At 41.7% G+C, this 54,348-nt stretch carries 30 protein-coding genes and 7 pseudogenes; 33 read left to right on the forward strand and 4 right to left on the reverse strand.

Annotated elements, in window-relative coordinates; genetic code table 11:
* Positions 1-51 precede the first annotated feature (51 nt).
* The 3 genes from DXA05_RS19625 to DXA05_RS19640 all read left to right on the forward strand — a co-directional run bounded on the left by DXA05_RS19625 (position 52) and on the right by DXA05_RS19640 (position 2,896).
* Positions 52-1,068 (forward strand): DUF3871 family protein, encoded by a 1,017-nt coding sequence (locus tag DXA05_RS19625; protein ID WP_128859529.1) that lies wholly within the window; start codon positions 52-54, stop codon positions 1,066-1,068.
* A gap of 391 nt (positions 1,069-1,459) precedes the next feature.
* On the forward strand, positions 1,460-2,047 hold the full coding sequence (locus DXA05_RS19630) for a tyrosine-type recombinase/integrase (protein ID WP_005679026.1): 588 nt from the start codon (positions 1,460-1,462) through the stop codon (positions 2,045-2,047).
* Positions 2,048-2,515: 468 nt separating this feature from the next.
* Entirely contained in the window at positions 2,516-2,896 is a 381-nt protein-coding gene (locus DXA05_RS19640; RefSeq protein WP_128859536.1) for a DUF5640 domain-containing protein, read from the forward strand.
* Positions 2,897-3,568: 672 nt separating this feature from the next.
* On the opposite strand, the gene DXA05_RS19645 is transcribed toward DXA05_RS19640, so the two are convergent.
* A complete protein-coding gene (locus DXA05_RS19645; protein ID WP_120144421.1) occupies positions 3,569-4,345 on the reverse strand; it encodes a Cof-type HAD-IIB family hydrolase in 777 nt (258 codons plus the stop codon).
* Between the two features lie 164 nt (positions 4,346-4,509).
* Entirely contained in the window at positions 4,510-5,013 is a 504-nt protein-coding gene (locus DXA05_RS19650) for an RNA polymerase sigma factor (RefSeq protein ID WP_004296608.1), read from the reverse strand.
* 592 nt (positions 5,014-5,605) lie between these two features.
* Between DXA05_RS19650 and DXA05_RS19655 the strand changes: the two genes are divergently transcribed.
* The 9 genes and pseudogenes from DXA05_RS19655 (at position 5,606) to DXA05_RS19695 (ending at position 20,408) form a co-directional block, all read left to right on the forward strand.
* Complete coding sequence (locus DXA05_RS19655) at positions 5,606-6,961, forward strand: SWIM zinc finger family protein (protein ID WP_128859530.1); 1,356 nt, start codon at positions 5,606-5,608, stop codon at positions 6,959-6,961.
* Positions 6,949-9,936 carry a DUF6493 family protein gene (locus DXA05_RS19660; protein ID WP_128859531.1) on the forward strand — a complete coding sequence of 996 codons (2,988 nt, stop codon included), beginning with the start codon at positions 6,949-6,951 and terminating at the stop codon, positions 9,934-9,936. The genes DXA05_RS19655 and DXA05_RS19660 overlap by 13 nt, the downstream gene beginning before the upstream one ends.
* Before the next feature lie 13 nt (positions 9,937-9,949).
* Positions 9,950-12,852, forward strand: a pseudogene (locus DXA05_RS19665) (DUF6493 family protein).
* A gap of 211 nt (positions 12,853-13,063) precedes the next feature.
* Positions 13,064-13,843 carry a M15 family metallopeptidase gene (locus tag DXA05_RS19670; protein ID WP_009038870.1) on the forward strand — a complete coding sequence of 260 codons (780 nt, stop codon included), beginning with the start codon at positions 13,064-13,066 and terminating at the stop codon, positions 13,841-13,843.
* A gap of 69 nt (positions 13,844-13,912) precedes the next feature.
* Positions 13,913-15,103, forward strand: coding sequence for a class I SAM-dependent methyltransferase (locus DXA05_RS19675; RefSeq protein ID WP_009038869.1), 1,191 nt, complete (start codon positions 13,913-13,915; stop codon positions 15,101-15,103).
* A gap of 47 nt (positions 15,104-15,150) precedes the next feature.
* The gene (locus DXA05_RS19680; protein WP_004317090.1) at positions 15,151-15,804 is read left to right on the forward strand and encodes a hypothetical protein; all 654 of its coding nucleotides are present in this window, start codon (positions 15,151-15,153) and stop codon (positions 15,802-15,804) included.
* A gap of 20 nt (positions 15,805-15,824) precedes the next feature.
* Positions 15,825-16,306 (forward strand): annotated as a pseudogene (locus DXA05_RS19685) (hypothetical protein).
* Positions 16,307-16,497: 191 nt separating this feature from the next.
* Positions 16,498-19,308, forward strand: coding sequence for a TonB-dependent receptor (locus DXA05_RS19690; protein WP_128859532.1), 2,811 nt, complete (start codon positions 16,498-16,500; stop codon positions 19,306-19,308).
* Positions 19,309-19,475: 167 nt separating this feature from the next.
* Positions 19,476-20,408: a metallophosphoesterase gene (locus DXA05_RS19695; RefSeq protein ID WP_004317085.1), complete on the forward strand. Its 933-nt coding sequence runs from the start codon at positions 19,476-19,478 to the stop codon at positions 20,406-20,408.
* Between the two features lie 205 nt (positions 20,409-20,613).
* Here the strand turns inward: DXA05_RS19695 and DXA05_RS19700 are convergent, their stop codons facing one another.
* Positions 20,614-22,470, reverse strand: coding sequence for a mechanosensitive ion channel family protein (locus DXA05_RS19700; RefSeq protein WP_008023353.1), 1,857 nt, complete (start codon positions 22,468-22,470; stop codon positions 20,614-20,616).
* A 127-nt stretch (positions 22,471-22,597) separates the two neighbouring features.
* Here DXA05_RS19700 and DXA05_RS19705 point away from each other — a divergent pair, with 127 nt between their 5' ends.
* Positions 22,598-23,587 (forward strand): calcium/sodium antiporter, encoded by a 990-nt coding sequence (locus tag DXA05_RS19705; protein ID WP_008023354.1) that lies wholly within the window; start codon positions 22,598-22,600, stop codon positions 23,585-23,587.
* Here DXA05_RS19705 and DXA05_RS19710 read toward each other — a convergent pair.
* Positions 23,584-25,580: pseudogene (locus DXA05_RS19710) on the reverse strand (DUF2961 domain-containing protein). The gene DXA05_RS19705 and the pseudogene DXA05_RS19710 sit on opposite strands and share 4 nt — an antisense overlap.
* Positions 25,581-25,891: 311 nt before the next feature.
* Here DXA05_RS19710 and DXA05_RS19715 point away from each other — a divergent pair.
* The 20 genes and pseudogenes from DXA05_RS19715 to DXA05_RS19805 all read left to right on the forward strand — a co-directional run.
* Positions 25,892-26,869, forward strand: coding sequence for a glycoside hydrolase family 5 protein (locus DXA05_RS19715; RefSeq protein ID WP_008642318.1), 978 nt, complete (start codon positions 25,892-25,894; stop codon positions 26,867-26,869).
* Positions 26,870-26,988: 119 nt separating this feature from the next.
* The gene (locus DXA05_RS19720; RefSeq protein WP_115483937.1) at positions 26,989-30,240 is read left to right on the forward strand and encodes a TonB-dependent receptor; all 3,252 of its coding nucleotides are present in this window, start codon (positions 26,989-26,991) and stop codon (positions 30,238-30,240) included.
* Positions 30,241-30,249: 9 nt separating this feature from the next.
* Positions 30,250-31,518, forward strand: a complete 1,269-nt coding sequence (locus DXA05_RS19725; protein WP_284515624.1) for a RagB/SusD family nutrient uptake outer membrane protein — start codon at positions 30,250-30,252, stop codon at positions 31,516-31,518.
* Between the two features lie 71 nt (positions 31,519-31,589).
* Positions 31,590-32,015 carry a RagB/SusD family nutrient uptake outer membrane protein gene (locus tag DXA05_RS27920; protein WP_284515629.1) on the forward strand — a complete coding sequence of 142 codons (426 nt, stop codon included), beginning with the start codon at positions 31,590-31,592 and terminating at the stop codon, positions 32,013-32,015.
* Positions 32,016-32,044: 29 nt separating this feature from the next.
* Positions 32,045-33,217, forward strand: a complete 1,173-nt coding sequence (locus DXA05_RS19730; RefSeq protein WP_004298397.1) for a glycan-binding surface protein — start codon at positions 32,045-32,047, stop codon at positions 33,215-33,217.
* A 59-nt stretch (positions 33,218-33,276) separates the two neighbouring features.
* Positions 33,277-34,233, forward strand: coding sequence for a glycoside hydrolase family 5 protein (locus DXA05_RS19735; protein ID WP_284515625.1), 957 nt, complete (start codon positions 33,277-33,279; stop codon positions 34,231-34,233).
* Positions 34,234-34,379: 146 nt separating this feature from the next.
* Positions 34,380-36,948: pseudogene (locus DXA05_RS19740) on the forward strand (glycoside hydrolase family 2 TIM barrel-domain containing protein).
* A gap of 10 nt (positions 36,949-36,958) precedes the next feature.
* Positions 36,959-37,999, forward strand: coding sequence for a glycoside hydrolase family 5 protein (locus DXA05_RS19745; protein WP_118407105.1), 1,041 nt, complete (start codon positions 36,959-36,961; stop codon positions 37,997-37,999).
* Between the two features lie 4 nt (positions 38,000-38,003).
* Positions 38,004-39,365, forward strand: coding sequence for a DUF4038 domain-containing protein (locus DXA05_RS19750; protein WP_128859533.1), 1,362 nt, complete (start codon positions 38,004-38,006; stop codon positions 39,363-39,365).
* A 26-nt stretch (positions 39,366-39,391) separates the two neighbouring features.
* Positions 39,392-40,561: a glycosidase gene (locus tag DXA05_RS19755; RefSeq protein ID WP_004298408.1), complete on the forward strand. Its 1,170-nt coding sequence runs from the start codon at positions 39,392-39,394 to the stop codon at positions 40,559-40,561.
* Between the two features lie 10 nt (positions 40,562-40,571).
* Positions 40,572-41,966: an MFS transporter gene (locus tag DXA05_RS19760; RefSeq protein WP_004298410.1), complete on the forward strand. Its 1,395-nt coding sequence runs from the start codon at positions 40,572-40,574 to the stop codon at positions 41,964-41,966.
* On the forward strand, positions 41,926-44,658 hold the full coding sequence (locus DXA05_RS19765; RefSeq protein ID WP_128859534.1) for an alpha-L-rhamnosidase: 2,733 nt from the start codon (positions 41,926-41,928) through the stop codon (positions 44,656-44,658). Before DXA05_RS19760 ends, DXA05_RS19765 begins: the two co-directional genes overlap by 41 nt.
* 2 nt (positions 44,659-44,660) lie before the next feature.
* Positions 44,661-45,439 (forward strand): annotated as a pseudogene (locus DXA05_RS19770) (DUF5040 domain-containing protein).
* Positions 45,440-45,457: 18 nt separating this feature from the next.
* Complete coding sequence (locus DXA05_RS19775) at positions 45,458-47,377, forward strand: sialate O-acetylesterase (RefSeq protein ID WP_128859535.1); 1,920 nt, start codon at positions 45,458-45,460, stop codon at positions 47,375-47,377.
* A 177-nt stretch (positions 47,378-47,554) separates the two neighbouring features.
* Positions 47,555-48,694, forward strand: a complete 1,140-nt coding sequence (locus DXA05_RS19780) for a GNAT family N-acetyltransferase (protein WP_087317403.1) — start codon at positions 47,555-47,557, stop codon at positions 48,692-48,694.
* Positions 48,695-48,785: 91 nt separating this feature from the next.
* Positions 48,786-50,663, forward strand: a complete 1,878-nt coding sequence (locus DXA05_RS19785) for a DNA topoisomerase IV subunit B (protein ID WP_008023381.1) — start codon at positions 48,786-48,788, stop codon at positions 50,661-50,663.
* The gene (coaD, locus tag DXA05_RS19790; protein WP_087317407.1) at positions 50,660-51,115 is read left to right on the forward strand and encodes a pantetheine-phosphate adenylyltransferase; all 456 of its coding nucleotides are present in this window, start codon (positions 50,660-50,662) and stop codon (positions 51,113-51,115) included. The genes DXA05_RS19785 and coaD overlap by 4 nt, the downstream gene beginning before the upstream one ends.
* A 69-nt stretch (positions 51,116-51,184) precedes the next feature.
* Positions 51,185-52,763: pseudogene (locus tag DXA05_RS19795) on the forward strand (S41 family peptidase).
* A gap of 689 nt (positions 52,764-53,452) precedes the next feature.
* Entirely contained in the window at positions 53,453-54,091 is a 639-nt protein-coding gene (locus DXA05_RS19800) for an HU family DNA-binding protein (protein ID WP_004317070.1), read from the forward strand.
* A gap of 27 nt (positions 54,092-54,118) precedes the next feature.
* A pseudogene (locus DXA05_RS19805) lies at positions 54,119-54,348 on the forward strand (hypothetical protein); the annotation flags it as partial.

A 54,348-nucleotide genomic window follows, 5' to 3' on the forward strand; every position in this document is an offset into this window, starting at 1 on the left:
TTAGCTTTCAGACAGAGGAATTTCTAATATTAACTTAATAAATTACAGATTATGGAATCAACATTACAGATTATGCCAGTACAAAGAACTAGTAGAAACTTTGGTGAATATGCAGAAGAAGCGGTAATAATTGAAGAGCCAATTATTAAGCAGAAACGCCCGTTATTTATTGAAGCCAATACGATTGAAGCCAGTTTGGAACATCTAAGGAATGATTGCATTATCCCTGTATTTGCCAAGGATAACGAAGCTACATTATCTCATGTGGCTTTCATTGAAGCGGTACAGGATGCAACCAATACATTCTTTAGCGGTGAACAAATTGAATCGCCAGATATTCGTGTAAGCCATGTTATTAAGGGTCGCATTCCCGAAGCAATACATAAGCCAGCCAATCAGTTACTAGAGAGTGACAAGACTATCTACTACGAAAGATGTGCTTTTATTATTCAGATTCCTACGATTTACGAAACGGTGAACGGAAATAAGCTAATTCTTACTATTGGTGGTGTTCGTGCTTATAATCATACCAATTTGTATAGCAAGAAGGGAGCAGAGAGGGTAAAAACTTTTATAGGCTTTACCTGTAAAGTATGCACAAATCTATGTGTATCTACAGACGGTTATCTTAGTTGCTTGGAAGTTACCAATACAAGGGATTTATATCAAGCGGTATTGGAAATGTTCCACAAATACGATGCAGCCAAACACATACATTTGATGCAGTCTTTAGGCAATACCAGTATGACAGAGCATCAGTTCTGCCAACTACTTGGAAGAATGAGACTTTATCAGTCATTACCGCAAGGCTATCAGAAAGATATACCTAAAATGTTGCTTACTGATACACAGGTTAACAATGTGGCTAAGGCTTATATCAATGACGAGAACTTTGGTAGCTTGGGAAATGATTTGTCTATGTGGAAATTCTACAACTTGCTCACAGGTGCAAATAAGAGTAGCTATATAGATTCATTCTTGGATAGAGCCTATAATGCTACAGAACTTGCAACGGGTATATGTTCCGCTTTACACGGTGATGACAAATATCAGTGGTTTCTTAGTTAGTGGTATTACAGAGTACTTAAAAGGGGCATCCATATAATAAGGGTGTCCCTTGATTATTCATTACCTATTAATATTCAAAAGATTATGTTACAAGCGTTATTAGTCGTTATATCTTGGATTATCTTGTTACTTGTTATGTGTGCAATTTCACCTGTTGTATTCTTCTTGATGATTATTTGGACTATATACAAGATTATTACGATGAAGTAGTACATGAAGAACTAATAAGGGTATCTATATACTATATATAGGTACTCTTTCTCTATTATTAGCCAGTAGTATAACATTCACTTCTGTTATTAGTGAATGTTTAGCTAGTAATCAGCAAGTTAGATATTCCAACTCAAAATTAATATTCACTTTTATTAGTTTCACTATAAAACAGAACATTATGTCACTTAAATATTCAAGTACAACAGCAGATTATCTGCAATGGAGCGAAGCAATGAACCTAGTAAGAAAGTTGGCAAGGGATAGTAACTATAAGATGTCACTTCTTATCGCTTTGGGTTGCTTCACAGGTCTAAGAATTTCTGATATTCTTGCTTTGAGGTGGAATCAGATATTAGATGCAGAAGAATTTACCATTATAGAGATTAAGACAGGGAAGCAAAGGACAATTAGGATTAATATGCAGCTACAGCAACATATCAGAGATTGTTATGAGCATATAAATCCAGTTGGCATAAATGCTCCTGTATTGATAAGTCAGAAGGGGACAGTGTACACAGTTCAGAGAATCAATGTCATGCTGAAAGAGATTAAGAAGAAGTACAAGTTGCATATAGGCAATTTCAGTTGCCATTCTCTTAGAAAGACCTTTGGCAGACAGGTTTATAATATGAACAGTGATAATTCGGAGCTTGCACTTGTTAAGCTCATGGAGCTATTCAATCATTCCAGTGTATCAATTACTAAGAGATACTTGGGATTAAGGCAAGAGGAATTATTAAATACTTATGATTGTCTTAGCTTCTGATAATTGGGTTGGTATGAAAGTTCAGAATTTCTACTTATATGGGGATTTGGCAAGTTTCATACCAACCTTGAATTATTGAGTAGAGACAGCTCTCAACTTTTAATAAACAATAGTTCTTGCAAATATAAACATCTTTCGTAACTTTGTGGCAGTTTCAGCCTTTAGCGTTAAGGTTGACTTGTATTTATTACGAAAGGTGTTATTGATATTATCTTCTATTGACAAATTCTCGCAAAATTTGAAAGTAGTATGAAGATGATAGCAATAGCACCCATATCTGTTTGATTATGTTTCCCTCTATGGGACTTCATAGTTTTAAATAGGTGTGGGGTTGCTGTTGCTTTATCCATACTACAGGCAATGCGAGAAGCCAGTCAATAGGATGAAGTTAATAGTTCCCTGCACCTTCTTTATTTAATAATGCCTACCGTAGGGGAACAGGTTGGCAGAATTAAATTTATATCAATTATGAAAACTTTGAGATTAATTGGAACGACCTTGTTAATGGTTGTATTGTGTTTGAACTTTACCGCTTGTGGTGATGATGACGATGACGACCCGTCTAATCCATTGGTTGGAGTATGGCAGAACGATGATGAAGGTGAACATTTAAGGTGGACCTTCCGAAATGACGGAAGCGGAGAAGAGCATTTATTTTATGACGATGATAGCGAATCATACACGTATCAGTTTACTTACACTTATGATAGTAAATCCAGTACATTAATAATAAACTATGACGATGATGATACTGACAAATATACTATCAACATTAATGGCAATACAATGATTGCTGCCTATAATGATAATAAGGAAGGTATTATTGAAACCACTTTCAAGAAGAAGTAATAATTAAATAAAGGCAGCATTTGAAGTAACATTCACTTGCTGCCTTATTAATTACCTCCTTCTCTTCTTAACTAATTTATGCTTATCCTTCTTAGTTGAATTTGAGAATAGTTGTTCTAACATTTCCCTTGTAATAGGTAAGTATGTTACTTCTGTTAATCTAGTCTCTCTAATCTCTTGTGGTAAATAGTGAATTGTGTTATTCCTCTTTGGTGTTACTTGCATATTTGTGTAGCAATAAATAGGTTGGTAATTGAATCATCTGACAGTAAAGGTACTAAGAAGCAGAGGAAGAACATAATACATGGAGCGAAGTTTTAAAGATTGCAGGGCAGGTACACATATAAATAAAATTCTGCATTTGGGTATAATAAGAAACAGTGATTTAATTCTTGATATGAGGAATTATTATTAACTTTGCAGGGTAAGTTCAATGTTGACTAATTGTTGACTGATAACCTACAATGAGATTATTAATAGGTTGACATACTGTTATTTAATAGAATAAAAATTAGAGCCTCATAATCTGGAGGTCCTTGGTTCAAGCCCAAGATGGCCCACGAAAAACTCCTGTAAGTGAAATACTTACAGGAGTTTTTCTTTTATACGGTCAGAATAATGAGATTTACAAAATTAGGAACAGTGCTCCATATTGAAATAAGAATATCAATACTAAATGATTCCAAAGTGCTTCAAAGCCTTACACAAACCGTCATTCTCAACGGTATCAGTAACAAAATCGGCTGACGCCTTGACAGTCTCCGATGCATTTCCCATAGCTACCCCGATTCCGGCAGCTTTCAGCATAGGAATATCATTACCGCCATCACCGCAAGCCATTATTTCCGCCATCTCAATCCCATAATAATCGGCAAAAGCTGAAAGTCCGGTTGCCTTACTGATTCCTACAAGGTTCACATCAGCAAATAAGGGATGCCAGCGTGATAAGGAAAGGTTAGGCAGAAGCGGCATTACTTGCTGTTCCATTTCATCATCGATATAAAAACAAAGCTGGCAACACTCTTTTCTGTCAAATAGTTCTTCAATGTCTACAACGGCAGGGATGGGATGTTCCACGATTTTGGCTATCCGTTCGACAGTCGGAGTCAGCCGATTGACAAACACGCCTTCATCCAGTTCAATAGCAACTGCGAAATCAAAAGCCTTTGCTATTTCCATGGCTTTCTTAAAATCATCCTTTGGAATAAGGTATCTCCTTATCACAGTGCCATCCAGTAAGACACAGTCAGCTCCATTCAATGCAATAATTCCATCATACGGAACAGCAGCTATTTCATGAAGGTCACCCGCTGCTCTACCGGTAGCAATGACTATTCGAACCCCACGGTCATGAATCTCCTTAAGAGCTTCAACAGAAGATTGTAGTACTTTATGAGTTTCAAAACTCACCAATGTTCCATCTACATCGAGCATGATTGCTTTTATCATAACATCTATATTTTTTATTTACAGTCTATTACCCAGCGACAAAGTTACTGAAAAAAATCCCCATAGCAGGTATACCTCCAATACATAAAACAAAAAAGGCAAAAGGAAACGAGATCCTTTTGCCCTATACCTATTGATACCTACTGAAAAATGATAGTTAACGTTTAGCGGAAGTCCTTCAACTCTTCCTGCAATTTCTGACGGGTAAAGAATATGCGGCTTTTTACAGTACCTAACGGAAGATTCAACTTCTCTGCAATCTCACGGTACTTGAATCCTGAAACGTGCATAGCAAACGGAACTCTGTATTCTTTAGGCAGAGCATTGACTACGCGGTGCATTTCCTTTAAATCGTAAGCTCTTTCTGTACTTTCAAAACCTGACTCTTGTGGCAGATTCAGATGATAGAGGTTTTCAGTCTGATCGACAAATGTCTGATCGCGCACTACTTTGCGGTAATTATTAATAAAGATGTTCCGCATTATAGTATACATCCATCCTTTAAAATTTGTGTCGGGGGTATATTTGTCTTCGTTATCCAATGCTTTTAATGAGGTTTCCTGTAACAAATCGTTTGCTTCTTCACGATCGGTTGTCAGTTTGTATGCGAAGCGGAGTAATTCATCCTGTACTCCTATCAGATCTTTCCTGAAGCTTAAACTTTTCATATACGTTATTTTTAAATTGTGAGTATTCGTTGTTATAATTTTGATGTTGCAAGTTTACGGGTTTTCAACAAATGTGGCAGGTGAAGAACAGACATTGTTTAGGGGAAAATCTATCGGTTGATAGAATTTAGGTCATTTTTGATAGTATTCAGGTGGTTTTAATGGCCGGTATAGCAAAAATCCCATTTTGAAGTCACACCTGACTCAAAATGGGATAACACAAACAAAACAAACAATATTAGCGATTTTCACAAACAGCTGTCTTTTTATATTAAAAAATTCATAAGACTTAATTTAGAATATGTCGCTTAAACATTCTATTTATGGGAACAAAAGTATTACTTTCTGGTAAAAAGGAACGCATGATTTAAGAATAGTTATAAAGAATAATTGTTTTATGTATAAAAAATTGTGCCCAACTATAAAGAATTGTATTTCATAACTTAGTACAAAAGAGGCATAAATTAGTCTTTCGGTGATATTCTATAATATCACACATTCCAAAGTGATGTAAATTCTCCAACTTCTTTTTTCACATAAGAATTAATTTCTATATTTGGGCAATGTACAACCAAATACCAACTTATTATCTATGACTGATACTATTTCTTATCAATATGCAGCTCCTTCCACATTGCAACGGTCGGCCGAACAGGACGAACTGTTTCTTGCCAAATATAGCGAAATAGAAAAGAGAGAAGCCCCCTGTTTCTTTTGGGGAAAGCTGACGCAACCTTATATGACGGCACGTTGCCTCATTGCGTTATCCAATGTTGTGCAGTCCAGTTTCAACCTGACACCGGCACAACTTACAATGCTGAAAGATCCGATTGTAACGGCTGGAAATAACCGTTTACGCTTTGAAAGATTTTCTAATTGTGCAGGTGTATACGCCAGGGTCGATGTACTTCCTGATGGACACGACGGAGAATTCTTGGAAAACGGGACAACGAATGTAGATTTTAATCCCGGAATGATTTCCGCTTTAGGAGGAATAGGCAGACAAGAAAATGTAGTAATGTCGGTCGGCCCCAAAGAAGTGGGACTCTATAATAAAGGTGAGAAGGTGATAGAGCGAAAAGTACCTCTTCCCGTAAAATGGATAAAGGGACTGACTACGGTACAGATTTATCAATCCGTTGCCGAAAAGGTCTATTCCTTCAATCGCATACAAACCTTACAACTCTTCCAGACACTACCGAAAAGTAGTGTGAAATGTGACTATTATTTAGTAATGCGCGGTCAAAAACCGGCCTTTTCACCGGTGAAAAGTATGAATGCCATCTGCATCGGAGGACTCCACCGTTTGCGCTTACTCGAACCCTTGCTTCCGTTTGCTGATGAACTGAAAGTATTTGCACATCCTACTATGCAATCTACTATCTGGCAACTCTATTTCGGTCCGGTCCGCTTCAGCCTTTCTCTTTCCCGCGAATGTTGGAGAGGATTCTCCGGAGAAGGTGCCGCACTGGAATCTCTGCTCGAAGATGTACCTGAAAGATGGATAGAGGCGATGGATAAATACAGTTACGCCAACCAACAGTTCAACCCTACGCTTTTTGCCATAGAAGAGCATATTGACCTGGATAAGGTAGATTCTCTCTCGGCACGATTGGCAGCAATGGGTTTGCTGGGATTCGATTTGGATGAAAACAGTTTCTTCTACCGCCGCCTGCCTTTCAAAACCGAACGTATTTTGAGCCTCAACCCGCGAATGATAGCTGCAGAAAAGTTGCTGGAAGAAGACAAAGTAGAAATCATTGCGAATGATGGCAACCGGACGGAAGCCCGTGTTGCAGGAAGCGGAGGAGTGAGGCATACCGTCATTCTGGACAGGGAGAACGAAAAAGAACGTTGCACTTGCACTTGGTTCAGCAGTAATCAGGGAGAACGGGGAGCTTGCAAACATATTTTGGCAGTAAAGAAACTAGCGCAATGGAAGAACTAAAAAAAGAACTGGAGAAGTTATCCAAAGCCTATGTGGATACTCCGGAGAATGAAGAGAAAATATTAATCCCTTTTATCAAGAGATTATTGGAGTTGCCAATGAAGGACAGGCGGAAGTTGCTGCCGCTTATCCGGGAATTGCAATGGATAAAAGGCAGGTTCGCTGGTTTCAGCAGTGAGACAACCTGTAGTGCGGCACGGGCACATTTTCTATCGGCAGTACAGTTTGTATGTGCCAACAGACGGGAGATGGATATGGCATATCATGTGAAGTTTGATATGCTTTGCAAACTACTCCCGCTTTACAACCCTGCCTGGCTGACAGATTTTATCAACGATGACAAAACATGGTTCAATTTCGATCTCAATTACGAAGAACTGATGCAGCTCATGGATATGGGTTACCTCAAAGAAATCGCTCCAAGCCGCATTGCACATGTACTCCCCTGGATTACCCGCATCAGAAATAAGAATCCCAAAGGAGACGATACTTTCAACAGTGAACTACTACTCAAACGGGATATTACACTGAAAGAACACATCTGGACGCTTTTCGAACACGAATCAATCATCGGTTATCAGGATGATTGTGCCAAAAATGCTTATAAAAAAGGAATCACAACACGGGATGAAAGTATCAGCGCGGCCCTCTACCGCTTTTCACTGGACGGCCATCTGGATAGAGAACAGCTACTAAGAGCCACCCTCGCCACTTTTCACCGGAGCTTCAAAAAAGACATGGCAGGATGGTTTGCCAGATTCTTTGAAACGCTGCAACCGACCGCCGGAGAATTGTTATCCTTACAGGAAGAGATCATGCAAACATTCACTTCTTCCTACACCAAGCCGGTAAATATAATGTTGCAACAGTTGAAGAGCATTGCAGACGAAGAAGGATTCCGTTATCAGGAATTCATCGAACGGGCAACCATCCTTTTCTTCTCCAGTCCCAAAAACTCGCTATTAACCATTTACTCTATCTTTGAAAAGATCGTTACGCAACATTCCGAGATGAAAGAGCCTTGTTGTATCACTCTCTGCCAACTATTCTTGAAGAAGGACGAAAGCCTGCAAAAGAAAGCTGCCAACTTTATTTCAAAATATGGGGACGCCTCTTCGTCCAATCTCCAAGAAACACTACAGTCTTATCAACCGGAGATATTTCAAAGCGTGCAAGCGATACTCGCATCTTTCAAGCCACAGTCTATAGATTCACAGTCTACAGAACCACACCTTGCAGAAGAAGCAAATGCAACAGATACAAGTGTGACAAAAGACATTCTTCATACAGAAGGAGAGAATACAGAAAGAAATAGTACAGATGAAAATAGTACCGAAAACTCCCTCCTCTCCGAAGAGCCACCTCTGGAAGCCATCCGCATTTGCCGGGAAGACAACCGTATCCCATTCCCTACCAACAAAGAAGATTTCCTGTTTCAGCTTAGCCGTTTGTTCGACATGGAGGAGAACTGGGAGATAGAAACAACGATTGCCGCTATCATTGCTTTCCATCCCCAACTGGATAAAGAAGACCTCAACCGGATGGAACCTATTTTCCAACGGGCAGCCAATATTGTTGCCAATAGTTGGGAACCATACGAAGATCTCCTTGCCACTTTCCTGTTGGAATACCAACGCTTATGGGCACAGACAGACAACTCCAACACAGGAGTTTTGAGAAACATGTTCACCCGGCTGGAAGAGAAACTGAAAGGAATAGATAAAAACAGGGGAGCTTACGACGAACGTTCCTTCAAACGACTTGCTGGCTGGAAACCCGGTTACAGCAATGCAACCTGTTTCACACCTATCCAACAGTTATGGCTGAATGTGATCCGCCAAATAAAAGGAGGAAATTCATTGCCATTGCTTTCTACTCCCACCCATACCCCTGCATACCTACAAGCCACCGAACTGATACGCCGGCTTGCCGTATATCAGGAAGCAGGAAAGAAACCCTGTTCGTGGGATTTCCAACTGGCTATTGCCCGTTGTGCTCTGGAAGACAAAGAAGAAGCCATCGTCACCGCCCGGCAACTGTTGCAAGATGAGTACCTGCATCTCTGCCTGTTCTTATTGGACGAAAACACGCAACCCGAACCGCCTTACAACCATCCGACCGCCTGGGTAGCTGCCGGACTGGTAAAAGCACCGGAAACGGAATTTGCAGCATTCAAGTCTTTCTCCTGTAACACATTGCCACACAATCATCTGACAGGAGACTACGAGTGGAAAGAAGTGAAACCTAAAGAAAACTCATACGAAACGGACAGACGCCTGCTTCAACTTGATTCTCACAAATGGCACAAATATATCGAACGCAACAGCCATCAGCTATGGCAGGAACATCTGATTATTAACAGCAAATACAACATGGATGACTCCCGCTACATGGAACCTCTATTGTGTTGCTACCCTAACCGCCCGGAACCGTTGATAGCCCAGATTATCTCCAATTACATGGCTTTCGGCAGTCCGCAGGAAGACAGCAAACGCACCCTTGCCTGTGCCTTACGCATGTTGTTGTCTTTCCATTGCCCGCTCAAAGAAATGAGTCTACTCCTATTAAGCGGCTCGCTGCTTTTTGTAGACAAAACAGTCCGTTCCTATGCAGCGGAGTTATGGGTAGAAGGACTCTCCACAGGAAGAATAAACAACCACCGGGTAGGAGAAATCCTGGCCCGGCTTATCAACATGGAACTTGCTCCGTTAAAACGCTTCACCACACAAGTATACGAAAGCATGTACAAACGAAGCGCTTTCCACAACCGCCAACTGGAAGAACTGCTCACTGTATTTATCAGCGGATTGCCCGACAAACCCGTCACCGGACTCAAACAACTGCTCGAACTCTATCTGGAACTATTGACCATCAACCGCAGCAAAGTTACAAACGAACAACTCTTGCAACGCCTGCAAGAATGGGCAACGAACAGCAATTTGAAGAAAGTGACCACTTCACTCAACAAACTATAATTAATCCATGATTATGACCCTAGAAGAACGCCTCAACGAAATAGTAGAAAAGCAACAGGGTGATGCCATCATCCCCTTTCTGCAAGGACTCACACAGGAAGAACGAAAGAGCCTGGTACCCCGCCTGAACAAACTGGAAGAATACTACAGTAAATTCGTGCAACTTAACGAGAACACATACGGTACACGGGGGACTTCCGCACAGCATCGTATCATCAATCTTACCGCTCTCGTCATCTATTCGCTGAAAGAATTCCGTAAACACCAATGGGGAATCAACACCGAGCAACTGAATGAATTGATCCCGTGGTACGTTCCCTCCTGGCTCGACAGCTTCTTCAAAGAAGGTGAAGGCAAAGAATTCGGCGGTTTCTACGGAATGGATTACGAAGTCCTGATGGATTGGATAGAGCAGGGAATACTCACCGTGACACCTTCTCCACAAACCATTGCGGGTTATCTAGTGAATTATATGAATAATACTGATTTCCTGCAAAAACGCGAAATCACACTTAAAGAACATATTTGGTATCTCTTTGAATACGACTGCGGACAAAATTGGATGGATAACCGGAATGGCGGACAACCTTATTTTTCTTTCAGATACTTCGTAGACACGGACAACTAGACCGTATGCGTGTGCTAAAGGAATCTCTGCTCGCTGTCAACCGAAATATGAACAAGAATTTATGCGGCTGGTTTGCAGGCATGTTTACCGCACTTACTCCCAGCATAGAAGAACAACTCGCGTTACAACCGGAAATATTAGCCGTCCTGTCCGCCCCTCACAGCCGCCCTGTCAATATCATGCTCGGACTGCTGAAGGGCTTATGCAATCATCCGCAATTCCGGATCGAAGAGTTTCTGAATCAGACTTCCGTTCTTTTCGCTTCAGATGTGAAGGCAGTCCATCAAAACACATTGGCCGTACTTAATAAGCTGGCAAAAGAAAGAAAAGAATTTCGTGACGCCATCTGTTGTGTTGCCGCACAAGGATTAATGAGCCGGGAAGAATCCACTCAAAGCAAGATAGCCAAACTGATCCTGACGTATGGAGAGACGGAATCTGCCACATTAAGAGAAGCACTCGCCGTATATACGGAAACGATGTTGGCAAACACTAAAAAAGAGCTGAAGGCTTATCAGGAGAATAATGAGTCTGGCCATACTTCTGCCCATAATGAAGCAGCTCCCACCCACTCCGAGCAGCCCGACAACAATTCCGCCTCTTTCGTATATGAACCGATACTCCCCATTATCCGTGAGGACAACCGGATACAGGAAATTGCTTCCCCCGAAGACCTGCTATTTCTTGCCAGCCAAGTGCTGGATGGGAACGAGATCTATCACTTCGACCTGTTACTCGGCGCCTTAGTGCAATGGGACCATCAACAAGACACAAAACAAATCTCACAATGGACACCCATCCTTCAACGCGCTTACAAACTACTGATAAGCGGAGGAAGTTCACGAAACGGCCTATTAGACCAACTAATGGCAACTTTCCTCCTTGACTATGCAAAGCTACTGGTTAAACGCTTCCCTAAAGAAGCAAAAGAGCTAAGTGACTTGCATCAGAAAATGGTACAGAAAGACGAACTGCAGAAAGGTAAATGGAACTATCGTAATCTGCAGAAACTCACCATCCGTCAGAAAACGAACCAAAAAGAGAAATTCCCTGTTCACAAGCAGCTATTATGCCGGACACTAGATCTTTTGGAGAGTAAGGAGAAACCTTTACCCCTATTGTCCACTCCCACCCATATGCCTATGTTTATTGCCCCGGCAACCCTGATAGAAAGATTAAAACAATATCAGCAGGCAAACGCCGAGCCAGACGATATGGATATGCAAACGGCACTCTCGCGAATGGCACTGGATGATTCATCACAAGAGCTCCCTATCCTCCTTCAAGACTTAAAGGGAGAATACCAACGTTTACTTTCTTTCTTGTTGGGAGCAGAAAACGCACTCCCTCAAGCACCCTTCACCCATCCTTCCTGGTGGATGACAGCAGGACTAATCAAGTCGCCGGAAACAATCTACTCCGAATTCAAAGATTTCTCATACAATAAAGGTCCACGCGAGTTCCTGACTGGAAACTTTACGTGGAGAACTTATCTGCGTACTCACTCATATACCGATTACAACAAGCAAGTAGTAGAATGGACCTCCGCAACTCTTACTTTCGATATTCCGGAAAGCAAAAACTCTCATGTCGTCAATAAAGATGAATATAATGAGAGAATCAGTTACCATTCATACGATTCGCATCCGTTAGTGGTCGAAATGTATCCGCTGATAGAGCGCTTCGACGATATACAAAATGACTTGCCACGTTTAGCATGGTTAACTCCCAATATGCCGGAACCATTATTAGTATGGTGTATCCGCAGTGCCATTTACGATCCGATGTTAAATGAGGTTAGGGAAATAGGCATCACCAAAGCCACCATCGAAGCACTTCATCAGTTAAGACACACCTGGCATGAGGCGTCTTACATACTGGAAGCCAGTTGTATGTTGGTAGCAGATAAGACTTCCCGTTCTTATGCCGCCGAAATCTGGATAGACCGTGTCGGCAAAGGATGCATAGACAGTAAGCGCATAGGTAAAATCTTAGGTTCACATCAACATACCGGCTGGGGACCGCTGAAAAGACTCACCGACCTGATACAGCAACAAATGATGAATGTCAGTCCCCTGCACAACCGGGAATTGGAGAATCTAATCGTAGCAATGCTGGCCGGACTTCCGGAGAAGCCGATCAAAGATTTAAAGAAGTTGTTGGAGATCTATGCGGAACTGTTATCAATCAACCACAGCAAAGCCAAAGACGAACAGGTTTTGCACCTGTTGGATGTTTGGAAAGGGGGCGCTAATCTGAAGAAAGCAGTGGCTAATATCCAACATTAAGAAGATTGTTGCAACTACTTAATCTCTTACTTTGTGCCACCGTATTGGCACGGCTGTGCCATCGAAGTGGCAAAGTTGTGCCAACGTAGAGGCATAACTGTGCCAATATAGTGGCACGACCTGACCACTTAAACAATCAGGATTTAAAGGTAGCTTATTGGAGCAAAAGCCAAAAAGAAGTATCTTTGGCACACTAAATACAAAAGGTTGAATGATTATTCTAAAATATAGTTTAGCTATCTTCTGTTTGCTGCTGACAGGATGCTCCTTCTTTTCCAGCCAAAAGGAAAAGGAGAACCCCGCCCTGACGGAATATGAATATACGACGGACGATATGCAATCCGGCGAAGAAAGTGCCACCGTCTTACCGCCACCGCCAAAGCGAAGCGCAATGGCTCTCTACATGGATTCACTGGGACTCGTCAACGTAACCGATCTGGATAGCAGCCTCGTTGTTAAGTTAATGTATACGCAAGCTGATAATTTCACTGGCGAAGTGCTTTACGACAACTTAACGGAAGCCTATTTGCATCCGGATGCGGCATACGCTCTTATAGAAGCACAAAAAGCCTTGAAAGAGCTTCACCCGTCTTATAGTCTTATCATTTACGATGCAGCCCGCCCCATGTCGGTACAAAAGAAGATGTGGAACGTAGTGAAAGGAACATCCAAATACAAATATGTCTCTAACCCAAACCGTGGAGGCGGACTACACAACTACGGACTGGCAGTAGACATCAGTATTCAAGACTCTTTAGGGCAGCCTTTACCTATGGGAACCCAAGTAGACCATTTAGGTGTGGAAGCACACATCACAAACGAAAACGAACTGGTACATAACGGAAAAATGAGTGAAACAGAACGTCAGAACCGGATACTGCTGCGAAAAGTAATGAAAGAAGCCGGGTTTCGTGCATTACCCAGCGAGTGGTGGCATTTCAATTTTTGCAGCCGGGATGTAGCCAGACAGAAATATAAGTTAATACCATAAATCGGCGCTCAGCAAGATCATAACCGGTGCTCAACGATTCATTGTAATATCCTATAACACAATAACGCCATGATACAAATCTCCCCCGAAACTCAACTTTTTATCCGCGAACATTCATCGGACGATGTACGTACACTAGCTTTACAAGCTAAAAAGTATCCGGATATAAATATGCCGACTGCCATCACCCAAATTGCAGGAAGACAGGTTGCCGCCGAAAAGATTCCTTCATGGCGAGAAATAGAAGAGATATGGTATCCGAAACATCTGTCGCTAGAGCAATGCTCTTCTGAAATCACTGCCCGCTACAAAGCCCGTCTTTTTCAGGGAGATTCGCTGACCGACCTCACCGGAGGCTTCGGCATAGACTGTTCTTTTCTTGCCACCGGATTCAAGTCCGCCACTTATGTAGAACGCCAGGAAGAGCTTTGTGAAATAGCGGCACACAACTTTCCCATCCTGAATCTAAACCATATAAACGTAAGAAATGAGGATGGAGTAGCCTATCTGCAAACAATGTCCCCCGTAGATTGTATCTTCCTCGACCCTGCCCGCCGCAATGAACACGGCGGAAAAACGGTCTCCATCGCCGACTGCGAACCGAACGTAGCCGAGCTTGAAGATCTTCTGCTTAGCAAAGCCAGCCGGATAATGATAAAACTCTCTCCCATGCTCGATCTTTCATTGGCACTGAAAGAGCTGAAACATACACAGGAAGTTCATATCCTATCCGTCAACAACGAATGTAAGGAACTACTCATCCTACTCGGACAAACATCACCGGCGGAAATCACCATTCATTGTGTAAACCTCTTCACGAAAGGGACTCAAGAAGAACAGCACTTCGTATTCACCCGCGAACAGGAGCAGCGTAGCCAATGTACTTATACCGATTCTTTAGGCGATTACCTTTACGAACCGAATGCATCTCTTCTGAAAGCCGGTGCCTTCCGCAGCATTGCCGCAGCCTACCCCGTCCGGAAACTGCATCCCAACAGTCATCTTTATACCTCCGATACTTTTATTGAAAACTTCCCCGGAAGAATCTTCCGGATTGTCAACCAGTGCAGTTTCAATAAAAAAGAAGTAAAAGAGAATCTGGCAGACCTGAAAAAAGCAAATGTGACTGTCCGCAACTTTCCCGCCACAGTAGCCGAACTTCGCAAACGGCTCCATCTGACAGAGGGAGGAGATACCTACTTATTTGCCAGCACATTAAATAATGGACAAAAAGTTATCATCCGCTGTGAGAAAGTCTGAACTATTTGCTATTTTTGCGAAAAGAAACACAATCTAAACTAATTCAGATGAATCAAACACCCATAAAAGCGATTCTATTATTAATCGTATTCACTCTGTCCTGTCACACTCCACTTTTCTCACAGAGAGATTTTGAGCGACATGAGTTCTCGTTCCATGCCGGCTACGGTGTGATGTTTCATAATCCTCCCACACTAACGTTAAGTACCCACAGCTACCAACGTACACTTGCACAAGGCGTAAGCTGGGATGGACAATACCATTTCCGTCCTCTCAAACGCTTTATCTTCGGAGGAATCTACACCGGATTTTCTTCCAAAGGAAGCCATCCTGAAGGAAAAGACCATTTATGGGTTCATTTCATCGGCACGCAAATCGGAATGTGTAATGCCAATACCAAACATTGGCAAATCCGGGTGACAACCGGTCCCGGCGGAGTCATTCTGCGGAACAACAGCGAGGTATTCGGCAACACACGAAAAGTGAGAGCCTTCACTATCGGTCTCCTCACCAATGCCAATCTTACCTATAAGCTGAATTCCAACCTGGGAGTCAGTTTAGGAGTACAATATATGTATAGTGAGCTACTTAGAATAAGGACTTACTATCACGAAGAAAAGGTTACTGTAAAACTCAATTCAAATGATGATGTCAACCTCACGCGACTAAACATCACTACGGGATTATCCTATTATTTCTAACATCCACTAAAAAAAGCACTATGAAGAAATATATACTCATTCTCTTTTCCATCATCAGCCTCTGGAGCTGTAAAGAAACGGAAGATGAATCGATCGACATCACCGTTTTGCCTTCTGCCACCACTACAGGAGCCAACACATTCGGTTGCCTGATGGACGGCTGGATTTATGTGGGAGGGCGATACCTGAATTGGGGACACTCGTATGTATGGACGTATGATTCATTCCACTATTACACAGAAGAAGACAAACTCTCTGTTAGTGTTTCCGTAAAGCCCGGTATCAATCTATCTTTCACTATTTTATCGCCCCAAGAAGGCAAAGAATCAACGATTACCGATATAGAGTTCGGAAGAGAAGAGCTGGAAGACGGAACAGCTTTCATAAGCCGTTTCGACACAGAAATGAAAATTATCAGTGTCACATTCGGTAACGGCTGACTAACGGACGTTTTGATATTCATTATACGGAACACAACAGTAATACCGGAGCCCAATCCTGATATAATCTGATACAGCCTATGCATTTCCGCAAAATCCATAGTTTCCCAGGATAGAAAACCCGTCAATCACCGGTTCCGGAAGCTGTAATACAAACGTAGCATATTTGTTACGCGTTCTTCAACCAACTGTAAAAAGTAAGAAACGTCAACCCTCTACTTTTGCAGCAAATAATTAACGCACGCTAACATTTATGAAACGATTTTTGAAATTTGTCTCATTTGTTCTTTTGGTCATGAGCACAAGCGGTAACACTTTCGCAGAAGAAAAAGTGAACGTAGTCAAACAAGGCACTATCCGCGGACGCATCGTAGATACTTCCAAACAGACCCTTCCGGGAGCATCCATCTATATCGAAAAGCTACATACCGGGGTGACCAGTGATGTCAACGGTTATTATACTTTCGCCAATCTTACTCCGGGCACATACACCGTAAAAGTAAGCTACGTAGGCTACTCACCCGTTGAAATGAAAATCACCATTCCGGCCGGAAAGACACTCGAAAAAGACGTAATCCTGAATGAAGGACTCGAACTGCAAGAGGTAGTAGTAGGCGGAGCTTTTCAGGGGCAACGCCGCGCCATCAACTCGCAGAAGAACACACTAGGGATCACCAATGTCGTTTCAGCCGATCAGGTGGGTAAATTCCCTGACTCCAATATCGGAGACGCACTGAAGCGTATCAATGGTATTAACGTACAATACGATCAGGGAGAAGCCCGCTTCGGACAAGTACGCGGAACTTCGGCCGATCTTAGTTCTGTAACAATCAACGGCAACCGTCTCCCTTCTGCCGAAGGCGACACACGTAATGTGCAGCTCGACCTTATTCCTGCCGATATGATACAAACCATCGAAGTAAGCAAGGTAGTCACCTCGGATATGGATGGAGATGCCATTGGCGGTTCTATCAATCTGATTACTAAAAGTACTCCTTATAAACGAACCATCAGTGCCACAGCAGGAACCGGATACAACTGGATTAGCCAGAAAGCCCAACTGAACCTGGGTTTCACTTATGGCGACCGCTTCTTCAACGACAAATTGGGAATGATGGCAGCCGTTTCTTATCAAAATGCTCCGGTAGGTTCGGATGATGTAGAATTTGAATACGATGTGAATAAGAAAGGAGAAGTAGTAATGGTAGAAGCACAAAAACGCCAGTACTACGTGACACGTGAACGCCAAAGCTACTCACTGGCTTTCGATTACGAAATAAACCCGAATCACCGACTGACACTGCAAGGCATCTACAACCGCCGTCACGACTGGGAAAACCGCTATCGCGTCACCTACAAAGACCTCGACAAAACAGGACCGGACGATGAAGGCGAAATGCAGCAATCTGCCCAAATAGAGACTAAGGGAGGTACTCCCAACAACAAAAACGCCCGCTTGGAACTGCAACAGACAATGGATTTCAGCCTGGGCGGAGAACATCAGTTCGGCAAACTGTCAATGAACTGGGGAGCTTCTTACGCACGTGCCAGCGAAGACCGTCCGAACGAAAGATACTTCAATCTGAAACAAGACTTTCTCGGATTTGACATCGTGGATGCAGGCGGCCGTTTTCCGTATGTGACAACCGATGTAAACCTGCACAACGGAGAAGTGGACGGTGAAAGAGGAAAATGGAAAGTGAAAGAACTAACCGAAAGCAACCAGGAAATCTACGAAAAAGACCTGAAGTTCAAAGTAGATTTCGAACTGCCGCTGGCCAACGGAATCTATGGAAACAGCCTGAAATTCGGAGCCAAATATGCATCCAAGACTAAAAATCGCGATGTAACCGTCTACGACTACGCAGACGCCTACAAGGATGCATACAAAACAGCGTATATGGACAACCTCACGAGTGAGATTCGCGACGGCTTCATGCCCGGCAATCAGTATAAAGCCACCGATTTCGTATCCAAAGAATATCTGGGTTCGCTCGACCTGAAAAACATGGAGGGTGAACAGGTGCTCGAAGAATCTTCCGGCAACTATCATGCTAAAGAGAATGTGACTTCCGCTTTTTTCCGCTTCGACCAAAACCTGGGAAAGAAACTAAAAATGATGCTGGGTCTCCGCATGGAAGCCACTCATATCAAATACGACGGCTGGAACTGGATGGTGGATGAAGAGGAAAACGAAACGCTTGAACCGACCGGAGATCATAAAAACAACTATCTCAACTGGCTCCCCAGCGTATTATTGAAATACGATGTGACCGATGATTTCAAAGTTCGCGCCTCTTTCACAGAAACATTGAGCCGCCCCAAATATTCCGCATTAATTCCATGTGTCAATATCAACCGCAGCGACAATGAACTCGTGATGGGTAATTCTGACCTGACTCCCACCCTCTCATACAACTTCGATTTAAGTGCCGATTACTATTTCAAGAGCGTCGGTCTGGTCAGTGCAGGTATCTTCTATAAGAAAATCAACGATTTCATTGTCGATCAGGTGATTGGTGACTATACCTACCAAAACAATGAATACAAGAAGTTCACCCAACCCAAAAACGCAGGTGATGCCGACTTGCTTGGTGTGGAACTGGCTTATCAACGTGATTTCAGCTTCATCGCTCCGGCATTGAAATGCATCGGATTTTACGGTACATACACCTACACTCACACCAAAGTGAACAACTTCAATTTCGAAGGGCGCGAAAATGAGAAAGACCTCTCCTTACCCGGTTCTCCCGAACATACGGCAAACGCCTCACTCTACTTCGAAAAGAAAGGTTTTAACGTACGTCTCTCCTACAACTTTGCATCCAGCTTTATCGACGAAATGGGAGAAGTTGCCGCACTAGACCGTTACTATGATGCCGTGAACTATATGGACCTGAACGCAAGCTATACATTCGGCAAGAAGTTCAAAACAACATTCTACGCAGATGCTACCAACTTATTGAACCAACCATTGCGTTATTATCAGGGCACTAAAGACCGTACCATGCAGTCTGAACACTACGGTGTAAAGATAAACGCCGGCGTAAAAGTGAACTTCTGATGCGAGCCAAACAACGATATTCATTCCTTTAAAAGGAAGCCCCCGTTGGTTTAAAAGGAACAGAGCATTGGTTTAAAAGAAACGTTCTCTTCCTTTTAAACCAACAAGCCAAAAGATTCAGAATAACTATCTATATATAAACAACTAATATACAACAGAATATGAATATGAAAATTAAGAGTTTATTGATTCTCGCATTAGTCTCCGTCTGTACATTCGTTCAGGCACAGTTGACGGACTACTCTATATTTGACAAGAAGTTTAACTTCTACGTAGCGAATGATTTAGGCCGCAACGGATATTACGACCAAAAGCCAATAGCCGAATTAATGGGTACGATGGGCGAAGAGATCGGTCCTGAATTTGTTCTGGCCACCGGAGATGTCCATCACTTCGAAGGAGTTCGCAGCGTGAACGACCCTTTGTGGATGACCAACTACGAATTAATCTACTCCCATCCGGAACTAATGATCGACTGGTTCCCTATCCTGGGAAACCATGAATATCGCGGAAACACGCAAGCCGTATTGGATTACACCCATATCAGCCGCCGCTGGACAATGCCCGCCCGTTATTACACCCAAACATTCGAAGAGAAAGGTGCCACCATCCGCATCGTCTGGATTGACACGACTCCTCTGATTGAGAAATACCGCCAGGAAAGTGATAAATATCCCGATGCCTGCAAACAGGATGTCAACAAGCAACTATCCTGGCTGGAATCTGTGCTTGCCAATGCAAAAGAAGACTGGGTTATCGTAGCCGGACACCATCCCATCTACGCTTATACTCCCAAAGAGGAAAGCGAACGACTGGACATGCAGAAACGGGTTGACACCATCTTACGCAAGCACAAGGTAGATATGTACATCTGCGGACACATCCATAACTTCCAGCATATCCGGGTTCCGGGAAGTGACATCGATTATGTCGTTAACTCCTCCGGCTCACTGGCACGCAAAGTGGAACCTATCGAAGGTACAAAGTTCTGCAGCCCCGAACCGGGTTTCTCTGTCTGCTCTATCGACAAAAAAGAGCTCAACCTTCGTATGATAGATAAAAAAGGGAATATACTTTATACGGTGACCCGAAAGAAATAAATTCTCTTGATGATATAAATTCTACTCTCAGTGAAAAAACACACAACCCGAGGCGTTCCTTTCGCGATGAAAGGGACGCTTCTTTATATAATTACCCTTGAACCTATTTTGTGGGATAATATACGTTTGCAGCCAACCAATAGTCAGCTACTTACTTCATCTTATTAGTGTTCTCCGGATGCGCAATCATCATCGGGACGTAACTCTATGCCTTTTCCGATACATCACCCTGCTCCGCTGTCTTCGCAGGACCGCTGTTTTTCACAGCGCCTTTCTGAATTGTCGATTCATTCCCATCCCGAACTGCCATATAGTGCGGTGACATAATTTCAATGCCGGCCTCATTAAATTTATCCTGAATGTTCTGATGCAAATCCGAATAAATCTGTGCCATCTTATCTGCCTGTTTGATATAAGCATTAATTTGATAGACCGGATACCAGTCGCTCAACGAAGTTTCCAACACAAACGGACGCGGATCATCCACCACTCCGGGAGTGTTCAACGCAGCGTCAATCAGTATCTGATTAACCCGCCGCCAGGGAATATCATAACCGATAGATACTTCCGAGTGAATAATCAGTCCATATTCGCGTGCCGAAGTACTATAGTTTACCGTATGAGACGACATGATAAATGAATTGGGAACAGTCACAACCTCATTTTTAGGAGTCCGGATGCGGGTGACAAGAGGAGTTTTTTCGATGATATCTCCGGTGGTATCATTCAATTTGATCCGGTCGCCCATCTTGAACGGACGCATATAAGTAATCACCAGTCCGGCAATAATATTACCGATAACCGTACTTGATCCGAGCGAAACGATCAATCCGACAAATACCGAAATCCCTTGGAACACACCGGAATCGGAGCCCGGAAGATAAGGATAAATCATCGCAATCATAAATGCATAGAGCAGGAAACGGGCGATATGGAAAGTCGGCATCGCCCAGTCCGGATAGAAGCCGTTGATTTTGAGTCGTCCTGCTTCCACTTCACGTGCCAGATACAAGACGAGACGTACCAAATACTTCACGGCATACCAGATGACGATGATGGTAAACAGTTTGGGCACATAATCGATAATACCCACAAAGATACCGCGAATCGGATTCCATATATAGCCCAACAGTTGATATGCCAGTCCTTCTGTCTGCGGGAAGATGATAAAAATCAACGGTACGGTAAACAGTAGCTGCAATCCCATCAGTATATACCGCCCGATACTGGACAGGAATACTAACAGATTCGCCTGTTTCTGCGCATCCAGCAATTCATATCCCTGGATGGCTACCGGTTTTATCTTCGTGTCTTTCAGGCGCAGGATACGCGCTTTCAGTTTACGGAACAACCAGTTGGTCAAGCGGAACAGGAAATACTGTCCTGTAATTACCAACACAAAATAGAGCACACGCTTTGCCATTCGCCAAAGTCCGTGCTCGGCTTTCATCTCATGCAGTTTGGTAATGACACTCTGCTGTCTTTCCTTAGCTAGCGAATCACGGGAAACTCCTTCCCATAAGGCATCCTGATCGGTAAGAGAAAGCAATACTTTGCTGCCGTACATCAAATCGGAAACTATGTCCGAATGGTCGATAGCCACAGAATCGGGTTGTAGATTGAAGCGTCTTCCTATTTCTTCAATTGCCGCACCGGTCATTTGGGCACGTTGCTGGGGAGTATATCCACCCCGTTTGGTGAAAAGGTAAAATAAGGTATCACCGTCCGCCACTACCGGTATTCCTTTTGTGAACTGCCGCAGGGAGTCGATACGCTGTCGTTGCTGTGCATATTTTACGGAGTCGGCGGTAGCCATCTGGAGTTTCATCTGCTCCATTTCCATCCTCATATTCGCCTCATTGAGCCGGGCTTCTTCCAATGATTTCTGCATATTTACCAGATGGATAGAGTCCGAATCCCGTTTCAAAGGAACATGTCCGCCCGTTATTGTATCTCCGGCAAATATCTTCTTAACCGCCTGTTCCAACTGTGCTTGCGCCCCGATTGCCAGGAAAGAAAAGAACAACACCAGTAACGACCGTTTTATTTTATTTATTTCCATACCTTATATTCCTTGATTATAATTAAGGTTAATCTAACATTTCATTAAAAACAGAGCAAACATACGGATTGTTTTTGACATTACCATTTCCAAATTGATTATCTTTGCCACTAAAAGAGAAAAAAGCATGAATATATTATTACTTATCGGGGGATTAATCCTCATTCTTCTAGGAGCCAACGGATTAACAGACGGTGCCGCCTCGGTAGCCAAGCGTTTTCATATCCCTCCCATCGTGATCGGACTTACCATCGTTGCATTCGGCACTTCTGCCCCGGAACTGACGGTCAGTGTATCTTCTGCCCTCAAAGGCAGCGCGGATATTGCCATAGGCAACGTGGTGGGAAGTAACATTTTCAATACGTTGATGATTGTGGGCTGCACGGCCTTATTCGCCCCGATTGTCATCACCCGCAATACACTTAGAAAAGAGATACCACTCTGCATACTTTCTTCTATTGTCTTGCTGATTTGTGCCAATGATGTATTCCTGGATAAAGCTCCGGAGAATATCCTGAACAGAGTAGACGGCTTATTATTGCTTTGTTTTTTTGTTATCTTCATGGGTTACACCTTTGCCATCGCCTCCAAGCCGAGCACAACAGAACAGGCGGGACAGATAGAAGCTCCGACCATAGAAGAGGAGACAGAAATCAAATCACTCCCCTGGTGGAAATCCATTCTTTATATCATCGGAGGTTTGGCTGCCCTCATTTTTGGAGGTCAGTTGTTTGTTGACGGCGCCACAGGCATCGCCCGCAACCTGGGTGTCAGCGAATCGATTATCGGACTGACACTGGTCGCAGGAGGTACTTCCCTTCCTGAACTGGCTACGTCTATCGTTGCCGCATTAAAGAAGAATCCGGAAATTGCCATTGGAAATGTGATCGGTAGTAACCTCTTCAATATATTCTTTGTACTGGGATGTAGCGCCAGCATCACTCCTCTCCGTCTTAGCGGAATTACCAACTTCGACCTGTTTACGTTGGTAGGTTCCGGTATTCTGCTCTGGTTATTCGGGCTGTTCTTTGCCAAAAGAACTATCACGAGAATTGAAGGAGGGATTATGATACTTTGTTATGTGGCGTACACGGTGATATTGATTTATAACACTTAATTATTATAACAAAATACCTGATATTCAGCTTCATTCCAAGTATTTTTTCCCTCTTTAGACATAGAAACTGGTACGATACGAATATTTAATGATTTCTTTCCCTTAGTATACTTGGCTGGAATTTCAAAGTCATCTTCCAGCCAGCGTTTATAAGGGTTACTATCAGCTACATACCATAAACGTTCTGTAACCTCTTCACCATCAACAAAAACACGGGCTGCTTGTCGAACATCGTTTTGGTCGCTCAACCTACGCAAACGCACTCCTTCATTTTGAGAAGATATATTCACTCTAAAACTACTAAAACTTTCAAACCGGACGGTTTCTCCTACATATAAAATACGATCCTCATTTCCCTCAAAGAAACTTTCCAATTTTGTTCTGCGTACATTACCCATAGCTTTATAAGAGTGCCGTTTAATAGAACGAGAAGAGTTTAAATCCAAACTATCAGTTTTCACCAGTACATTTTTATCTTGACCATAATAGAATATAGTACCCGAGTGTTCCAAATACTGATTGTTATATTCGCCCGACTCTATTCCAAACTTCAGTTCTGAATAGAAAGGATAACTATCGCCTATACAAAAACGAGTCATAGACCATGGGTTATCCGAAAGACCGTCATACCCTCCCATTGGATGCACTTCAGGCGGGGTCGGGAATCCCCAACCATAACAAACATAACTTTCAGAACCGTCACTCTCAACTTGTGGTGTTCGTTTGCCGTCAATATATACACGAACATCCCCCTCGCAAGAAATGATATGTGAACGTTCGGCATGACATGTAACATGAGCAGCAACCATCTTTCCTCTTCCTTGAATAGCAGCTATCGGACTATCTATTCCTGCCACATGTTTTCGGGTATAATATGGTGTATTACGAAAGTATCCGGTATTAGATGTGGGATAAACCGACCTGGAAACAGCTATTTCTGAGAATCCCAAAGAAACAGGAACGCCACTACGATTTTCAATTATTATCTTCGCATGCTTCCAATATGGCATTGGAAAATAATTATAAAACCAACCGTCTGTGTTATATCCTGACAGCAAATAGTTGGTATCGTGAAAGCCCAAAGAGTTGCCTCCCAAACACGCTAAAGGACATGAAATATCGGGTTGCTGATGAGCATCCCAAAACATATGAATCCATACATCCTGCAAGTGCTGCTCATTAATCTCCGGAAAATAAAATTTTAAAGAACCAATAGCTCCCTCTCCTTTTTCATCCAATAAAGTAATGGATTCGCCAGCATTAATCTTTTGTTCCGACTTACGATGATATGCCAATTGATCTTTGCACAAAAGATTACTTCCTTGTTTCTTCCATAATTGTATCAAAGTATCATAATTCTCCTTCCCGGTAAAGGTCTTGATACCATTGTCCGCATAAGTGTGGTATACAACATGTCCCCAACCTCCTTCACCTTTGGTTCTTTCATAACCTTCCAGTTTCACATCGGTGGTTACACGGCAGCCCTTGTTAAACGGCATTGGAACAAAACTCCGTGCAACACGTATGGGCCCTCTTCCGTTATCAAACGGACCAATATAACTTTCAGCCAAAGGTTTTATAAAAGGCTCTTTCTCTCCGAATTCAGATAAATGTAAACTAAAACGAGGCGTTTCTTCTCCATCAAAATAAAAACGGAAGAGCGGATCACTTGAACTCATATAGCGATGTTGTACAAGATTATAAATACATCCCGGACCATCAACATCAAATATTACCCATTCTCCACGTTGATCCTGGTAAAGACTCCAGTCCCAGTCGGCATTCTTTCCTCTTTTATCAATACTACCTTCATAATGGACAGAGATTCCACGATCTAACAGGGCAAAGATGCAATATCAACCATTCGAGATATACCATAAGATATACTATCAGTCTGCCAACCCGACTGTGCTACAGAGACTATCGAGCCAATTGCCGACAATGACACAACCCCGAAAACAACAAAACAAACTAAAAAAATACTTCTTTTCATAAGGTGATAAATATAAAATAAAACATGAATCTATCTATAAAATTTAATTCATAAAAGTACGGCAACTTATATAAGCATACAACCACTTTATTATCAAATCAATATACTATTTTAACCTTCAAGCCATCTGTTATCATATTTATTTTCCGGCTTAATCTTTTTTGAATATATATATAAGGTAATATACTCTTGCCTTAAATAAATAGTAAGAAAAGTATCAGTATATGATAACAAAGCACTTTTTTTACATATTTTTTTTGTGCTTACTTTGCAACGTCCATCTTATATGTTATACCTAATTTATTATGAAAATGAAGAAAGTCATTTTGTTTATCACCTTATTCTCCATGATATCATTATTCAGTTACAGTAAAGATCCTGTAAAACAATGGGGACAACTACAAGTAAAAGGTAATCAATTATGCAGCCAAACCGGAGACTCTATTGTATTAAGAGGGGTTAGTTATGGCTGGCACAACCTATGGCCCAGATTTTACAATAAGCAATCTGTGAAATGGTTGAAAAAAGATTGGAAATGTACCGTTTTACGCGCCGCCATGGGAACAGTTATTGAAGACAACTACATTGAAAATCCGGAATTTGCATTAAAATGCATGAATAAAGTGATTAAAGCGGCAATTAAAAACGACCTCTATATAATAATCGACTGGCATACTTATTATCCACAAAAAAAAGAAGCAAAAGCATTTTTCTCAATGATGGCACAGAAATACGGAAAATATCCTCATATTATTTATGAAATATACAACGAACCTATGGAAGACAGTTGGGAAAGTGTGAAAGAATATGCAACTGATATTATCTCTGAAATACGTAAATATGATCCTGATAATATCATTCTTGTAGGCAGCCCACACTGGGACCAAGACTTACACCTGGTAGCAGAAAGTCCTTTAGAAGGATTCAATAATATAATGTATACCCTCCATTTCTATGCCGCCACTCATAAACAAGAGTTACGGGATAGAGCTGAAGCAGCATGGGAAAAAGGAATTCCCATTTTTGTGTCTGAATGTGCAGGCATGGAATGTACTGGCGATGGCCCATTAGATATACCAGAATGGACTCGTTGGGTAGAATGGCTGGAAAGCAAAAAGATCAGCTGGGTTAACTGGTCCATTTCAGACAAGAACGAAACTTGCTCCATGATTCTTCCGCGAGCAAACAAAAACGGAGGATGGGACGAGTCTTTAATAAAACCTGCAGGACGTCAAAGCCGTAAGTTTATCCGACAATACAACTCACATATTTATAAAAATAAAGAATGATAAAATAATATCAGTTTTAGGCAAATAACGTCAATAATTTACATTCCTTATTTACTAGCTTTGCATCAATAATAAATGTACGAGATTTTATACTAAAGTTAATTTTAAATTTGATAAAAATGAAAAAGAATCTCTTTTCTTTTCCCCGCTCAAAAGTGCGGATGCTAAAAGGATCAAAAGGAGTCTGGCTCTTTTTGATTATGTTCTGGATGATAAATACAGCTGCATCAGCAGCAGGTATTGAAATTAAAGGTACTGTAACAGACAGTAAAGGTGAACCTCTTCCCGGAGTTAATATTGTTGAGTTAGGAGTTAAAAAAAACAATGGTACCATCAGTGATTTAAATGGTAAATATACTATAACAGTAGAAAGCCAAAAATCTGTTCTTCAGTATACTTTTATCGGTTATAAAACAACAGAAGTCACTGTAGGAAACCGTAAAACAATCAATGTTTCACTCAAAGATGATACTCAATCTTTGGATGAAGTAGTAGTTATCGGCTATGGTACAATGAGGAAAAAAGATTTATCCGGAGCCGTTGCTTCTATTAAAAGTGATGACTTGATGCTTGGTAACCCGACCAGCATTTCCCAAGCCCTACAAGGTAAATTAGCTGGTGTACAAGTAAACCAGAGTGATGGTGCTCCCGGTTCAGGTGTAAGTATCACCATACGTGGTGCTAACTCATTCTCTACAAATTCACAACCACTTTACATTGTCGACGGTATTCCGTTTGAGGTAGGAGATACTCCAAGCAGTAAAGCCAACGAGGGCAACAACTCCACCACTAATCCTCTGTCATTGATCAACCCTAATGACATCGAATCAATCGACATTTTAAAGGATGCTTCTGCAACAGCCATTTACGGTTCTCGCGGAGCGAATGGTGTCGTATTGATTACCACTAAAAGAGGTCGTGCCGGAGACGCTAAAGTTGAGTTCTCGGCCAATTTCGGACTTTCCAAAATAGCCAAAATGGTTAAAATGCTGGATGCTTACACCTATGCTAATTATGTAAATGAGGGTGTAATCAATGGAGCTGCTTATGACAATCTTCCTTATTCATACCTTCCTTATCGTGGTAAATGGAACTACCGTCGCGACGAGAACGATAAAATCGTTCCCAATTCCGGTAAATACTATGCTTCACCGGAAGATTATCTCAATCCGGGTTATCGCGAAGACGAATACGGCAATAAAGAATGGGTAGAAGGCACCAACTGGATGGACGAGATCTTACAAGATGCATTAACACAGGAATACAATCTTAGTGTATCAGGAGGAAATGAAAAGAGCAACTATGCATTTTCAGGCAACTATACAGACCAGACAGGTATTATCAAGAATTCTGGTTATGAACGTTTTGCTGTTCGTGCCAACATCGGAAGCCATGTGAAACCTTGGTTAAATACGGGACTAAATATCAACTTCACCCGTTCGTTAACTAAGTTTGCCAAGTCAAATTCTTATGATTATAGTATCATCCGTTCTGCCATGCTTTATTTACCGACATTATATGTAGGAGACAAGACAGAAGATGATTCTTATGCATGGTTGTCAGCCAATCCACGTACATACGTTAATACAGCTAAAGATGAGCTGAAGTCAATCAATGTATTTACTTCTGCGTTTGCCGAGATTAAAATCCTCGACTGTTTGAAATTCCGTCAGAATCTAGGTATCAGTTATTCAGTAAACGATCGTGCAAGTTACTACAATCGTGAAACAGGAGAAGGTAAAGCATCTAACGGACGTGCTGGTAAGAGTGATAACTTCTGGCAGAACTTAACAGCAGAATCATTGGTTACTTTCGATAAGACATTTAACAAGTTACATCATCTCAATGTAGTAGCCGGTTTCACTTACGAAAAATCGGACTGGGGTGGAAAAACAATGAATGCATCCAACTTCCCGACTGACATCACACAAGACTTCGATATGAGTCAGGCATTAAATATTGAAACACCGGCCAGCTATCGAGGACAAGCAGTTCTAGTCTCTTTATTAGGACGTGCCAACTACACATTCAAGGATCGTTATATTTTCACAGCATCATTCCGTCGTGACGGTTCAAGTCGTTTCGCTCCGGGAAATAAATTCGCGAACTTCGCTTCAGGAGCAGTAGCATGGACCATATCGGAAGAAGAATTCATCAAAAACCTGAATATATTCAGTAACTTAAAGTTGCGACTCAGCTACGGTCAAACCGGTAATCAAGCTATCAGCAGTTATCAGACTATCGCTTCACTTGCACCATCCAATTATCCTCTGGACGGAACATTAAGCAGCGGATTTGCAGGACAAACTTACAAAGGTCCTTTGAATGATAAACTCAAATGGGAAACAACCGACCAATATAATGTCGGGCTCGACATGGGATTCTGGAATAACAGAATTAGTTTATCCGCTAACTATTATTACAAGAAAACCAATGACCTGCTACAAAATGTATCTATACCGAACAGTACCGGTTATACTACAATGTGGACGAATTTCGGCCATGTAAAAAACAAAGGACTTGAACTAACTGGTAAAATCATTGCATTAGACAAAAAAGACTGGAGCCTAGACTTCGACGGCAACATCTCTTTTAATAAAAATGAAATCGGAGGTTTAACAGCTGACCAATATGCTAACCAATTATGGTATAGTGCCAAAGAAGTATTTCTGCAAAGAAACGGACTACCTATCGGAACAATCTTCGGCTATATAGAAGACGGCTTCTATGATAATATAGCAGAAGTCCGTGCAGATCCAATATATGCTAAAGCATCTGATGATGAGGCTCGCAGAATGATCGGTGAAATCAAATATCTGGACAAAAACAATGACGGAAAAATAACGTCAGAAGACCGCGCCATCATCGGTGATACCAATCCTGATTTTATTTATGGTTTGAACGCCAATTTGCGATGGAAAAATCTGACTTTGGGATTGTTCTTCCAAGGAACTCATGGAAATGATATTTTTAACGGAAACTTGACTAATATCGGAATGAGCAGTATTGCAAACATCACTCAAGATGCTTATGATTCACGCTGGACACCAGAGAATGCAGCTAACGCCAGATGGCCTCGCGTCACTACTGCAATGACTCGTGACATGAAACTCTCCGATCGTTATGTAGAAGATGGTTCTTACTTCAGACTAAAAACAATCAACTTAAACTACAATTTCGGTTCAGTCATAAAAGGTATTAGCAATTTATCTGTTTTCGGTACAGTAACAAACGTATTCACGATTACAGGTTATAGTTGGTTTGATCCGGATGTAAACGCCTTTGGTTCTGACGCTTCTAGAAGAGGAGTTGATATTTTCTCATACCCGAGCAGCAGAACATATTCAATAGGTTTTAAATTAACTTTATAATCTCAAGAAATGATGAAAAAGAAAAATATATTCATATATCTGATGGCATCCAGTCTCCTATTATCCGGAGCAGTAATGACATCATGCGAAAGTATGATCGAAGAAAAGCCTTTCGACTTCATTGTCCCTGAAGATGTTGAGGATTCTGATAATGGTGCCGACATGTGGGTAACAGGAGTATATAATACATTACACGAAGCCATGTTCAGATACGGTAGTTTCCCACGACCGCTGGATTATGACTGTGACTATATTTCCGGTGCAGTATGGCAGTTCAGCCAGTTTGGAAGCGGTAACTTCCAGGGAGGTGACGGACAGGCCGATGTACTTTGGACCGGAATGTACTCGTTGATTAACCGGGCAAATATAGCGGTCTCTGAAATCAATAAGATGCAGAATGTATCGGAAGAATTTAAAAAGAATGCATTAGGAGAATGTTATTTTCTTAAAGCATGGGCATATTTCTACTTGGTACGTGCTTATGGAGCTATCCCTATTTATTCGGTCAGTGTAAACGAATCCGGACAATATACTAACAATCCGCGTATTCCGATTGCACAAGTCTACACGGAAACAATCATACCTTTGCTTAAAGATGCTAAAGATATGATTTATAAAAACACAGATAATGGCTTTAAACCCGGAAGAGTCTGTGCTGCAACTGCAGCAGGTTTGTTAGCCAAAGTATATGCAACTATCGGTTCTGCTTCCATGTCTACCGGAGAACAAATAACAGTAAAAACCGGTGCACCGTTTGTTATGCAGAATGTAAATGGTACTATGACCAAAGTGTATACAGAACCTGTTCCGACAACATTCTCCAAGGATCAAGTTGCCGGTTACGAAAGCTTTTCTTCTCAAGAATATTACAGACTGGCCTACGAAGTTGCGGGAGATGTAATCGGAGGAGAATATGGGACACACAAACTTGAGGACTATGATTTGATTTGGTCTCCTTCCGGCAAAACTTGTAGTGAACACTTATTCGGTTTACAAACTAAATCCGGTGATGAATTATACGGTACACTATTCAGCTCGCACTACTGTGGCAGACTCAATGCAGCAGGAAACATAGACAATAGTTTAACGGTAGGATGTAGAAAACACTGGTATCTATTGTTTGAAGAAAAAGACTACCGCGTGGACAAAGGAGTGTTGCATTGTTGGATACGTCAGAACTCCGATACAAGTTGGGGTGGTGGTTCATACTATCCGAACTTCGGGAAATGGCAACGTATGGTTGAAGCCAAAGAGCTCCGTTCGATAATCCAAAAGTAACCTCCGGATGGAGATGTGATGAAGCAGGTTCAGAACAGTTCTTTGCTTTCACCACTAAATATTCACAACAAATAGCCGATCAGACTCAACCTCGTACAGATGCCAATTACCCATTTTTACGTTATGCTGATGTTGTTCTAATTTTTGCAGAAGCAGCTAATGAATTAAATGGTCCGACAAAAGAATCGGTAGACGCTTTAAATGATGTCCGCACCCGTAGTAACGCAACAGGTAAAGAACTGGCAAACTTTACAGATAAAACCAGCCTGCGTTCTGCAATCCTTGAAGAACGTGCAATGGAATTAGCCTTGGAAGGCGATCGTCGTTGGGATTTAATACGTTGGGGAATTTATTTGCAGGCAATGAATGCTCTAGGCGGAATGGATGAAGCCAATAACGTAAAACAACGTTCCAGTAAACATCTGCTATTCCCGATTCCGACTCTTGAAATCCTGACGAACCAAGGAATTAATGAGAATAATCCTGGCTGGGATTAATCACTTATAACCATGTAATAAAACAGATTATGAAGAAAATAAAATATTTTGCAATAATCGCAGCATCCATATTTGCTTTAACATCCTGTACGGATATTGTTGAAGTCGACGATCTGAAAGCCAAAGAAAACAAACCGTCAACAGGTGCTCCGACTGTAGACAAAGTTGTTTTGGCAACAGATGCTGAATTTCCCATTGAGGGAGCGAATTTCGAACAAGTAGTACGAATTGAGGGAACAAATCTCGGAGACATCACCTCTCTAAAATTCAATGATATCGAAGTGGACAGCAAGGAGGTATATTCGACCTACGATATGCTTCTCGCACCTATTCCCCGTGCACTTCCTAAAGAAGTGACCAACACGATTTATATTACAACCAAACACGGAGAACTAAGTATTCCTTTTGTTGTTTCCATCCCTGATTTAACAATCAATGGACTCAAGAATGAATTTACCCAACCGGGAGATACGACAGTTATTACAGGTGACAACTTTGACCTTTACGGTATTACAATCGAAGAAGCAATTGTTAATTTAGGTAATTTACCGGTAAATGTAATCGATGCCACTCGTACAGAACTGACAATAGAAATCCCGGCAAATGCCACTCCGAAATCTACCCTTACTATAAAAGGAGCCAATATGGATGAAGCATACAAGCTCACATACATGGATCCGGGAGTATCTCAACTTTTTGATTTCAATAATTGGCCGGGAAGCGGTGCTTTTACACATTCCAGCCAATTCCCTGATGCCCCGAAAAATTTCTTATGTGACGGCACATTAGAAGGACAACCGGAACCATTAGTAGAAGGAGGAAAATATATTCGATTCAATAATTCCGTGAAAGCTTGGGGATGGATGGTTATGTGGGCCGGATATATTACTGTACCAGCAGAAGTAGCCGCAGATCTTTCATCATACGATTTAAGATTTGAAATCTGTACTGGAGCTAAATTCCCGATATCAGCCCAAGCGCGTATCATCTTAGGAGATTATGGATGGTATCCTTCCAAAGGAGGAATTCCGGTCAATACTTATGGCGGATGGCAAACAGTACGGATCAGTGCTGACACAGAATCATTGTTGCCCAGTTCCATCGATCCCAGTACCAACACAGCTTTCAAAATCATATTCTCTCCTGAATCTGCACAGGATTTTGATTTAAGTATGTGTAATTTCAGATTTGTTCATAAGTAAAAATAAAAAAGGGAACGCTTTAATATGGGCGTTCCCTCATAATCAAAAAGATTCGATTTATGCTAAAAGACTTATTTTCATTAGTAACGATTGTAGCACTTCTATTTTCATCTTGTTCCAAATCAGACGAAGAAGAAAATAGTGATGAGCCTCAACCAACCAAACAAACAGCTTATTTTGGAGTTAACCTGTCAGGAGCTGAATTTGGGAATGTGTATCCGGGGGTGGATGGTACCCACTATGGTTATCCCACAGAAAAAGATTTGGATTACTTTAAAGCCAAAGGCCTTTATCTGGTACGTTTTCCTTTTCGTTGGGAACGTATACAACCCACAATGAATGGGGAATTAAATGCAACAGAGCTGGCAAAAATGAAGAAATTCGTCAAAGCCGCTGAAGATAGAAACATACAGATACTTCTGGATATGCATAACTTTGGAAGATATTGTGTATATTGCGACGGTCAAAGTTCACAAAATAATCAATATGCAATCATTGGTAATGCACGATGCACTGTTGACAATTTCTGTGACGTATGGAAGAAACTGGCAAAAGAGTTTAAAGACTATAAAAATATCTGGGGTTACGACATCATGAATGAGCCCTACGAAATGCTGGCATCGACACCATGGGTTAACATAGCCCAAGCCTGCATTAATGCCATCCGCACTATAGATACTAAAACGACCATCATAGTTAGCGGAGACGAATTCAGCTCTGCCAGACGATGGAAAGAATGCAGTGACAATCTGAAAACTCTTACAGATCCAAGTAATAACCTGATATTCCAGGCACATATATATTTCGATTCGGATTCTTCCGGAAACTATAATAAAGGATATGATGAAGATGGTGCAACCGTTCAAACAGGGGTGGCTCGTTTGAAACCTTTTGTTGACTGGCTGAAAGAAAATAATAACGTGGATTCGTTGGTGAATATGGTATACCTGATACTGACGGCCGTTGGATGGATATTCTTGATGCAGCACTTAAATATCTACAAGAAAATGGAATAAACGGAACTTACTGGTCTGCCGGTCCACGATGGGGTGATTATCCCTTATCTGTCCAACCGACCAATAATTACACACAGGATCGTCCGCAATTAAGCACGCTCCTGAAATATAAAAGTACACAACAATAATCAGAATAAATACTGTCCATGAGAACTCGAATCATCACTATTATCACTTTACTGCTATCCACTCCAATGGTTATTGCACAAAAATCAATGGATGAGATAGACAGAGAAAGCTTTGCAGCAAAGCTATCTCCAATGGAAGTAAAAGGTATACAGATGACTGAAACAGGAAATATTCCTCTTGTCAGAGATACTCCTGCAAACATCTTTTTGGACGGAACCTGGCAACTGGCAGAAGGAGGAACTGAAAAAGAACGTTTACACACTATCTGGACAGATCAAATACCTGCCATGTGCCTGGTAGTATTCACACCGCATTAGTAGAAAATGGAATCATACCCGATCCATACATCGGACAGAATGACTCTATTGCAGAAAAACAATCTTACAAGACATGGTGGATGAAGCGGGAGTTCGAACTAGACTCCCCCTCATCTCACTGTATATTATCTTTTGGCGGAATTGCTAACAAATGTACAATATGGCTCAATGGAAAACTTTTAGGAACACACGAAGGTATGTTCGGAGGACCCGATTTTTCAATAGGTAACTATTTAAAAAATAAAAACACTCTCATAGTAAAACTAGAAGCCATCCCTCAAATGTTTCTGGGCAACTGGCCTCCCAACGCAAATGAAAGTTGGAAATATACAGTTGTATTCAATTGCGTTTATGGATGGCATTATGCACAAATCCCATCATTAGGAATCTGGCGTAGTGTTCAATTAAAAGAACAAGCGCAGTAGAAATAGAATCACCCTTCATCGCTACTCGTTCGCTCGATGGTCAAATGCGCTTAACTCTTGATCTGCATAAAAAATCATCTCCATTAAAAGGAGTATTATATGCAGAAGTATCTCCCAAGAACTTCAAAGGAATAACACAATATTATCGTTTCGACATAAATAGTCCGAAAAAACAGGAAACTTTATCTTTAGACTTTCAAATCAAAGATCCGCATCTTTGGTGGCCCAATGACAGAGGAGAACAATCACTATATGACCTCAACCTATTCTTCGTTCCACAAAAAGGGAAGACAGCCCATATAAAAACGTCGTTCGGTATACGGACTATTGAGATGAGACCATTAATTGATGGTGCTAAAGAAGATTATTATAACTGGACATTCGTCATCAATGGCAAGCCGATGTTCATAAAAGGAACAGGCTGGTGCACTATGGATGCATTAATGGACTTCTCAAGAAATAAATACGAACATTTGCTCCAGATAGCCCAAAGGCAGCACATACAAATGTTAAGAGCCTGGGGAGGAGGAATGCCCGAAACCGATGATTTTTACGAATTATGCGATAAATATGGTATTTTAGTCATGCAAGAATGGCCAACGGCCTGGAATAGCCATAACACGCAACCGTACACTATCCTGCAAGAAACAGTGGAAAGAAATACCAAACGATTAAGAAATCACCCTTCTCTTATTATGTGGGGAGCAGGGAATGAATCAGATAAACCATTCGGACCTGCAATTGACATGATGGGACGACTTAGTATAGAACTTGACGGAACACGTCCCTTCCATCGTGGGGAAGCCTGGGGAGGCAGCCTGCACAATTATAACTGCTGGTGGGACGATGCTCATCTTAATCACAATTTGAATATGACCGCTCCTTTTTGGGGAGAATTTGGGATAGCATCATTGCCTCACATCGAGACAGTGCGTAGATATTTGGACGAGGAAAAAGAAGTGTGGCCTCCCCAAAGGAGCGGTAATTTCACGCACCACACTCCTATCTTCGGAACGATGAGAGAAATGGAGAAACTTACTCAATATTCCGGTTATTTTATGCCGAAGGACTCGCTGGCTTCTTTCATCCTCGGGTCACAGTTAGCACAAGTAGTAGGAGTGCGCCATACATTAGAACGGGCACGCACATTATGGCCTCATACTACCGGAGCACTTTATTATAAGATGAACGATAACTATCCTGGTGTATCATGGTCATGTGTAGACTATTATGGTATCATCAAACCCGTTCACTATTTTGTGCAAAAGTCTTTTGCCCCGTTAGCAGCAGTCATGCTGTTTGACCGCAGCAACCTTGCCAGTCAAGAAGTCAGTCTTCCTGCCTATCTACTTGATGACTGCCAAACATTAGAGAAAGAACCTTATCAAGTCAAAGTGTCTATATACAATGCATTACTAGATACTGTTGCCACCCATACATTCAACGGTATCGGCGATGATAATGTCGTCAAAAAACTAGGAGAAATAAATCTGAATAGAGAACAAACCAAATCGACCATGCTATTCTTTGTTCTGGACATAATCAAAGATAACAAAAACATATATCGGAATTATTACTTTACCAATTACGAAGTACGTCCGGGCTCCATCGTATCAATGCCCCAAACAGAAATTAAAATGGAACGCACAGGTAATATGGTGACTTTAACAAATACAGGAAAGCACCCTGCTATCGGAGTACACGTAGAAGTACCAGAAAAAATGGACCAACTTATCGTTTCGGAGAACTATATATGGCTTAACCCACAGGAATCAAAAATATTAAAAATAAATTTGGAATCTCCAGTTATTGTAAAAGGCTGGAATCTTCAATCACCCTATTAAACAGAACATTATGAAAAAAGTTTTTATTTCGGCTTTTCTACTACTTAGCCTTCTTACTCTAAATGGATGTAAAAGTAATCAACCTCCGGCAAAAGAGACAGGTGAACCCTACGGAGTAAACTTGGCATGCGCGGACTTCGGTTCATCTTTCCCCGGTGAGTATAATAAAGACTATACCTACCCGACAGATCAAGACCTCGAATATTGGCAAAAGAAAGGGCTGAAACTTATCCGGTTACCATTCAAATGGGAACGGCTACAACTTGACTTAAAAGGACCGCTAAACCAGCATGACCTCAATAAAATGAAAGAATTGGTCAGAGCAGCAGAGAAACGCGATATGGTGGTTATTCTTGACTTACATAATTACTGTCGCCGCTTCATGAACAACGAACATACCCTCATTGGAAACAACGGATTAACAATCGAAGACCTGGCTTCTTTCTGGCAAGCTATCGCTAAAGAATTCTCCACTTTTAAAAACATATATGGTTACGGGCTAATGAACGAACCACATGATCTGGCCCCGGAAACCAAGTGGTTCGACATGGCACAAGCGTCCATCAATGCCATACGAGAAGTCGACACAAATACGCTTATTATGGTAGGCGGCAACGACTGGTCATCAGCAGAGCGTTGGATCGAGCAGAGTGATACACTCAAATTCTTAAAAGACCCGGCTAATAACCTTGCTTTTGAAGCTCATGTATATTTTGACAAGGATGCATCCGGTACGTACAAATATTCATACGAAGAGGAAGAATGTTATCCGGAGAAAGGAATCGACCGGGTAAAACCATTTGTAGAATGGATTAAACAGAATAAATTCCATGGTTTTATCGGAGAATATGGAATCCCCGACAATGATCCCCGTTGGAATGAAACCCTCGACTTATTCTTGGGATATTTACAAGAAAATGGAATCAATGGTACATATTGGGCTGCGGGTCCGTGGTGGGATACCTATTTCATGGCAATCACCCCCAAAGACGGAAAAGACAGACCGCAAATGCCTATCATTGAGAAATATACAAGTACCTTAAAAAAATAGAATTATGTTCAAACGATTCTCCATCTGCTATATTTTATTCATGTTTTGTATAACTGGAACTTCCGCCCAAGAAGACCGGTGGACAGGAAACGCCACGAATCTATCCAAAGGAAACTTAAGAGTAAATTCTTCAGGACGTTACCTAGAATACAGTGACGGAACTCCTTTTCTCTACATGGGAGATACAGCATGGGAACTCATCAGCCGCTTAAATGACAAAGAGACTGAACTATATTTGGAGAATCGCAGAGAAAAAGGATTTACCGTCATACAAACGGTAATCCTGGATGAATTAGATGATATGGATGTTTCATCTAACGGAGAACCTAAGTTAATTGACGGCAATATTGACAAGCCCGCTCCCGGCTATTTCACTCATGTAGACAAAGTTATTTCTCTGGCAGCAGCCAAAGGTTTATACATAGCTCTATTACCAACCTGGGGAGATAAGGTAGACAAACAATGGGGAAAAGGACCGGAGATTTTTACACCGGAAAATGCATATAGATACGGCAAATGGTTAGGAGAACGTTATATGAACGCACCCAATCTGATATGGATAATAGGAGGTGATCGAAGTGGAGACGGAAAAAACTTTGCCATTTGGAATGCATTAGCAACCGGTATTAAAAGTGTAGACAAAAACCATTTGATGACCTATCATCCTCATGGAGAGCACTCATCCTCGTTCTGGTTTCACAATGCTTCGTGGCTGGATTTTAATATGTGTCAATCCGGACACGCACAACAAGATTTCGCAATCTATCAACGTCTGCTTTTGCCCGATTTAAAAAAGGAACCACACAAGCCATGCATGGACGGAGAACCCCGATATGAAAATATTCCGATCAATTTCAAAAAAGAAAATGGAAGATTTGGAGATGATGATATCCGCCATACACTTTACCAAAGTATGTTCAGCGGAGCTTGTGGATATACATACGGCTGTAATGATATATGGCAGATGTTTGATACCGGACGTGAGCCTAAATGTGACGCCGACACTCCATGGTACCAATCAATGGATCAACAAGGAGCATGGGACTTAATTCACTTTCGCAGATTATGGGAAAAATTTGACTTTACTCAAGGAAAAAACCAACAAACCATCTTTGGCAATATACCTTTAGAAAATAAAAACTATCCCGTAGCATTCGGCAACAAAGACTACTTATTAGTATATTTTCCACAAGGTGGAGAGAGAACGATTTATTTGCCTTCAATGAAGGCATCCAAACGGTCTTTAAAGTGGATGAATCCTCGCAATGGAAGAATCACATTCCATCAAAATACAACAGCAGATACCATTCCCGTATCCTCTCCCACAAAGGGAAAAGGAAATGACTGGGTTTTAATTATAGAATAATTAACCGAGAAAAATAACTATAGAATATGAAAAGTAATAGATTAGAAGAGCTAACACAAAATTATGAAGCTCTTATCAACCGAAAAAATGAGATATGTAACAATAGCAACGGTATATATAAACGTTACTACCACCCTGTATTAACAGCAGAACATGCACCACTCATCTGGAAGTATGATTTTGATGAAAAACAAAACCCATTCATGGAAGAAAGAATTGGTATCAACGCTGTAATGAATACGGGAGCCATCAAGATCAATCATAAATACTATCTTGTGGCGCGTGTGGAAGGAGCAGACCGAAAATCATTCTTTGCAGTAGCAGAAAGTAATAGTCCCGTAGACGGATTTCGTTTTTGGGATTATCCGATAGAAATGCCGGAGACAGACATTCCTGATACCAATATGTACGATATGCGCCTGACCGCACATGAAGATGGATGGATTTATGGCATTTTTTGTGCGGAACGCAAAGATACAAACGCTCCAGCCGGTGATTTATCTTCCGCAGTAGCCGTTGCAGGTATTGCACGAACAAAAGACCTAAAAACATGGCAACGCTTGCCGGATCTGAAATCTCCGAGCCAGCAACGTAACGTAGTGCTTCATCCGGAATTTGTGAATGGGAAGTATGCCCTGTATACCCGCCCTCAAGATGGTTTTATTGACGCCGGCAATGGAGGAGGTATCGGATGGGCACTCATAGATGACATCTGTCATGCCGAAATAAAAGAGGAAAAAATCATCAATAAACGGTTTTATCATACGATCAAGGAGGTAAAAAATGGAGAAGGGCCACACCCCATTAAAACTCCACAAGGATGGTTACATTTAGCACATGGTGTAAGAGGATGCGCAGCCGGATTACGCTATGTATTATACTTATACATGACTTCTTTAGAAGATCCGACAGAAATTATAGCTGAACCTGCAGGTTATTTCATGGCCCCTATAGGAGAAGAAAGAATCGGTGATGTATCGAATGTATTATTCTCAAACGGATGGATTGAAGATGATAACGGAAAAATTTATATCTATTATGCGTCTTCGGACACCCGTCTTCATGTAGCCGAATCAACAGTAAGCCAGCTTGTAGATTATTGTCTGCACACACCAACCGACGGTTTCCGTTCTATAGAATCTGTGAAGCGGATCATTACTATGGTAAACCACAATAAACAATACCTGAAACAATAAATACATCACCATGGAAAACATAAAACTAAGAGAAAAAATCGGGTATGGATTAGGAGATGCTGCTTCTTCCATGTTTTGGAAGTTATTCACAATGTATCTGCTATTCTTCTACACAGACGTGGTAGGTATCTCTTCGGCAGTGGTAGGAACAATGTTCCTTATCACACGCATTTGGGACACTTTCCTCGATCCGTTTGTCGGAATATTAGGCGACCGGACAAACTCACGCTGGGGTAAATTCCGCCCCTACCTACTATGGATAGCCATACCATTCGGCATCTGTGGTATACTGACCTTCTCATCTTTTGGAGATAACATGACTACCAAAATAATATTTGCCTATGCCACATATACCCTTATGATGATGGTATATTCATTAATCAATGTTCCGTACGCATCTCTATTAGGAGTAATGTCTGCCAATCCACAAGTACGCACAGAGTTCTCCTCCTACCGCATGACATTTGCTTTTGGAGGAAGTATTCTGGTACTATTCCTCATTGAGCCACTGGTTGATATATTCAGTAAAATGAAGATAACGGAAAATATACCTGACATCGCTTTCGGCTGGCAGATGGCTGCAGTCGTATTTGCGATTATGGCTAGTGGAATGTTCTTATTAACTTTTCTATGGACAAAAGAAAGAGTGCAGCCCATAAAGGAAGAAAAAGGATCACTGAAAGAAGATCTGAAAGATCTGGGCAGAAACAAACCCTGGTGGATTCTTTTATGCGCAGGAATCATGGCATTAGTGTTCAATTCTCTTCGTGACGGTTCTGCTGTATTCTATTTCAAATATTATGTAGACAGCTCCGATACATTCTCTTTCTCATTCATGAATAGTGCCATTACTCTAATCACGATCTACTTGGTATTAGGACAAGCCGCCAATATCCTCGGAATCATGTTTGTGCCATCACTCACCAAAAGAATCGGTAAAAAGAAAACTTATTTTGTAGCAATGGTTGGCGCTACCATTCTAAGTGTTTTATTCTACTTCCTTCCTAAAGATTTTATCTGGGGAATTCTTTGTTTACAGGTCTTAATAAGTATCTGTGCGGGTATTATTTCTCCTTTATTATGGTCTATGTATGCAGATATATCAGACTATTCCGAATGGAAAACCGGAAGACGGGCAACCGGCCTGATATTCTCTTCTTCGTCCATGTCTCAAAAGTTCGGTTGGACAATCGGAGGTGCTTTGACCGGATGGCTACTGGCCTATTTCGGTTTCAAAGCAAATGTAATCCAATCCGACTTTGCTCAAACCGGCATTTGTATGATGATGAGTATCTTCCCGGCAATTGCCACCATGCTATCAGCATTCTTCATTTCACGTTATCCGTTAAATGAAAAAAGATTATATGAAATATCAACAGAACTCGAAGAGAGAAGAAAAAAGTAAATTCATCACTAACCAACTAACCAATATGGCTCATATTCCAATTCGGTCCTATTTATATTTACTATTGGGTACAACCCTATTCTCATGTGCACCTCAAGAGCTAAAAACGCCATTTGAATTAAAATGTGAGAATATACCCGTTCCTGTAGGAGTAGATACTCAAACTCCCAGACTCTCCTGGAAACTTCCGCTACTAGAGGAAGATAGTATCAACAGAGTTGAGATATGGCTATCAACAGACAGTACTCAATTATCAGACAGACAGTCCGGTTATTGGAACAAATCCATCATAGGAGCTCCCATAAGAGTCTCCTATGATGGACAACCATTAGATTCATATACAACGTATTATTGGAAAATAGGCTATCAAACCTCTTCCAAACAGAAAACTACATTTTCTCCAATATCCTCCTTCACGACAGGATGTTTATCACCCGACAACTGGAAAGGGAAATGGATTACTGACAAACATGAAATCACATACCGTCCGGCACCCTATTATAGAAAGAGCTTCCAATTAGACAAAACAATCGAGCAAGCCTTACTCACTATTGCATCGGCAGGCCTGCATGAGCTCTCAGTCAACGGGCAACGGGCAGGAAATCATTTCCTGGACCCTATGTATACACATTTCGACAAACGTATACTATCAGTCACTCATGATGTTACGTCATTACTATCTCTGGGTGAAAATGTAATAGGAGTACAACTGGGGAACGGCTGGTATAATCATCAATCCACAGCAGTATGGTTTTTCGACAAGGCTTCATGGAGAAACCGCCCTAAATTCACAGCACAACTCCATCTGCGTTACACAGATGGAACAACAGAATATCTGGGTACTGACTCAACCTGGCAAACAACTGACAGCCCGGTTATTTTCAACAGCATCTATACAGCCGAGCATTATGATGCACAGAAAGAATTAGCAGGTTGGGACTCCCCCGGATTCAACGCTACCGGATGGTATCATGCACAAGAAACCGAATCGCCTACGGAAACGATCAAATCACAAGTTATGCATCCGATTCGTGAAACGGCCCGCTATACAGCAACTCAATGTAAAAAAATAAATGACAGCTGCTACGTCTATCATTTCCCCCAAAACATTGCAGGTGTCACCGAGCTAAAAGTGAAAGGAAAAAAAGGAACAAAACTGCGCCTGAAACATGGGGAACTTTTAGACAAAAACGGTATGGTAAACATGGCAAATATAGATTATCACTACCGGCCGACAGACGACAGCGATCCTTTTCAAACAGACATCGTCATACTTAGCGGAAAGCAAGATAGATTCATGCCCAAATTCAACTACAAAGGTTTTCAGTTTGTAGAAGTCTCATCATCTGCCCCCATTCAATTATCCGACGAAAATCTTATTGCAGTAGAAATGCACAGTGATGTTCCGATCATCGGCTACTGGTCTTCGTCATCCGATCTGCTAAACAAAATATGGAAAGCCACTAACAGTTCCTATTTAGCCAACTTGTTCGGTTACCCGACTGACTGCCCTCAACGGGAAAAGAATGGCTGGACAGGAGATGCACATATTGCCATAGAAACAGGATTATACAATTTCGATGGTATCTCTATATATGAGAAATGGATGAACGACTTTTGTGATGAACAAAAAGACAACGGAGTCCTCCCATGTATCATCCCAACTTCTGTATGGGGCTATGATTGGGCCAACGGGGTCGACTGGACGAGTGCTGTCGCCATTATCCCCTGGGAAATTTATCGATTTTACGGAGATACCACATTACTCCGCCGCATGTACGGACCAATCAAAAAATATGTCTCCTATATAGAATCCATATCAACCAATCATCTTACAGACTGGGGACTGGGCGACTGGGTACCTGTACGCTCAAAAAGCAATATAACCTTGACTTCCTCTATCTATTATTATACGGACGTCTGTATTCTAGCCAAAGCAGCCAGACTTTTCGGATATGCCGAAGATGCCTCCTATTATAACACGCTGGCACAAAAAATAAAAGAGGCTATCAACACCAGTTTTCTCAATAAGGAAACAGGAATATATGCAGAGGGAACACAGACAGAACTTGCCATGCCATTATACTGGGGAATCGTTCCGGAAGAAGATAAAAAGAAAGTTGCTGCCAGACTACATGAATTGGTAGAAAAAGACGATTATCATCTGGACGTCGGTTTATTAGGAAGCAAGGCCCTACTTTCCGCCCTGTCAGATAACGGATATGCAGAAACAGCTTACAAAGTCGCATCACAAGACACCTATCCTTCCTGGGGGTACTGGATCAAACAAGGTGCTACAACTCTACATGAAAATTGGCGGACAGATGTCGTTATCGACAACTCATATAACCATATTATGTTCGGAGAAATAGGAGCATGGCTATACAAAGGACTGGGAGGAATTCAGATGGATGAAAAACATCCCGGATTCAAGCATATTTTGCTAAAACCTTTCTTTCCGGCAGACATGAATGAACTTACCATACGCTATAATACTCCCTATGGCTGGTTAAATATCAACTGGGTTCGTCAAACTAATGACTGCATCCGTTATACAATCGATATTCCGGCAGGTACTTCTGCAACATTTGTTCCTTTTACAATGCCAGAACCCCAAAAATCTATAACTTTACAAGCCGGAAAACATTCACTTGAACTTGATTTTATTCACCAATTAATCAATCAACGATAACTATGTACAAAAGAATCACCTTATTCACATTCATTTGCCTGCTCGCTTTAGCAGGAATAGCCCAAAATAAAGACACTTATACCATTTTATTATCCGGAGCATCTTTTGCCGAACCTAACAATAAGTGGTTTGAAATGGGATGTCGTGCCCTTCACGCCATCCCCATCAATCGGGCTGTAAGTGCAGAATCTATTGCTCACACTGCAAATAAAATGCTGGACGGTACTCTCTATACCCCGGAAGAGTTCGATAACATTGATGTATTTGTCTTGATGCAAGTACATGAAAAGACGTATATAACGAAGCAAACTTAAAAGAGAACTACAAGGATTATAAAACTCCTTTTGATGCTTCCGACTATGCCGTTTGCTATGATTATGTCATCAAGCGCTACATATCAGACTGTTATAACCAGAAATTCAATCCAAAATCCAGATATTACAACACTCCTTATGGGAAACCTGCTTCTATTGTCTTATGTACTCATTGGCATGACAGTCGTCCGATATTCAACACTTCGGTCCGAAAACTGGCAGAAAAATGGGGATTCCCGGTAGTAGAATTCGACAGATACATCGGATTCTCCAAAAACCAGAAACATCCGGTTACAGGAAAACAATATAGCCTAATTTACACTGGGGATTCACAAGAGACTCATGGAGAAATATTTGGATGGCATCCGCCACATGGAGAACATTCATTTATTCAACAGCGCATGGCTGCAATCTTTGCCGATACGCTTCGTAAGATATTGCTTCCCAAAGAATATATTAATGAATAATCACCAAATACTCATCGGATGAAAAAACTTCTATCATTAACAGTTTGCTTGTTATTTGTCCTATCACAAATAATGGCACAGCTTTCCGTACCTTCTTTCTTTTCAGACCACATGGTGCTGCAACGTGAGAAGCCAATCAATATATGGGGAACTGCCAGTGCCGGTGAGCGAATTAGCGTAACATTAGGAAATGCTCAAAAGAGTACCCGAACCGATAAAAATGGGAAATGGTCAGTCAGCCTACCTCCTATGCAAGCCGGTGGACCGTATACTCTAAATGTAAAAAGCCTCAAGCAGACTTTATCATTTACAGATATTTTAATCGGTGAAGTATGGATTTGTAGCGGACAGTCAAATATGGAGTTTCGTCTGCGTAGCGCTAATCATGCTACCGAAGAAGTCGCAGCTGCCAATTACCCTCAAATCCGTTCATTCAACGTAATTCAAGAAATGGGGCACACTCCTAAAACCGACTTAAAAGGTAAATGGGAAGTATGTTCACCCGCCTCCGCTTCTGATTTTTCAGCTGTCGGCTATTTCTTTGCGCGTGAATTATACCAAAAACTCAATATTCCTATCGGATTCATCAACTCCTCATGGGGTGGTACGGACATCGAAACCTGGATGAGCATGGAAGTGATAGAGCATTTCCCGAAATATGAAAAATCATTAGCCCGTATGCGCTCTTCTGAATTCGAAGAATACATCAAGCACAGTGACAAAGTCAAAAAAGAATTCGAACAAGCCATCATAAACGAACCGGGAGAAAAAGAGAAATGGTATTTAGAAAACACCCCTACAGAAAACTGGAAGGAACATATTGTTCCGTCATTATGGTCAAATGAAGAGTTATCCGGTATAGATGGAGTTGTATGGTTTACTTATCAGTTTTCCATACCGGCCAACTGTTTAGGACAGGATGCAGAATTGAGTCTCGGTACTATCGATGACGATGACATTACCTGGGTTAACGGACATGAAGTAGGACGAACGGTAGGATATGACCTGAAACGTTTATACAAGATCCCGGCAGAAGTATTAAAGGAACAGAATACCATCACTATTAAAATATCCGACTATCGTGGAGGAGGCGGTCTATATGGTCCTAAAGATGAAGTATACCTGAAAGTCAACAACCGAATTTTCCCTTTGTGTGATAATTGGAAGTATAAAGTTGCAGTATCGAGTGCACAATATGATTATGTAGAATATGGTCCTAACGCTTTTCCTTCTTTGCTGTTCAACGCAATGATTCATCCACTGGTAGGTTTGGGGATGAAAGGGGTAATCTGGTATCAGGGAGAAAACAATGCCGCCCGCGCCAACGAATACATTGATTTATTTCCGGCTTTAATTACAGACTGGAGAAGTAGATGGAATAACGAATTTCCATTTTATTGGGTTCAATTAGCAAACTTCATGTCTCCGGCCAAGCAGCCCTCTGAAAGTCATTGGGCAAACCTGCGGGATACACAGTCGAAGACACTGGCCTTACCACATACAGGACAGGCCGTCATTATAGACATCGGTGAAGAAAATGACATACATCCCCGCAACAAACAAGATGTAGGTAAACGACTTGCTTTGCATGCTCTCCACAATGATTACGGATATAACTCTATTGTTTGCACCGGCCCGATATTCCAGTCGGTAAAAAGAATCGGAGATGCACTGGAGGTCACCTTTAACGCTTGTGACGAGCAACTAGTAGCTCGTAATAAATATGGCTATTTATCAGGATTCGCCATTGCCGGCGCAGATGGAAAATACCAATGGGCACAGGCTAAAATCGAAAACAATAAAGTAATAGTATGGAATAAGGAAATACAGCAACCGGTCTCTGTACGATATGCTTGGGGAGATAATCCCAATGATGCTAACTTATACAACGCAGCCGGTTTACCTGCCTCGCCTTTCGAAGGACACATCAGCCAATAAACGGCCTACAAAAACAGAAAAAGAATACCGGCAATGAATGTATGATCATCATTTCCGGTATTTTTCATATTTACAGTCCACTCCCTAATCGTCCAGAGACTATATTTTCTCTTTCCGTCGCGTTGTAATTTAAAGATTATCACGTATCTTTGCCTGCTCAAATCATAAATACGAGATATGGCTATTACAATCAAGAAAGTCTCCACAAAGAGAGAACTTAAGAAATTTATCCGTTTCAATTACAGAATGTACAAGGGTAACCCTTACTCTGTGCCTGACCTCTATGACGACATGCTTAACACCTTCAACAAGAAGAAAAACGCAGCATTCGAATTCTGTGAAGCAGATTATTTCCTCGCATACCGGGACGATAAAATAGTAGGACGTGTAGCTGCAATCATCAACAATCAGGCGAACGAGAAGTGGGAATGTAAAAACGTTCGTTTCGGATGGATAGACTTCATCGACGATCCCGAAGTATCATCCGCACTTATCAAAACAGTGGAAGAATGGGGAAAAGAACGGGGTATGACTCATATTGCCGGTCCTCTCGGATTTACTGATTTCGATGCGGAAGGAATGTTAGTTGAAGGATTCGACCAACTTAGCACCATGGCTACTATCTACAACTACCCATACTATCCTGTACACATGGAAAAGTTAGGCTTCGAGAAAGACGCCGACTGGGTGGAATACAAAATCTACATACCGGATGCCATTCCCGACAAGCATAAACGTATTTCCGAACTGATCCAACGAAAATATAACCTCAAGATAAAGAAATATACTTCCGGAAGAAAAATAGCCAAAGACTACGGACAGAAGATTTTCGAGCTGATGAATGAAGCATACAGTCCTCTTTATGGCTATTCTCCGTTGACACAGCGGCAAATCGACCAATACGTGAAAATGTATCTGCCGATCCTTGACTTACGGATGGTTACACTGATTACTGATGCCAATGACGAACTGGTCTGTGTAGGTATCTCCATGCCATCTCTCGCCGAAGCTTTACAGAAATCACACGGGCGTCTGTTGCCACTCGGATGGTTCTATCTGTTAAAGGCACTATTTATGAAACGCCGTGCCAAAATGCTTGATCTGCTACTCGTTGCAGTGAAACCGGAATATCAAAACAAAGGTGTTAACGCTTTGTTATTTTCCGATTTAATTCCAGTTTATCAAAAATTAGGTTTTATCTTTGCGGAAAGCAACCCCGAACTGGAACTGAACGGAAAAGTTCAGGCACAATGGGATTACTTTGAGACTCAACAACATAAGCGCCGCCGTGCGTTCATTAAAGAAATTAATAATTAAGAATGAAGAATGAAGAATTTGGCTGCGCTACTACTTAATGCCGCATGGCAATTCTTCATTCTTTATTCTTCATTCTTCATTTATAACAGCTATGGAAGAGAACGAATTGATACCTGTAGACAACAACAATGCAGTAGAGTACACTGACGACAACATCCGTCACCTAAGTGACATGGAACATGTACGCACACGCCCCGGTATGTATATCGGAAGGCTGGGCGACGGTGCACATGCCGAAGACGGAATCTATGTCCTCCTGAAAGAAGTAATTGACAACAGTATTGACGAGTTCAAAATGCAAGCCGGTAAGAAAATCGAGATTACCGTTGAAGAAAACCTCCGTGTCAGCGTACGCGACTACGGACGAGGCATCCCGCAGGGAAAACTCATCGAAGCCGTCAGCATGCTGAACACCGGTGGTAAGTACGACAGCAAGGCATTTAAGAAAAGTGTCGGACTAAACGGTGTCGGTGTGAAAGCCGTCAATGCCTTGAGCTCCCGTTTTGAGGTACGCAGTTACCGTGACGGTAAAGTACGTACCGCTATTTTCTCGAAAGGAAACCTGCTGAGTGACAATACGCAAGATACCGAAGAGGAAAACGGAACTTACATCTTCTTCGAACCGGACAATACATTATTCCTGAATTACTGTTTCAAGCCTGAATTTATTGAGACAATGCTACGTAATTACACGTACCTCAATACCGGGCTTGCCATTATCTATAACGGACACCGTATCCTGTCGCGTAATGGTCTGGTAGACCTTTTGAACGACAATATGACGGCAACCGGACTTTACCCGATCATCCACCTGAAAGGGGAAGACATCGAAATCGCCTTCACGCATACCGGACAATACGGAGAAGAATATTACTCCTTCGTCAACGGTCAGCATACCACCCAAGGAGGTACACATCAGAGTGCTTTCAAGGAACACATCGCCCGCACTATCAAGGAGTTCTTCAACAAGAATATGGACTATACCGACATTCGTAACGGACTGGTTGCTGCCATTGCCGTCAATGTGGAAGAGCCTATCTTTGAGAGTCAGACGAAAACGAAGCTGGGTTCTACCAATATGGTTCCCGGCGGAGTGACAGTCAATAAATATGTAGGCGACTTTATCAAACAGGAAGTGGACAACTTCTTGCACAAAAATGCGGATGTAGCCGAAGCGATACAACAAAAGATCCAAGAATCCGAGAAAGAGCGTAAAGCCATTGCAGGTGTAACCAAACTTGCCCGTGAACGTGCAAAGAAGGCAAACCTGCACAACCGCAAATTGCGCGACTGCCGTATTCACCTCAACGACCCGAAAGGAAAAGGACTGGAAGAAGACTCCTGCATCTTTATCACCGAGGGGGACTCTGCAAGTGGTTCCATCACCAAAAGCCGTGATGTGAACACGCAAGCAGTGTTCAGTCTACGTGGTAAACCGCTGAATTCTTTCGGGTTAACCAAGAAAGTGGTCTACGAGAACGAAGAATTTAATCTGCTTCAGGCAGCCCTGAATATAGAAGATGGCTTGGACGGACTACGCTACAACAAAGTCATCGTAGCAACCGATGCCGATGTGGACGGTATGCATATCCGACTGCTGCTAATTACTTTCTTCCTGCAATTCTTCCCTGACCTTATAAAAAAAGGCCACGTATATATTCTGCAAACGCCTTTGTTCCGTGTACGCAATAAGAAAAAAACAATCTATTGTTATAGTGAAGAAGAACGTGTCAATGCAATTAACGAACTAAGCCCGAATCCGGAGATCACGCGATTTAAAGGTTTAGGAGAGATTTCACCGGACGAGTTCAAGCATTTCATCGGTAAAGACATGCGTCTGGAGCAAGTTTCTTTGCGAAAGACAGACGCAGTGAAAGAACTACTTGAATTCTACATGGGTAAAAATACCATGGAACGACAGAACTTTATTATAGATAATCTGGTTATAGAAGAAGATTTGGCATCATGAGAAAAGCAATATTCCCGGGTACTTTTGACCCCTTCACCATCGGACATTATTCGGTAGTGGAACGTGCACTCACCTTTATGGACGAAATCGTGATAGGAATCGGTATCAATGAGAACAAGAATACATACTTTCCCATTGAGAAAAGAGAGGAAATGATTCGGGAACTTTACAAGGATGAGCCTCGTATAAAAGTGATGTCCTACGACTGTCTGACCATTGATTTTGCGCAGGAAGTAGAGGCCAGGTTTATTGTCCGCGGTATCCGTACAGTGAAAGATTTCGAGTATGAAGAAACGATTGCAGACATCAACCGCAAACTGGCAGGCATTGAAACCATCCTGCTCTTCACAGAACCGGAACTGACTTGCGTCAGCTCGACGATTGTACGCGAATTATTGACTTATAATAAAGATATCAGCCAGTTTATTCCCAAAGGAATGAGGATAAGTTGAGAGTTGAGAAGGATGCAGGCGTATCTGTGCCCGGTTGTTAATACTCGGCTATTAATATAAAGTAAGATTATGAATAAGATTAAAATATACGTCCTTTTGGCTTGCCTGTGGGCAGTACCAGCCTTACAAGCCCAAAATTTCGGTTCTGAAGCCATGCGCAAGCTACAGATGGCAGAGTTCGCAATCTCCCATTTCTATGTAGACAAAGTAGATGAAGACAAGTTGGTGGAAGAAGCCATCATCAAGATGCTGGCACAACTCGACCCGCACTCTACTTACTCGGACGCAGAAGAAGTGAAGAAAATGAACGAACCTCTTCAAGGTAACTTCGAAGGTATTGGAGTTCAGTTTCAGATGATTGAAGATACCCTGTTAGTAGTGCAACCTGTCAGCAACGGACCTTCCGAAAAAGTCGGCATCCTTGCCGGTGACCGTATTGTTGCGGTCAATGACAGCGCCATTGCCGGAGTGAAAATGAGTACGGAAGATATTATGAAGCGTCTGCGTGGTCCGAAAGGCTCTAAAGTCAACCTGACTATCGTTCGTCGTGGCGTGCAGGATCCTTTATTGTTCACAGTGAAAAGAGATAAAATACCTATCCTTAGCCTCGAATGCTCTTACATGATTAGCCTAAAACAGTATCCGCATCAACCGCTTCGGAGCAACCACTGCCGAAGAATTCAAGAAAGCAATGACAAGCCTTCAGAAACAAGGTATGAAGGACCTGATTCTCGACCTGCAAGGAAACGGAGGAGGTTACCTGAATGCAGCTATCGACCTTGCCAACGAATTCCTGGAGCAAAAAGAATTGATTGTCTACACGGAAGGACGGACTGCCAAACGCAGTGATTTCTACGCCAAAGGAAACGGAGATTTCCGTAATGGACGCCTTATCATCCTGGTAGATGAATATACGGCTTCCGCCAGCGAAATTGTCAGCGGTGCAGTGCAGGATTGGGACAGAGGAATTATCGTAGGACGCCGTTCTTTCGGCAAAGGATTGGTGCAACGTCCTATCGACCTGCCGGATGGTTCCATGATTCGTTTGACTATTGCGCGCTATTATACTCCATCGGGACGTTCCATCCAGAAACCATACGACAGTACTGTCGATTACAACAAGGACCTGATAGAACGTTTCAACCACGGTGAACTGATGAATGCTGACAGTATTCACTTCCCGGATTCGCTGAAAGTACAAACCAAGAAACTAGGACGTACCGTTTATGGCGGAGGGGGTATCATGCCGGACTATTTCGTACCTATTGACACTACTCTTTATACGGATTATCACCGTAATCTGGTAGCTAAAGGAGCCGTGATTAAATTCACCATGCAGTTTATCGAAGGGCACCGGAAAGAGTTGAAAAACAAATACAAGAAATTCGAATCGTTTGATGAGAAGTTCGTAGTTGATGATGATATGCTCGCCATTTTAAAGGAAATAGGAGAGAAAGAAGGAGTGAAATTCAATGAAGAACAATATCAGAAGTCGCTTCCTCTTATCAAGACGCAGCTTAAAGCACTGATAGCCCGTGACCTTTGGGATATGAACGAATATTTCCGGGTAATGAATACCACCAATGAGAGTATACAAAAGGCGCTGGAGATACTGAATTCGGATGAGTATCAGAAGAAGCTGAAATAGGGTATTTAGTAAACAATCATAAGACACCATTTTTCAGTTCGGTGGACATATATACTCACTATAGTGAAAAAATATCTATCATAAGTATCATTCATTTTGATACTCTTCTCATTATCAAAGAAATAAGTATGATAGATAGCTTTTAAAAAAGGTATCTATCATACTTTTACCAGCAAAAACAGGTTATCTATCATCTACAAAATAGCCGAATAAAGGCCCTATATGCATAAGATAGCTTGTTTTTGTTGAATAGTTTAATTCTCCCCTGCCCTATATCTATCAGATAGAACAAGGCGTATAAATACCTCAAACAAGCAGAGATAGTTTGCTTTTCTCCCTGATATAGTTTATCTTTGTTACCGATATAGTTCATTCTTCATGGCCGTGGCGAATTCCTACCACGGCCGTGGAAAGATACTACCACAGCCATGAAGAGATCTCTCCACGGCGTGGGAAACTAATGATAAAGGCACCGGAAGACAACTATCCCTATGCCTTAGTCCAAGAATAAAGGCAGGATAACTTATAAAAGCCGCTTGATAACAAACAAACAACAGCTATATAACACCCTCCCCCTAAGTCCGAAGATGATCGATTAGCTTTGCAACAACAGAAAACAATGTCCTTATAGGCTTGCAACGGTAAATTAAAGGTACGTAGTAATGTATAAGGCAAAAAACAAATAAATAATGGCAATACAATTTGAATTGTACAAGACTCCCCGTCCCAAGGATGAGGAAGACAAAGAAGTGTATCACGCACGTGTAGTCAACTTCCAACACATTGACACAGACTATTTGGCAAAAGAAATCCAGATAGCAACTTCTCTAACTGAAGGGGATGTAAAGTCAGTTCTCGAATCCCTAAGTCATTTTATGGGGGATCGTCTTCGGGAAGGACAAAGCGTCCATCTGGATGGCATCGGTTATTTCCAGATAAAGCTGAATAGTCAAGAACCTATCACTTCGCCCAAACTAAAAGCGAATCAGATAAAACTCAAAGCCAACATCAGCTTTAAAGCGGACGTCAAACTGAAAAAGTCTGTCAGTGTTGTTCATGTGGAGCGAAGTAAACTGAAACCCCATTCGGCTGTCCTTTCAAATGACGAGATAGACAAATTGCTGACAAACTACTTCAAGAGCAACCCTGTATTAACCCGTCGCGACTTTCAAGGATTGTGCGGCTTTACCCCTACCACTGCCGCACGGCAAATCAAACGGCTGAAAGAGGAGGAGAAGAAGTTGAAGAATATCAATACTTATTATAATCCGATTTATGTGCCGATGCCAGGATATTATGGCAAGGCGGAGATGAAGACAGATGAATAAAAGGAACAAACATAATACAGAAATAAAATGAAATCAGAAGAAATAAAAGAGCTATTTAAGCAGTTTGAGAGCATTGTTTGCGAATACAACAAAGTGGAATGTTGGAGTGCGAGAGAACTTTATCCATTGTTAGGATATTCTCAATGGCGTAACTTCCTGTCTATCACAGAGAAAGCAAAAGATGCATGTAAAAATGCCGGAGAAAATCAAAAAGATGCATGTAAAAAATGCCGGAGAAAATATTGCATACCATTTTG

Source organism: Bacteroides sp. AM54-2NS (assembly GCF_003602935.1).
In the GTDB taxonomy this organism is placed as follows: domain Bacteria; phylum Bacteroidota; class Bacteroidia; order Bacteroidales; family Bacteroidaceae; genus Bacteroides; species Bacteroides xylanisolvens.

Excerpts from the sequence above, each read along its gene's own strand:
- DXA05_RS19800 (WP_004317070.1), top strand. The coding sequence starts at position 53,453 with ATGGCAATACAATTTGAATTGTACAAGACTCCCCGTCCCAAGGATGAG.
- DXA05_RS19630 (WP_005679026.1), top strand. The coding sequence starts at position 1,460 with ATGTCACTTAAATATTCAAGTACAACAGCAGATTATCTGCAATGGAGC.
- DXA05_RS19660 (WP_128859531.1), top strand. The coding sequence starts at position 6,949 with ATGGAAGAACTAAAAAAAGAACTGGAGAAGTTATCCAAAGCCTATGTG.
- DXA05_RS19690 (WP_128859532.1), top strand. The coding sequence starts at position 16,498 with ATGAAACGATTTTTGAAATTTGTCTCATTTGTTCTTTTGGTCATGAGC.
- DXA05_RS19720 (WP_115483937.1), top strand. The coding sequence starts at position 26,989 with ATGAAAAAGAATCTCTTTTCTTTTCCCCGCTCAAAAGTGCGGATGCTA.
- DXA05_RS19750 (WP_128859533.1), top strand. The coding sequence starts at position 38,004 with ATGTTCAAACGATTCTCCATCTGCTATATTTTATTCATGTTTTGTATA.
- DXA05_RS19745 (WP_118407105.1), top strand. The coding sequence starts at position 36,959 with ATGAAAAAAGTTTTTATTTCGGCTTTTCTACTACTTAGCCTTCTTACT.
- DXA05_RS19655 (WP_128859530.1), top strand. The coding sequence starts at position 5,606 with ATGACTGATACTATTTCTTATCAATATGCAGCTCCTTCCACATTGCAA.
- DXA05_RS19645 (WP_120144421.1), bottom strand. The coding sequence starts at position 4,345 with ATGATAAAAGCAATCATGCTCGATGTAGATGGAACATTGGTGAGTTTT.
- DXA05_RS19675 (WP_009038869.1), top strand. The coding sequence starts at position 13,913 with ATGATACAAATCTCCCCCGAAACTCAACTTTTTATCCGCGAACATTCA.
- DXA05_RS19725 (WP_284515624.1), top strand. The coding sequence starts at position 30,250 with ATGATGAAAAAGAAAAATATATTCATATATCTGATGGCATCCAGTCTC.
- coaD (WP_087317407.1), top strand. The coding sequence starts at position 50,660 with ATGAGAAAAGCAATATTCCCGGGTACTTTTGACCCCTTCACCATCGGA.
- DXA05_RS19715 (WP_008642318.1), top strand. The coding sequence starts at position 25,892 with ATGAAGAAAGTCATTTTGTTTATCACCTTATTCTCCATGATATCATTA.
- DXA05_RS19765 (WP_128859534.1), top strand. The coding sequence starts at position 41,926 with ATGAAATATCAACAGAACTCGAAGAGAGAAGAAAAAAGTAAATTCATC.
- DXA05_RS19680 (WP_004317090.1), top strand. The coding sequence starts at position 15,151 with ATGAATCAAACACCCATAAAAGCGATTCTATTATTAATCGTATTCACT.
- DXA05_RS19730 (WP_004298397.1), top strand. The coding sequence starts at position 32,045 with ATGAAGAAAATAAAATATTTTGCAATAATCGCAGCATCCATATTTGCT.
- DXA05_RS19755 (WP_004298408.1), top strand. The coding sequence starts at position 39,392 with ATGAAAAGTAATAGATTAGAAGAGCTAACACAAAATTATGAAGCTCTT.
- DXA05_RS19775 (WP_128859535.1), top strand. The coding sequence starts at position 45,458 with ATGAAAAAACTTCTATCATTAACAGTTTGCTTGTTATTTGTCCTATCA.
- DXA05_RS19760 (WP_004298410.1), top strand. The coding sequence starts at position 40,572 with ATGGAAAACATAAAACTAAGAGAAAAAATCGGGTATGGATTAGGAGAT.
- DXA05_RS19700 (WP_008023353.1), bottom strand. The coding sequence starts at position 22,470 with ATGGAAATAAATAAAATAAAACGGTCGTTACTGGTGTTGTTCTTTTCT.
- DXA05_RS19695 (WP_004317085.1), top strand. The coding sequence starts at position 19,476 with ATGAAAATTAAGAGTTTATTGATTCTCGCATTAGTCTCCGTCTGTACA.
- DXA05_RS19625 (WP_128859529.1), top strand. The coding sequence starts at position 52 with ATGGAATCAACATTACAGATTATGCCAGTACAAAGAACTAGTAGAAAC.
- DXA05_RS19785 (WP_008023381.1), top strand. The coding sequence starts at position 48,786 with ATGGAAGAGAACGAATTGATACCTGTAGACAACAACAATGCAGTAGAG.
- DXA05_RS19735 (WP_284515625.1), top strand. The coding sequence starts at position 33,277 with ATGCTAAAAGACTTATTTTCATTAGTAACGATTGTAGCACTTCTATTT.
- DXA05_RS19650 (WP_004296608.1), bottom strand. The coding sequence starts at position 5,013 with ATGAAAAGTTTAAGCTTCAGGAAAGATCTGATAGGAGTACAGGATGAA.
- DXA05_RS19640 (WP_128859536.1), top strand. The coding sequence starts at position 2,516 with ATGAAAACTTTGAGATTAATTGGAACGACCTTGTTAATGGTTGTATTG.
- DXA05_RS19670 (WP_009038870.1), top strand. The coding sequence starts at position 13,064 with ATGATTATTCTAAAATATAGTTTAGCTATCTTCTGTTTGCTGCTGACA.
- DXA05_RS19705 (WP_008023354.1), top strand. The coding sequence starts at position 22,598 with ATGAATATATTATTACTTATCGGGGGATTAATCCTCATTCTTCTAGGA.
- DXA05_RS19780 (WP_087317403.1), top strand. The coding sequence starts at position 47,555 with ATGGCTATTACAATCAAGAAAGTCTCCACAAAGAGAGAACTTAAGAAA.